The sequence below is a fragment of the Glutamicibacter sp. PAEs-4 genome, assembly GCF_051161755.1.
Classification (GTDB): Bacteria; Actinomycetota; Actinomycetes; order Actinomycetales; family Micrococcaceae; genus Glutamicibacter; species Glutamicibacter nicotianae.
The window spans coordinates 1,489,702-1,547,372 of the sequence record NZ_CP195017.1 but is presented as its reverse complement, the minus strand read 5'-3'; the positions used below and the strand labels follow the sequence as shown (position 1 = coordinate 1,547,372).

Here is a 57,671-nt window from a genome sequence, read left to right as displayed (position 1 = left end):
GACTCGAATAGGACTAGATTCTCGTCTAGCGGCTCTACTTCTCGCGCATGAATGGCCAGAGCCCCGCGCCGACGACCCACGCCCTTCATGGCGTTGCCCAGTCCGGCCACCGAGATCTCAGTGAAAAGCAACATGCCGGCATAGTATTCACACGCTGATTCGAACCTTCCTAGATGGGCGAAGGCCTGCCCAGCTTTCGCTTGCCACTGACGTTCGGTAGAGGACGAATGCCACAAAGCTGACGCATATGCAGAAGCGGCAGTTTCCCAATCCCCTCCAGCAGCTGCGATCGCACCTCGCTGGCGATGGTAATTGGCACGTGCGCCAGCGGATTTGGATCCTTTGAAGCTGCTGCCAAGATACCCCCAGGCTTCAGCCGCCTCGCTGAATCGGTTACTGGCTTCCTCAAATTGGCCAAGTTGCATCAGTCCGTGGGCATAACGGAACAACGCAACGGCTGGTTCAATTCTTTTCTGCTCTGGCAATAGGTCAACAAATTTAGAGAAACAGGCTACCGATTCTGCGTGTTCTCCCGCGCGAGCGAGTAGTCGACCGCGGGCATAACCAGCCAATACACGCTCTTCAACTGTGTCCGCGAAGTTCTCGGCTCGTTGGAAGTATTCGTTGGCTTGGCGGAATTCGAAGAGTCTCGCCGCCGTTTCGCCGGCACGGTAATTCAGCAGATATAAATTCGTATTGCTGGAAGTATTTTGCAGTTCGAGCTCGTAGGCGTCTAGTGCACGATTCCAGTCTTCTTCATTTTCATGAATTTTGCCTACGCCAACGTTCAGTACGGTCTGTTCGGTTGAACTCAACACAGCGTTAGAGTAAGCGTTCTGGGCTTCCGTGGATTGCCCCAATTCTTCTAAACAACGACCAAGCCCGTACCAGTACTTGGGTTGCTGGTCATCGAGGTCCAACGCCTTTTGGAAGTACTCTTCAGCCAACCCAAAACGGGACATGAAGGAGGCTGCCTGGCCGGTCAGGAACATCCAATTTGCGTCGTCGACATGCTGGCTTTCATATTGCAGCCGAACATCCAATTCACGCCAGCGTTGCCCGGTCTCCAGCAGGAACTTAGCGATAGCTGCCGAAGCTGCTGGATCGCTCGGGAAATCTGCCACCAAACCGTCCAGGATGGCAGAGGCGAGATCTGATTTTCGGGCCAAACGAGCGCAACGTGCCCAACGAATCCGCCAAGTGATTTTGCTTGGGTCGCCTTCGCAAGCAGCTGCAAAAAGTTCTAGCGAGCGCTCGTACTTTTTCATTCGCTGCATGTTCAATGCGAGCGTTTGGATCCACCCGTAACGATGCGGCTGACGAGCAATGGCAGATTCAAGCTCATTCATGGCAGCCTGGTACTGCTTGCACTTGTACAAGCTGAATCCGTAGCGGAATTGCACTTCAGCAGACTTAGTGAGGCCTGTGTTAAGTGCCTGACCGTAGTAGATAGCCGCGATACGGTATCTACCTAGTCGTTCGATTCGACGGCCTACGCCGAGAGCTACACGCGTACGAAAAATATCCACCGGGGTCCTTCAGAAGGGGGTCTAACCAATAGGCGCCAATAATACGGAGCCTATCTATCATCCGATTCTCTCTCACAGCATGTCAGAATTGCCTAATTAAGGACCGAGTGTTGTTAGTGTGAAAACACATCTGCAATAAAGACGACCCCAAATCCACAGGTATTGTGATTTGGGGTCGTACCAATGGCAACAGTGATTAACTGTGCCAACCACGGAAGTTTTGCAGTTTGCTCTGGCGTTCGTCGATGAGCCTCTCGATTACTTGCTGGAAGCGCTTGGTGGAATCGCCTCGGCTTAATTCACCAAAGTAGAACTTGCGCATTTCTAGGCGCTGTTCTTTATGCCGGTCGTGGACCAGCGCATCATTAAGAACTTCACGCACGTTGAGCACGGAGTCACGATCAATAACGTGACAAGCCTTAGCAATCGGGGCGTCCCTATGCAGAATTTCACGATTCGTACGACGATCTGAAATCACCAGTGGGTTGGCAGGATGCAGGTACAAATAGTCCAGCCCGACACTTGAAACGTCTGTTATCAGTGCATCGGTGGATTCGAACATCGCCAAAATATTGCCCTGTTCGGAAATGACGTGATCGGCCCCCGATTCATTGGCGATCGCGATGAGTTCCATGATACGCGAGTGCGCTTGGGCAACACCATGATTCTTGCTTGTCTGGATCCGCGGATGGGGCTTGTAGATAACCCGCCAATTGGGATTCGCCAGCAATGCTTCGACGATGGAAACACCGTACTTATCCAACGAGGTGTAGTTGTTATCCTCGTTTTCGCCTTCCCACGTTGGCGCGTACATGACATCCAGCTTGTCACTGGGATCCAGTTCAGGCTTAAAATCAATGTCCAGTTGCGGACGACCGGTGACCTCAAGCTTGCTGTGGTCAAAGTCGATCAGCATGGCCTCATGGCGTTTGATAGCTGCTGGACCCGCAACAAAGACTTTGTCGTAGGCCTTTGCCTTGTTTGAAACCATCGACAGCTTGTCGCTTTCGCCGTGATTCACGTGGACATGCACCAAACGAGGGTGGTCAAGGGACTGGAAGTTGGTACGCGAGTTATTCGTATAGATGACCAACTTCAACTCGTTGTCGTCATACAAATCCATGAGATCTGAAAAACGGCGGATGTAGATCTTCGGAAGATCCGTGAATTTCTCAGCAGCTTTGAAAGCGCTCAGGGTACGGAAGACCAGCAGAACTTCTTGCTTTGCATGAAGTTCTTCGAGCACTGGTAACCACTGAGTTACTTGGTAGATCTTATCCGCACCATCGCCGAAGTACACCGCAACGGTTCCAGGTACAGGAATATCGGAAACACCAACGTTGAGGCTGCCAGGGCGGGCGGTGAGACCCATGACCCTTGATAGTCGTCTTGCCTCTGGCCTGCGCCCCACTTTCCGAAGCGCGTTCTTGACGCTGGACTTAATGGTGGCTGAAATATGGTCGCTAGACATGGGAACTTTCAAAAATCTAGAAAAGCAGGAGTGCAAACGGGCTAACTAGCTCAGTTCTTTAACGATCTGGCTCAGGGTGTCTAGCGTGTCCTTCAAGGAATCCACGTGGCGTTCATCAAATTGGCTCAGGACACGTTTCATCTCGGTAGTTGAGATTCCCGAGGTACGAGGAAGGTAAACAACCTCGACTTCATCACCAAGGTCGTCGAACTTTCCCTTCCAGTCCTCACCAATGCCAAACACCTTGGCATCATACTTCTTGATATCCAGGCGCTTCTGTTCCCAATTTTCTTCTGGGATCGCAAGATCAACGTACTTGATGGCCTGCACGATTTCACGGCGCTGTTCGAACGGTACAACGGGCTTCTTACCCTTGATTGCATTGAACTCGTCCGTGGATACGCCAACTACCAATCGGTCGCCCTTTTCTTTCAGACGCTTCAAGATGTTGAGATGGCCAATATGGAAAAGGTCGAATGTTCCATAAGTCAGTACCGTCTTGGTCATTGGTTGCCTCCTGCTGTTATTACCGGTAGCACTAATTCTGTAGGACTACCGCACCCGTCGCTGCAACGCAGCACCTGGCACTTTTGTTACTTGAACGATAAATAATGCTTCACAAGTTTGTCACGCCCAACTTGATGAAACCTGAGTGCTTCCGGACTACTTCTCGAAAGAAGACTTGTACGGGAACAGCGTGTCGAGAACGCTCTTTGCCATCTGTCCACGTTTTTCGGTTCCGCTGACGCTCGACACTTCATTGAAGCAGAACATCTGTTTGCCACGCCCGCGCACCAGCCGAAAGAGATTCATTGGCAAATGTTCGCCGCCGAGATCAACGTAGGAATAATCGATATCCACAGGAACGCCGATGCCTTCAGCTGCTGCCACGTAATGTGCCAGTGAGGACGGTAATGAAATATCTTCTACGTGCCTAAATTTATGCTTTGCGGTGGCATCAACTTCTTCGGTAAACGAACGCCTGATTATTTCATGGACGCTCTTCCGCTGCGGGTGCGCAACGTGGCGGAACTTCAGGGCAGTGGTCTTCCCATACTTATCCTGAATCAGATCGGCATTAAGCTGGGCTGCTAGATTTACCGCAAGCCGGGGGTTCGATGCTTCGGCATAATGCGCCTTGGCCAACGAATACTTGACCGAACCGCTGCCGGTATAGAACACGTTGGGTGACATCGGACGCCCAAAAAAGATGTCGTCATTCACATAAATGAAATACTCCGACAGGCCCTCGATATTAGAAATTTGCGTTTCAATCGCATGCGAGTTGAAAGTCGGTAAGCATTCAAGCGGCGAATCAAAAATCTCGCTGTGACTCACCAGCTTGATCTTGGAATTCTCTGTATTGAGCCAATCAGGGGCTTGACCTGCCGTCACTAAATAGATATTGCGAATCCATGGCATATTCATTTCCAGGGAACGCAAGGAGTACTTCAATTCGTCGCGAGACGTGTATCGTGCCAAATCGCGGCTACTCGGATGAGATGCGCCGGCTGGGATTGACTGCTTGAATTCTCGATATGCTTCTTGCCAAACCGGATCTGCCGAATCAACCCACGTGTATACAACATCGACCGGCTCAGTGAAATCCTGGATATCTGGCATTAGTGACTTGCCATCTGAATAAACCGCCCATATCGCCCCTAGACCCGAATGGCGTCCTACTGGCGTGCGTCGCCCAGGCATCTGACCGTGAACTGCCCATACGCTTAATGCACCATAGCTAGCTGCGTCCAAACTCACTCTAGTCAGCTTGTAGCCAGCGCCCTGCAGTGCTGTGGAAAGCTTTTGCCAGCCCGACTTCGCAACCGTCGAAACGCCACGTAGCGTGTCATCCAGGTACGCGACCCCTAACGAGGTCGCCATTGCGCGGGAAGCATCCACATTGGCCGAACGGATTTGTTCGATATCAAGATCTGCTGAACTTTGATCTCTGGTAGACCATGCAAGTACTTTCTCCCAGAAGGCATCGGGTAGCTTACGACCAAGCTGGCCCCTCCATCCACGGAAACTCAAATCTCACACCATCCAGCACTTGTTGTTAGATCACGATTAGCCAATTCGATTCGCTAGATTCATGAACATTTTACAGGTTGTTCACTTCGGACTTGAACGACCAAATAACCATATTAGTCCAAATCAGTTAACTCGTTACAAGATGCAACGACATCCGCCAACATAACTAGCTAAGACAATTCAGAACAGTCTTCACGGGAGCAAGGTTCGAATATGCCTAGATAATAGGTGGACGACCAGAAAGCGTCATTCGCAACAAGGTACTCCACCGAAGCTTGGCACGCGGTTCGCGGTACCAGGGGCTGCCCTCCCAGCCGGCTTTCCAGCCTGCTAGATACTGTCTTACCGCAGATCGATTTTTCCGTAATCGCAGACACTCGATCAGCGCCCATGAAGTTGGATAGATCCACGCAAATGGGACTGGCAAATTACGACGAGCAAGCCAAACACGATTGCGTGCATTCAACCTATAGAACTCATCGTGACGCCGTGGATCAACCACGGGATGGCCGATTCGCATATCACCTGCGTACCAGACGTAGGTGCCGGTATCCCAGATCCGCCAGGCAAGTTCAATACCTTCATGGGCATACCAGAAGCCGCCAGCCCAGCCACCCGTGGCATCGAAAAGAGCTCGTTTAGTAACTAGGCACGTCTCCCCAACATGGAAAACCTTGCTTGGCTCGGCGGCAGTTCGTTTCTTCAGGCGAGGGATCCAACGAGTGGGATCCAGATCGCTATGTTCAGGATCTGTGATTCGCGGCTGCAATAAACCTAGCTGTGGGTAATGCCTAAAGCGCTCTATTGCGGAAATCAGGAAATCATCGTCAAGGAACCAAGAATCATCATCCAGGAAACAAAGATACTCACCCGAAACTTGGGAAACTCCAGCATTTCGCCCAGCTGGGATCCCAAGGTTTTCCGGCAAGTAGTGTGTTTTGATGCTCTCGGGAATCTCCGTCGGGTCCCACCCGTTGCCGACAACTACTGCATCGATTTCTACGCCGCGTTGGGATAGCAATGAGTCCAAAGCTCGGCGAAGCTCCACAGGACGGTTGCCCATCGTTAGAACGACCACGCCGATCTGCGGTGCGAGTTGCTGACTCATGCGCTACCCTTTCGATTCAAATTCAATGGCGTTATTCCTTAGGCCTTCAACCGCGCAGAAACCATGTTCGACAGAAAATGACCAACATTAACTAGAACGCACGCTGGAAGCAGAATCCAGATCAGCCACTTCTCCGCGAGTCCAGGGGAACCGCTGACGGCAGAAATGATTGAGCAAGCCAAAATGATCAAACTCAGTTCGACCGCATGCAACAACTTGTGGAACGGGAGGAACTTCGCGAGGGAACGCAACCGACCGATGATCGTCGTAGTGGGCACTGCGCGGGCAGCTGCAGTGTCCGGCAGCTTTGGCAGCCCAGCCATACCGCGGGCAGCATGCACCATCAGTGATTGCGAACGATTCAGCACTAGAACCACAGCCAAACAGGCACCCATGAATAGTGTCGGCCAAGCCTGCGCTGCAGTCGCACCATCAGTTGAGAGTTCCTTGAACACTCGATAGCCGAGAGCAATCGGAATCAAAGCCTCAGTCGTGTGGTGCCCGACCATATCAATGAAAATGCCACGAGGAGATTGGGACGCACGCCAACGTGCCACTTCCCCATCCGAGCAATCGAAATACAACTGCACCTGGGACAACACCACGGCCAAGACCGGCCCCCAAATGCCGGGGATAAGCAGTGCCAACGACATGCACCAACCGGCCAAGATCATCAATCCCGTAACCCCGTTCGCACTGATCCTTGTACGAACCAATACTGCGGTCAGATAAATCGAGATATGACGCAGGTAAAGTTCAGCAGTCCAGTGTTCAGCATTCTTTCGCGCTTTGACTTCTGGAGGCTGGCATACCTCGCGCAGTTGATCCAGCGTAGGATTTTTCGGTCGTTCTACGCTCATTTAACGCGTCCTTTATCCACTGTGCCAGCGGCACCGAACAATCGCCCCTTAATGTAACCGGCTGCCCAGGGCAGGTGAATCGCTTGGAACGCGCCGGCGGTTAGCACCTTTTCTTTAACACCCTGCGCGTTGGATTTGAGGCCTGCAGCAAGAGTGGCGGCTGAATACACTACGGGTGCTAGACGAGCTGTGTCGACCACGAACTGCACTGATCGTGATACGTGTCCCCTGATCAGAGGGGATACCGCCATTGCGATTAATCCCGCTCCTACCCCGACAAGCAGAACGGGAGGCATGTCGTGGCGGATCGATTTTCCTTCTGGGAATCGCCGTGCAATCTCGCCCCGCCACGTTCCCGAAGCGTAGGACTGGCGCGCCAATGACTTGAAATTATCACGCGGGTAATAGCCCACCTTTAATTCTGGATCGAACCATACCTTGTGGCCTGCCTGACGAATTCGCAGGCAAAGCTCCCAATCTTGCGCGCGCCACATGTCTTCATCGTAAAAACCGACTTCGTCGAAGACCTCGCGTCGGAAAATCCCAAGATAAGCGGACTCAGCTTCGCCTTCTGGAGCGCCCGAATGATAAGCCGGGCCGCCGAAACCGAATTTTGAGTGGTATGCAGCAGCGATAGCACGTTGTTTCGGCGTACGTCCTCGTGCATCCATGAGCCCGCCCACGTCATGGGCGCCAACTCGGAATAGCGTTTCCACGCCACGGCGAGTGTAGTTTGCTGGTAGCTCACTATGAGCATCTACCCGCATGACAATGGGGTGGGATGACTTTTTGACAGCTAGATTCAGAGCAATTGGAGTACGACCTTTAGGATTGTCCACGAGGACAATACGCGGATCTGACTCAGCCAAGCGGGCAGCAACTGAATTCGTACCATCGTCACTCGGCCCCAAGGCTATAACTAACTCTTTTTCGCCATCATAGTCTTGAGACAAAATCGAACGAACGGCCTCTTCGAGATAATCAGCTTCATTCAACACAGGCATGACGTAAGATACGCCAGGGTTTTCAGTCATTCGTCACTTACTTTTTATGCTGTTGATAGGCCTTAATGACCGTGTCAGGATCGCCGTCCATTTTCTGGACGCCCTTTTCTATCCAAATACAACGGCTACAGGTTTCCTTGATTGAATTCATAGAATGAGAAACAAGAAAAACAGTGCCGGCGTTCTCACGGATTTCGCGAATCTTCGCTTCACTTCGCTTACGGAACTTCGCATCACCAACGGCCAAGGCTTCATCGACAATCAAAATGTCATGCTGCTTTGACGCAGCGATGGCGAATTTCAGACGTGCTGCCATGCCAGAAGAATAAGTTCTCATCGGGAGATCAATGAATTCTTCCAATTCAGCAAACTTTGTGATTTCCTCTCTCATCTTTTCAACCTGATCACGGTTGTAGCCTAGAGCCAATCCGCCCAAGGTAATGTTCTTATCCCCAGATAGGTCCGGGATCAAAGCAGCGCCGACGCCCAAAAGACTGGGGCGGGAGCGCGCGTAGACGGAACCCGAGGCCGGCGGAGTAAGCCCAGTGATGGCACGTAACAGTGTCGACTTTCCGGAACCGTTTGAACCAATGATTCCGATGGATTCGTTTTCGTAGGCGACAAACGAGATGCCTTGAAGCGCATGAACGGTTCTCACTCCACGCATCTTAGGTTGTAAGAGCCTGCGAGCACCAGCGTTGCCGACAGCTTTACCGCTAGAAAACACTTGGTACTTCACGTGCAAATTATCAACCATAACAACAGGCTGACGACTATCGTCGATCTCTAAAGAGGATTGTTTGACTTGATCTGGCTGAACAACATCTATAAATGATGTGTCATCGGAAAAAATAGGGGCTGGCTCATACTCAGGATGCAGTCCTGGGTTGATCAGGTCATCAAAACTAATTGGCACGACCGTAACGCTCCTCAGCCTTCCAGAAGAAAATAAGTCCAAAGACAAGCGCGGCGATCGCCCACGCTCCGATTACCAACCATCCAAACGGATTATATTCAGCGTTATCCATAATCATGGCGCGAGCCAACTGAAGGGTTTGATAAAGCGGATGGTAGTCAAAGACTGTTACGAGCCAAGGCCAACTAGCGAGGATGCGGTCAACGCTAAACAATACGCCAGAAGTATAGAAAAGCATTCGAGTCACCAACGGCAAAATTTGGGTGAAGTCCCGTACATGGACCGTTATTCTTGCACAAATGAGTGCTACGCCCATATTGAATACAGTGAAGATGGCGATGATCGGAATAATGCCAAACCAAGTCCATTTAGGGACAGTGCCGAGTATGACTGAGTAGAGGAACATGACGATAAGCATCGGCATCAGAGTTAACAAATTCTGAGTTATCTGTGCGACAGGAAGGCTTAATCGTGGGAATGATAAAGATTGCACTAGCGCCTGGTTACCGGTAATCGATTTCGCGCCGCCATTCATTGAACTAGTGAAAAACTCGAATAAAAAGACACCAATCACCACGAAGACAGGGAAATCAGCGGTTTTCCTATCGCCCTGCAGGATACCGAAAATCACGCCGTACATGACGGCGTTGAGCGTCGGCTTAAGAATTACCCAAATCATTCCCAGCCGATTCTGCTGGTTCTGTTTTTGCACCCGAGCCTTAGCTAGCTCATATATGAATTCACGGCGTTCCCAGGTCTGCCTCAGATAGTTAGCCAACGATGGCCGCGCACCAACACGGTGCAAGCCATACTTGTCGGCCTCCTCTGCAACTGTCATGCCCAAAAGTCCTCATTTTCTTATGCAAACTACTGCTCGGTTCGTGAGCAAAGATGTTCAAAGTCTAGTAGATAGCTCGCGTGAACCCCGCACTTTAGGATACGCAACACACGAATTGTCATGTCAGTCACGTTGATCAGTTCGATTCTGGTGGGTTTTCAGCCAAGTACTCCCGCATGGAATCGGTACGAAGTGCTTCGCCAATTTGTTCGATGGCGGTAACACTGGCTAACTCAATCGACTGGCCATCGACGCTAGTTGCCGAGCCCGCAGTCGGCATCGTAAACATGGCCATGTTCTTTGTATCGACATTTTTCAACTGCAGACCAAGCCCAACAAGGGTGGCAGCATCAAAATTCTCGTCCAAAGTCAGGTATGGAGAAACCTTATCGACGATTTCGTATAACTTTGCAGGATTCGTGAGTGTTCCAGAAGACAACAATTGGTTAGCGGCTGCAGCAATGAATATTCGTTGATTCGCCACTCGTTGATAATCGCCGTTCGAGAAGGACTTTCGTTCTCTCACGAATCGAAGTGCGCGGTCGCCTTCCAACGTGATTTCACCAGTTGGGTAAAAATAGTCAGTGTCGTTCGCAGTAAATTCTATTTCGTTGTTGACCGTCACTCCCCCAAGAGCTGTTGACAGCTCCTTGAAACCTTCAAAGTCGATCATGGCAACATGATCAATCTTGGTTTCGAAGAGCCCCTCAACGGTTCTCAAAAGCAGTGGAACCCCGCCAAACGAAATGGCCGCGTTCAGTTTGTTTTGGCCGTACCCGGGGATGTCAACGTACATATCTCGAACCATTGACATCACGTAAATCTGGGAACGATCTTCGGGGATATGCACCAACATCATTGAATCGCTTCGCTGCGAAACCGGGCCCTGTAAGGCTGCCGAATTCTCCGTGTCATCATCAGCATGATCGACACCCAGCATCAAAACGTTCATGGACTTATCATCTGGATCTTTGACGGGTCGCGCTAGCTGTTCGGCTTTAGAGAATTCCAAAGCCACCGTATTAGTTTTCGTATTGAACTGGCGTTGCAGGTCAAACAAGATGTATCCAAGACCCAGCATGGCGACGAGCACGATGGGCATCACTAGGACTATGATGCCCTGTGTTCGTTTTTTCTTCTGTCGGATTGCTCGGTTCTTCGCACTACGTGTTAGGAGTAGCGAGTTCCCATCTTCTTGTGTTTTCAATCAATCTCCACCGGACCGTGATCCCCCAATGTCAACGCAGTATGGGGCGACTTTGCGCAATCAAAAAGACTACCCAAGATAATTGTGATTATCCTGAGTAGTCTTAGTCAGGTTCAAACGTCGAGATCCTGCACGAAGGATTTCAGCCACGTCTTCAATCCCGGTCCAAGATCCTCATTTTCAACAGCTAGGCTGATATTCGCTTGGAGATAGCTCAGTTTGTCCCCAGTGTCGTAGCGACGGCCTCTAAAGACAACAGCATGCACTCCTGAACCTTCGCCTTCGGAAGTTGCAAGCTCTTCTAGGGCATCGGTTAATTGGATCTCGTTTCCGCGTCCAGGAGCAGTGTGCTCCAGAATCTGGAATACCCGAGGATGCAACAAATACCGTCCAATTACTGCGAGGTTACTGGGGGCTTCTTCAACACTTGGTTTTTCTACAAGTCCTCGTACGCAAACGAAATCTTCGTCTTCGACAGGAGCTACATCAGCACAGCCATAGGAACTTATTTGATCCGGTTCGACTTCCATCAGAGCGATGACTGACCCGCCGGTCTTTTCTTGTACCGCGATCATCGTGCTCAGTAGGTCATCGTTCTCATGGATTAAGTCATCGCCGAGCAGCACGGCGAAGGGCTCATCGCCTACGTGCTGCTTCGCGCACAATACTGCGTGCCCCAATCCTCGCGGATCGCGCTGGCGGATGTAATGAATATCGCCTAGGGCGGTGGCTTCCTCCACCAACGAGAGCTTTTTCTGGTCATCTTTAGCCGCCAGAGAAGCTTCTAGAGAAGGAACACGATCAAAGTGGTCTTCTAGAGCACGTTTATTTCGCCCTGTGATCATCAGTACGTCGCTGAGACCAGCACGAGCCGCTTCAGCAACAACGTATTGGATCGCCGGCTTGTCAACGACAGGGAGCATTTCTTTGGGCATTGCTTTCGTCGCCGGCAAAAAACGAGTACCGAGCCCTGCGGCGGGAACTACGGCTTTGGTTATCGGACGCGATATAGACATGATTTTAGTTTTCCTACCTATTGTTCGGCTGATGCCCAACGTTGCTTCGAATGTGCTCAGTGCGTTGCTAGTCGTTTGATAACAGCCCGCGGGAAGTACTCATCAACGTCTCCACCAAGTGCCTGTACTTCCTTGAGCAACGAAGATGACAAATGAGTGTAGCGCGTATCGGCCTGAAGGAAAACAGTTTCAACACCAGTCAGATGCCGATTCATTGTGGCCATGGGAATCTCGTATGCGTAGTCAACCGTGCTGCGTAGTCCCTTGACAATTGCCTCGGCGCCCTGCTCCTTGCAGAAATCGGCCAGCAGGCCTTGGCCCATGGGCACAGCGGAAACCCCACGCAGTCCCCCGACAGTCTCCTCAACCATCGCTACGCGCTCATCTTCGCTGAAGCGGTACTTCTTGGAGTAATTAGTGGACACAGCGACGATCACCTCATCAAACAGGCTCGCTGCGCGCGCAATGATCTCGACGTGTCCGTTGTGAATTGGGTCAAAAGAACCCGGGCATACCGCTCTTCGCATGATCTGAATCTATCAAGAACTCTCGCCAATTCAGCGAACTCGTATGAATGTCTCGTAAAGATTCAATGACTTAATGCGTATGCTCCCCTATACACGGGACGATAATGGAAACATGAGCATTGAATTCACTCCATGGCAGCGGACCGCCCACGGTGCCAACCTACTAGATTCCACTGGCCGCCCGGGAGTGACCATCTTCGAAGAAATCACGGGACTGGCGAACCTTCATCAGGCAATTAACCTTGGGCAAGGATTCCCGGATTCCGAAGGCCCGGAAGAAATCAGGAAAATTGCTATCGATGCGATCCAGAATGGCGCTAACCAGTATGCGCCCGGGTCAGGGACTCCTTTGCTCCGCGAAGCCATCGTTGCCCACCAGGAGCGCTTCTATTCATTGAAGCTCGACCCCGAATCCGAGGTAGTTGTTTCGACCGGGGCTACCGAAGCTATCGCTGCTTCCTTGCTTGCTTTCCTGGAACCTGGCGATGAAGTTGTGACCTTTGAACCGTATTACGATTCCTATGCGGCCATGATCGGGTTGGCCAATGCAGTGCATAAGGTCGTTCAGCTCAAGGCTCCGAAATTCGAACCGGATATGGATGACCTCCGACGTGCGGTCACCGATAAGACCCGAGTAATCGTAGTGAACAATCCCCACAATCCAACGGGCACAGTACTAGATATTTCAGTACTCCAGGAAATCATTGCTCTGGCACATCAGCACAACTGCATCATCATCGCTGACGAGGTCTATGAACACCTCACTTTTGGCATACAGCATGTTCCGATCGCGAGCTTGCCAGGTGGATTCGAACGAACCATCACCATTTCTTCGGCAGGCAAGTCCTTCTCATTTACCGGCTGGAAAGTTGGATGGGCAACCGGACCCCGCGAGCTGATCACTGCCGTCCGTACGGTGAAACAGTTCCTTACCTATTCCTCGGGCCCTGCGTTCCAACCTGCTGTCGCACAAGCGTTGAATCTTCCTGATGCCTTTTTCGAACGCTTCGCTGCTGATTTAGGACAGCAGGGAGAAATTCTCGCATCAGGTCTGGAACAAGCTAGGATCCCGGTTATACGTCCAAAGGGAACCTACTTCTTGGTTGCTGACGTACGCAGCTTTGATCTGAACGACGCTGCTGAAGTAGCGCGCATGATGCCCGAGCGCGTAGGCGTCGCGGCGATTCCAATGTCTGCATTTGTCCATCCCGACAATCAGCAAGACTACCAAGGACTGTTGCGTTTCGCTTTCTGCAAAAAGCGTGAAGTCATTTCCGATGCCGTCGAGCGCTTGCAGCTGCTGCCAAAGGTGCTCTCCCGATGACGCGCAAGCCTGCTAAACGGTGGCTCGGTTTCATCCAGGAACACGCCACTATTTACGACGATTATTTAATCCCCGGGTCGAAAATACTAGCGATCGGTGATGCGCCTCAATCCCATGTGAATCTTGCCCATCCGGAAGAAGTGTTCTACGAGTATCTCGCACGCATAGCTAATCATTTGGAGGTCTTGCGCCCAGAAAAGCACCCATTGAGGATGCTTCATCTAGGTGCAGGTGCATTGACCTTGGCCCGTTGGGCGAGTGTGGTTTACCCATCGAGTACCCACATGGCTGTAGACATCGAGCGCGAACTTCTTGATTTCGTTCTCACGCATCTTCCGTTGCCGGACGGCTGCCACTTGTCACCGATCGTCGCCGATGCGCGGAGTGTACTTGCCGAACAACTAGCCGGTGAGAAGTTTGACATCATCGTCTTGGATATTTTCTCTGGCCCGGAAGCACCAGAACACCTGACTACAGCGGACTATTACGCGGAACTCAAGAACTCTTTGGCCAATGACGGATTGCTCTTCGTGAATATCGGCGATGATCCGCCCTTGAATTTCACTTGCACCCAAGTCGAGGCGGCAAACTCCAGCTTTGAGTTTGTGATGTTGAGTTCAAGTCCGGAAATGTTTACCAAGCGCTTCCCCGGGAACTTGATTCTCACAGCGTCGCGCCAACACTTCACCGAAGACCAAATACTCCAGTGCCAGGAAGCGGGACCGTACCCGTCAGAAGTTCGCCACTCAATGGATCTAGATGGGTTCTGCAAACCATAGCTGCGTTTCGCCGTATTTCTTGTCGGCAAACTTCTCCATGGTGCTTGGCCATGTAGGTTCCGGTGAGCGTCCGGAACGCTCCACAATGACTGTGGCATCCTCAGCCAGGATTCTGGATATTTTCTCGAGGGTGACAGCCAGTTCTTCTTCAGTCAGCGGGTAGGGGGGATCCAGCAAGACTATGTCAAAGGTCTTGCTGGGCACGCCCGAAATTGCGTTGTAATAGCCGTCTAGGACGCTATCAACGGTTCCCCGCTGTACCGTCACCGTATTGGCCTTCAACACCTTGTTCACCAGTGACGCGTTTTGCTGGCAAACAGAAACCGCTTTAGGGGCTTTTTCTACCAGAACAACCTGCCGCGCACCGCGACTGGCCGTCTCGATTCCCAGCGAACCCGAACCTGCGAAGAGATCCAGCACTCGGGCACCGGCAAGAATATCCCAGCTATCCAAGCGGGAGAAGAGAGCCTCCTTGACACGATCCGTTGTCGGGCGCGTTGCATCACCTGGTACAGACTTCAGTGGATGCCCGCCTGCAGCTCCAGCGATAATACGGCTCATTGCCTAGCAATACCTTCAATCAGTTCTTATTCAAAAATTCTTTAGTGGACTCATCAAGCCAATTCCCGGCTGCGCTCAGAAGCCCCGGGTAGTTGCTTCCCCAGTTGGCATCGGCAAGAAGCCTGCCCACATCGGTTCTCGCGTGCTCAATGAGCGAGCGATCCTTGATGATGCTCAGTTCTCGCAACGTCGACCGGCTGCCTGATTGCTGAACACCCAAGATATTTCCTTCTTTGCGTTCAGCCAAGTCTGCCTCGGCTAGGTCAAAACCGTCGATAGTTGACTCGATGGTCTTCAAGCGTCCAACCGACGGATGGTCCGCGTCCAGCCATGTCGTCATGAGGCACGTACCAGGCAGTCCGCCACGGCCTACTCGACCGCGCAGCTGATGGAGCTGCGAGATGCCGAAGCGCTCAGCATCCATGATCACCATCAATGTCGCATTATGGACGTCAACGCCAACCTCAATGACTGTCGTGGAAATCAGCACGTCAATTTCACCACGGGCAAAGGAATCCATGGTTGCCTGCTTGTCTGCCACATCTAATTGCGAGTGCAACGTCTCGGTGCGTATCCCAGCGAATTCAGGCATCCCACCAAGCATTTCTTGCATGGATTCTACGCTCATGGGCTGACCGGACGATTCTTCATAGGACGCCAGCAGAACGCCTTGTTCCGCCGCTGTGTCCGAAATTCTTGGGCACACCACATATGCTTGGTGGCCCTTCTCCACTTCTTCAACAATTCTGGTGAATAGCCTGTCGCGGAAACCGGTCAGCTGCATTGGCACGATATGCGTGTGGATCGGGGCGCGGCCGGCGGGCAAGCGTTTAATTGTGGAGGTGTCCAAATCACCAAAGACGGTCATGGCGACGGTTCTCGGTATCGGAGTAGCAGTCATGACCAGGGTATGAGGAACCGAGTCGACTGCTTTAGACCTCAAGGCGTCGCGCTGCTCGACACCAAATCGATGTTGTTCGTCCACGACGACGAGGCCGAGATCTGCGAACTGCACATGGTCGCTCAAGAGGGCATGCGTACCAATAATCAGTCCAGTCTCACCGCTGGCAATACCCAGCAATGCTTCACGGCGATGGGCACTTTTTGCCGCCCCGGTTAGAAGCGCGACGCCTGTTCCTTCGCCTTCGCCGAAAAGCCCAGGTTCGGCGAGCTTGCCAAGCATCTTCTTGATCGAAGCGTAGTGCTGTGCGGCCAGGACTTCTGTTGGCGCTAGGAGTGCAGCTTGTCCTCCGGCATCAATCACCTGCAAGATGGCTCGTAGCGCGACAACGGTCTTGCCGGAGCCGACTTCGCCCTGCAGCAAGCGATGCATTGGATGCGACTGGTCCAGGTCCTTGGAAATTTGTTCTCCGACGACAAGCTGGTCTTCGGTCAAGCTGAACGGCAGCTGGGCATCGAATTTGTCAGCTAGGCGGCCCGGCACCGGTGGGCGTGCAATTGCTTTCTGCGCGCCCAGCTGGCGCCCGCGTTCGCCTAACGCCAACTGCAGCATAAATGCTTCTTCAAAGGCAAAGCGCTGTCGAGCGACGTAGGCGTGCTTGATTTCCTTGGGGAAATGGCGATCCAAGAACGCTTGATGGCGTTGTGGATAATGATGCGTGCGAAGAAGTTCCCCTGGAAGAAACTCAGGAAGCTTCTGATCTGTGAAGTGCTCCAGCAACAGCCCCATCAGATCACGGATGCGCTTGTTGGGCATCTTTGCCGAAGCAGGATAGATCGGAATTGGACGCGGATCTGCCTGGGATGCCTCATCCAGGATTGCGTATTCAGGCTGGCTCAACTGCAGGTGGTCCTGGTACCAACCGACCTTGCCGCTGAACATCGCGATAGTTCCAATGTGCAGATCTGTCCGTGCTTGATAGCCATTGAAGAAGGTCATCTTCAGCTCTTGGCCGCCTGCGCTAAGCTCATCGCTGACGGTCACTTCGAAAATGAAACCGCGCCGCGAGTGCATCTGCCGCTGGCTGACGTTGACAACCTGGGCGACAACTGTAACGTGCTCATCGAAGGGAAGCTCTGAAATTGGGGTGAGCTCGCCTACTTCAACATATCGACGCGGAAAATGCCATAAGAACTCCCCCACCGTCGTATAGCCGAATGCCTTTTCCAGCGCGGTGGAGTTCTTTTTTCCCAGAAATGCTGAGAGCTCTGCACTCTCAAACGAAGTAAGCGTTGTTTCAGCCATCGTGGGTGCACAGGTCAGTGACGCTGATATTCACCGGGTCACCGTGTTTTCTTATGAGTTCCAGTGCCGGTTCGGCATCAGGAACGTGGACGTGAACGCGCCACCTGTAGGTGTCTTCCTGCAGCTGATTCACGGGCGACATGATTACTGAATTGCCCATTGAGTCCAGTTGCCCGCGCAGAGTAGCGGCACCCAACGCGTCCAAGGAAACAGTGCACATTACCTCAACACCTGACTCTGTTTCTTCAGTCAGGTGAATGTGCGGGTCTTGTGAACGGTAACCGTGGAAGTCGTCGTAGGAATCGAATTCGGTGGATTCGCTCCGAATCGCGGCGCATAGCTCGTCAATTATGATGAGCATCCCTACAGCTCCTGCGTCGACAACGCCAGCTTTAACGAGACTCGGAAGTTCAGCTTCGGTGCCCCTGACTGCGAGTTGAGCTGCTTGACTCATTTGCGTGAGAACTGCATCAAGTGCTGCACGACTATCCGGATCCGTCTTCAAGTGCGCAAGTGTTGAGCCTGCGGCCAAAGATATTGCATTGATCACGGACAGCATGGTGCCTTCGACAGGTTCGCTCAGCGCTGACCAAGACCGCACTTTAGCTCGTTCAAGCCCGAGCGCAAGCAAGGGCGCAGTTAGACGTTCGTGTCCGCTCCAAGGCTCGCTCAGGCCGCTCAAGAAGACTGCTAGCAATGTGCCTGAGTTGCCGCGCGCAGATTCCATGGAAGCCCGCGCGGCAACTTCAAGAAACCCACCAATATCGTCGCTTTCCAGTTTGCTGATAGCGTCATGCCCCGCTCTCGCGGTCAGATACAGGTTGCTACCGGTATCGCCGTCTGCCACTGGGAACACATTGATTGCATTCAACCTGTCAGAGTGGTTCCCGAGACTCTTGACGCTTCGAGCGAGCCATTCTCGGATGGCACGCACGGAGGTATCGAGTTTGTGGGGCGTCATGGAAAGTCGTTCCTTAGGTGGTCTTACTGCGACAAGTCAGTTGATGCTACGAATTCATCAACCGTGTCATTCTGCAATGCTTCGCCAAACTTGGCAATCGTATCCATGTCAGGAACGACAATTGATTGCCCGTCGGCTGAACGCCCAGGACCATTGTTTGGCAGGGTGAAGAACTCCATATCACTGGAACGGATGCTAATCATCGAAGACGCCAACGATGCGATTTTTCCTGCGTCCAGGGATTCGTCGACTGCTACGTATGGTGCGATTTCCTCAACGACAGACTGGATCTTCGTGGGGCTGGTCAGAGTTTCCTTGGATAGGATTTGGCCAATCAAAGCCTTGACGAAGAGCTGCTGGTTCTTGACACGGCGGTAATCGCTACCGCCTGGACCCGTAAACGCCTTGCGCTCACGAACAAAAGCAAGTGCTTCGTCTCCATCGAGCGTCTGCACACCCTCTGGGAAGAAGTAGCCCTTGACATGTACCGGGCTGAAAGCGATCGGGTTGTCGACGGTTACGCCGCCGACGGCATTAGTCAGGCCCTTGAAGCCTTCGAAGTCAATCGATGCCACATGGTTGATCCGGATGCCGAAGAGTCCTTCGAGAGTTTCGACAGCTTTGGGAACACCGCCGCTGGCGAATGCGCGGTTAATCTTCGCGGTGCCGACGCCGGGAATGTCCAGCCAAGTATCACGCATGATCGACGTGACGAAGACGTTCTTCCTGTCCGAAGGAATGTGCACCAGCATCATGGTGTCGGATCGTCCGCCACCCGGTAGCGTGGCGAACTCATCATCCTGTGCATCGTCACTACGCACGGCACGGGTATCAGTACCCAGCAGGAGTACGTTAACTGCGTCCTTAGACTCCTCTTTCACCTCCGGTCGCGTCTCTTCCGCAGGGAAAGCGTTGGTGATTTTGGTGCTGTTGTCATTGAACGTTCTGCCGAGGTTCCATGCGTAACCACCAGCGACAAGTCCAGCGATAACCACCAGGGCAAGGACACTCAGGATAATAGCTCGACCCGTGCGTTTCTTTTTCTGGCGTGGTCTCACCGAATGCTCTTCAAAGGACATATGCTACCTTTCACAGTTTCAACTGACTACATCTTATCTTTCAGATTGCCGATGTAGGCTTATAACGTGTTTAAAATCAGTGTCTCCGCACGACTGTCACCAAAACTTAACCGAATATTGGGTCGTGGTTCAGTAGTCGCCGGAATCGGGCTCATTTCCATAACTGGCCTCGCCGGTTGCGCATCAGTAGCTTCCGTGGATGCTGCCCCAGACGCAGCCAACCCGCTGTGCGCAGAAATGATGGTTGTCCTGCCCGAAGCCATCGATGATGCGGAACGCCGTACCACGACGTCCCAATCAACAGCAGCCTGGGGCGACCCGTCCAAAGTTGTCCTGCGCTGCGGTGTAGAAGTCCCCGGGCCGACCACAGATCCTTGCGTATCGGTGAATGATGTTGATTGGGTGGCTCATGAGGACGAAGCAACGAGCATATGGACCTTGACCACATATGGCCGGACCCCGGCAACCGAAGTTATCCTCGACCCTAACGTCATCCCGTCGAGCACAGTCTTGGCGACACTTTCAGATGCTGCACAGAAAATCCCAGCTTCCAAGAAGTGCGTCAGCGTTGACAAGTCAGTGAACTTGTAACCAACCCTTCGACAAAAGCTTTGGGGTGTGTTGAATTTTCAACACACCCCTAAGTTTCACCAACGTTCCTTGCCCTAGCGCAAACCGATGTTCCGCTCGGTCGCCAGGGCAATCAGCTCATCAATAAGTTCACGGTATTCAATTCCCGTCGTGGCCCACATTTGCGGATACATGCTGGACGGCGTAAAGCCGGGCATGGTGTTGATTTCATTGATGATCCAGTCGCCTTCGGGAGTGTAGAAGAAATCAACTCGGGATAGGCCTTCTGCGTCGATGGCGTCAAAGGCCTTGACTGCCAGCTCGCGAATTTCGAGCGTGGCTTCGTCGCTCAAGTTTGCTGGGCAGCTGAGCTCAGCTGCGGCTCCATCAACGTACTTGGCTTCGAAATCATAGAAGGTGTGCTGGTTGTCCGCCACCGCAATTTCTCCTGGCAATGAAGCGCGCGATGGTCCGCTGCCGCGGCCTTCAAGAACGCCGCATTCGATTTCCCGCCCGACGATCCCCTGCTCGATGATCACCTTTGGATCTTCGGCCCGGGCGATTTCAATAGCAGCACGCAGCTCGGACGGATCATCAACCTTCGTGATGCCTACCGAAGACCCTGCGCGGGCCGGCTTGACGAACAACGGGTACTGCAAGTTTTCGCAACGCTTCATGGCAGCTTCGCTATCACGCAGCCACTGCTTGTTGGTGATGACTTCGTAAGGGCCTACATTGAAGCCGGCCCCTTCAAAAACGACCTTCATATAGTGCTTATCCATGCCCATCGCACTGGCTGCGATACCCGAGCCTACATAGGACACGCCGGCCATTTCAAGCATGCCCTGGATTGACCCGTCTTCACCGAATGGACCATGAAGCAACGGGAAGACTACGTCAATCTCGCCCAGGTCCGCCACAGCGGAATCCGAGTAGGACAGCAATGATGTCTTCTGCGCATCGGTAGACAGGTGCACCGGATGATCCACCGAGGAAATCTCCGGCAGCTTGCCGGTGTTCAGAGCCCAGCCTTCCGGATCTTCATCCAGCAGGGTCCAGCCTCCGTCGCGGGTGATACCCACCGGAACGATTTCAAAGCGTTCACGGTCGATGGCGTGCATGACGCCGGCAGCGGTCACGCAGGAAACGGAGTGCTCTGAGGAACGGCCGCCGAAGAGCAAGAGGACGCGTAGCTTGCGTTCAGTCATTAGTGGCGTTCTCCTTCGGATTTCAATTCACGCGACAACAGGCGTGCGGCCATGTTCTCAACGCTTAAGGTGCCTTCCAGGACCATCACCACTGCTTCGGTAATCGGCATTTCCACGTTATGGGCTCGGGAAAGGTCGAATACGGCACGTGCTGATTTGATGCCTTCCGCGGTCTGCGACATGCGGTCATTGACCTCTTCCAGGAAGAGCCCCTGGCCGAGCAGTCGTCCGGCGGTGTTGTTGCGCGAGAGCGAGGAAGAACAGGTAGCGACAAGGTCGCCCAGACCAGAAAGGCCCGCCAAGGTATCCAAGCGGCCGCCAAGGGCGAGGACCAAGCGAGTGGTCTCGGCCAGACCGCGAGTGATCACTGTGGACTTGGTGTTATCGCCCATCCCCATGCCGTCGCACATGCCCACGGCAAGCGCGATGATGTTCTTGACGATACCGCCAAGCTCCACGCCCAGTACATCATCATTCGTGTAGGGACGGAAGTACGGAGCGGAGCACAGTTCAGCGATCCACTGCGCGATATCGGAATCTGTGCAGGCAACAACAGAGGCGGTGGGCTGCTCGCGCGCAATCTCCATGGCCAGGTTCGGCCCGGACAGCACGGCAATCTGCTTGGCTGGCAGCCCGGTCACTTCCGCGATCACTTGGCTCATGCGCAGGTCGGTTCCGCGTTCAAGGCCCTTCATCAGGGAAAGCAGCACGGCGCCTGGTTCAAAGAATTCCTTGAATTTCCCCAATTCCTGGCGCAAGGACTGCGACGGAATTGCCAAGACCACAAAGTCGGCGCCGGTTAGCACGGTCTGCGGATCCGATGATGCCGTGACGTTGGCGGGAAGCTTGGTTTCGCGCAGGTAGCGTGAATTGGTATGGCGTTCGTTGATTTCATTGGCTGCGTCTTCGCGACGTGCCCAAATCTGAACCGCGATTCCCTTGTCTGCAACTGAATCGGCAAGCACCTTGGCGAAGGTGGTCCCCCAGCTGCCAGCGCCCATGACGGCGATTTTGCGTGGTAGCGGCTTAGTCAAAGTCAGTCCTCTGGAAGGTGATGATGAAAGTAATTAGTTTTCCGGGGTATCGAAATTGCGTCCAGTCTTCGACTGTCCATGCTTGCTGGGATCCCAACGCACAGCCGGTGCTTCTTCTTGGCGCAGCTCCGCGGTCAGTGCAGTGATCCCGTCCATGATGCGATCTGTGGCTTCCTGCAGCACTGCACGAGTGCGCGGGCCTCCACGCAGATCGTCGAGATCCACCGGCTGCCCGACGGACACGGTGACGTGCTTCCGCGGGAACAGGTACATCTTCTTGGAATAGCGAGGCAGCATTTCCTGGTCGCCCCAGTGAGCCATCGGCACCACTGGTGCACCGGTTTGCAAGGCCAACCGTGCGGCGCCAGTCCGTCCAACCATTGGCCACAAATTGGGGTCGCGGGTCAGTGTGCCCTCCGGGTAAATGACAATGACACCGCCGGCATCGAGCACTTTCTTGGCCGCGGCCAACGATTCGCCGGCGTTGGATGCGCTGCGTGAGACCGGTACCTGGCCGGTCTCGCGCAGCAACCAGCCAAGCACTGGAATCTTGAACAAGGACTCCTTGGCCAGCCAGCGTGGCAGCCGGCCATTGCTGTAGATAGCGTGGCCGACAACCAGCGGATCAATTTCGGTGAGGTGATTGGGGCAGAGGATGTACCCGCCCTGCGGAAGCGTCTCGAAACCCTTCCACGTCTTGCCAATCAAAGCGTTCATGGAAGTACGGACAACGCCCGCCAATACTGAGAAAACCCGCTTGGTCCTCGCAGATTCACCAGGGGCCAGAATCTTTACCACGAATCTGATCCCCTTTAGTTGCTCAGCTCGACGTTTGCGCCCAGGGCCTGCAGCTTCTCCATGAAGTGCTCGTAGCCGCGGTTGATGATCTCGATTCCGGTGACCTTGCTGGTGCCTTCGGCAGCCAGTGCGGCAATCAGGTGGGAGAAACCACCACGAAGATCCGGAACATCGATGTCGGCACCGGTGAGCTTGGCGGGGCCCACCACAACAGCTGAATGCTTGAAGTTGCGCTGCCCGAAACGGCAAGGGGTGGATCCGAGGCAGTCGGTGTGCACCTGGACAGTGGAGCCCATTCGGACCAGTGCATCGGTGAATCCGAAGCGATTCTCATACACGGTTTCGTGAATGACCGAGACGCCCTTGGCCTGGGTCAAGGCAACCACCAGCGGCTGCTGCCAGTCGGTCATGAAGCCCGGGTGCACATCGGTTTCGAGGATCAGCGGATTAAGATCTCCACCTGGGTGGTAGAAGCGGATGCCATCGCTCTTGACTTCGAATTCGCCGCCAATCTGGCGGTAGACATGCAGGAAAGCAGTCAAGTCACGCTGGGTGGCGTCCTGGACGAAGATATCGCCCTTGGTGACCAGAGCGGCAGAGGCCCAAGATGCGGCTTCATTGCGGTCTGGCAGAGCCGAGTGGTCGAAGCCCGAAAGCTTCTCAACACCCTGGATACGGATCACGCGGTCGCGGTGCACCGAGATGATGGCGCCCATCTTCTGCAGCAGCGAGATGAGGTCCAGGATTTCCGGCTCAATGGCCGCATTGCTGACTTCGGTGACACCCTTGGCGCGGACGGCCGAGAGCAGCACCTGCTCGGTGGTGCCAACGCTTGGGTACTGCAGTTCGAGTTTGGCTCCGGTCAGCCCGTTTGGGGCAGAAATGCGGATGCCATCGGCTGCCTTGTCCACGATGGCGCCAAAGTCGCGCAATACTTCCAGGTGGAAATCGATCGGGCGGTCGCCGATGCGGCAGCCACCCAGGTCCGGGATGAAGGCTTCGCCCAGCGAATGGATCAGTGGTCCACAGAAAAGAATAGGGATACGCGAGTCGCCGGCGTGGGCATCGATGGCCTGGTTCGAGGCGGTCTTGACCTGGGTAGGGTCCATGGTGAGATCGCCGGTCTCGGGATCCTGGTCCACCTTGACGCCGTGGATTTCAAGCAGGCTGCGGACAACAGCTACGTCCTTGATCTCCGGTACGTTGCGCAATACCGAAGGGCTGTCGCCCAGCAGAGCCGCGACCATGGCTTTTGGCACTAGGTTCTTCGCTCCGCCGACTCGTACGGTGCCCTTTAGCGGAACACCACCATGGATCGTCAGGATCTTACCCATGTATGAATTACCTCATCGCGTAGTCGTTATCGCCCGCCGAAGCATCAAGGCTTTCGAACTGGCAGGACTAAGTAAGCATACCGCCTCTATACCTGCCAGTATGCCCAGATCATCTCGTGGCGCACACATTGTGAGCATGCTTTCAGACAGAGCCATGATGCCCTGCAGAAAAATATTGCGTTGGGAACGCAATGATCCGCTCACCCCTAACAACGCCAGGGATGAGCGGACCATTCCATTTACCTTGAACTCGGTGCTAGCCCGCAGTACGTGCGGGCAAAGTTCTCGGCTTGTGCGCAGGGCGCTTGGCCTCGTATGCGGTGATATCTTCTTCGTGCTGCAGGGTCAGGCCGATGTCATCCAGGCCTTCCATCAAGCGCCAGCGGGTGTAGTCGTCAATCTGGAACGGGGCCGAGATGGAACCGCAGTGAACCGTACGCGATTCAAGGTCCACGGTCACCGTGGTGCCTGGATTGTTTTCCAGTTCCTTCCAGATCAGTTCGATGTCACTCTGGGCTACTTCGGCGGCGACCAGTCCCTGCTTGCCCGAGTTGCCACGGAAGATATCGGCAAAACGGGAGGAGATCACGGCCTTGAATCCATAATCCTTCAACGCCCAGACAGCGTGCTCACGCGAAGAGCCGGTGCCGAAGTCGGGGCCCGCCACCAGTACGGAGCCGGTGTTGAATGGTTCCTGATTGAGGATGAAGTTCTCATCCCGTCGCCACCCCGCAAACAACGCGTCCTCAAAACCGGTGCGGGTGATGCGCTTGAGGTATACGGCAGGAATGATCTGGTCCGTATCCACATTGCTCTGCCGCAGTGGAACACCAATGCCGGTGTGGCTGACAATCTTTTCCATGACGGTGATCCTTCCTAGACCGAAACCGGTGCGTTGACGAGGTCGCTAGGCGACGAGAGGGTTCCACGGATTGCGGTAGCCGCGGCAACCAGTGGCGAGACCAGGTGGGTGCGTCCGCCCTTGCCCTGGCGTCCTTCGAAGTTGCGGTTCGAGGTGGACGCGCAGCGCTCCCCCTCGGCCAGCTGGTCCGGGTTCATGCCCAGGCACATGGAACAGCCCGCGAAGCGCCATTCAGCACCGAAATCCTTGAAAATCTGGTCCAGTCCTTCTGCTTCGGCTTCCAAGCGAACTCGCGCCGAGCCCGGGACCACGATCATGCGGACATTGGGGTCTTTTTCCTTGCCTTTGATGACCTGGGCAGCCGCACGCAGGTCTTCCATGCGGGAGTTGGTGCAGGATCCCAGGAACACGGTATCCACCCGGATATCCTTCATTGGGGTACCGCCCTCAAGTCCCATGTAAGTCAATGCTCGCTCGCAGGCCTTGCGATCATTCTCGTCTTCGAAGTCTTCTGGCGATGGCACATTCTCGGACAGCGAGACGCCCTGGCCAGGGTTGGTGCCCCAGGTGACGAATGGTTCGAGTTCATCAGCGTTCAGGAAGACTTCAGCATCGAAAAGTGCACCCTCATCGGTGTGCAGCTGCTTCCAATCAGCAACCGCTGCATCCCAGGCTTCGCCTTCCGGAGCGTGCGGGCGGCCCTTGACGTATTCGAACGTCGTTTCGTCCGGAGCAATCATGCCAGCGCGAGCACCGGCCTCGATGGACATGTTGCAGATGGTCATACGCGCATCCATGGACAGCGAACGAATCGCTGAGCCGCGGTATTCCAACACGTACCCCTGGCCGCCACCGGTACCGATCTTGGCAATCACTGCCAGGATGATGTCCTTGGAGGTTACGCCTGGCTTCAAGGTGCCCTCGACGTTGATGGCCATCGTCTTGAACGGCTTCAGGCTCAACGATTGGGTGGCCATGACATGTTCGACTTCCGAGGTGCCGATGCCAAAAGCCAGGGCGCCGAAGGCGCCATGGGTCGAAGTGTGCGAGTCGCCGCAGACAACGGTCATGCCTGGCTGAGTCAATCCCAGCTGCGGACCCACGACGTGGACAATGCCCTGTTCCTTGTCGCCCAGGGAGTGCAAGCGGACGCCGAATTCCTTGCAGTTGTCGCGCAGGGTGTGGATCTGGGTGCGGCTGGTCAAGTCGGCAATGGGCTTATCGATGTCCAGCGTCGGAGTGTTGTGGTCCTCTGTCGCAATGGTCAGATCCGGACGACGCAGCGGACGGCCAGCGAGACGCAGGCCTTCGAAGGCCTGCGGAGAGGTCACCTCATGCAGCAGGTGGAGATCAATGTAAATCAAGTCCGGCTGGCGGGCTTCACCGTCGCCTTCTCCTCGACGCACAACATGTGCATTCCAGACTTTTTCTGCCAACGTCTGGGGCGACTGCATGGCGGACATGCGACACACTCCTCAAGCTACGAACAATTGATACTCCAACTTTGACACTTCATAGAGAGACTTTTCCAGTATGCGGACTTGAATCTCAAATACTGAGACGTGATACTTGGACTATGACAACAGGCAGCGGCGTAGGCGTACTGGATAAGGCAGCAGCCATTCTCAATGCATTGGAGAATGGCCCCACTTCCCTTTCCCAGTTGGTGGAACTCACCGAAATTTCCCGCCCCACGGTGCACCGCATTGCCCAGTCTTTGGTCCATCATGGATTAGTTGGGCGCGACATGCATGGCCGCTTTGAGCTGGGAAACCGTCTGGTGGAACTCGCCAGCGCGGCCGGTGAAGACCGGCTGGTCAGCGCAGCCGGGCCGGTGCTTATCAAGCTTCGCGACCTCACCGGTGAAAGCACGCAGATTTTCCGCAAGCAAGGCGATTACCGCGTGTGCATCGCCAGCGCCGAGCGCCCAATCGGCCTGCGCGACACCATTCCGGTGGGAACCCAGCTGTCAATGAAGGCCGGTTCGGCAGCCCAGGTCCTGCTCGCGTGGGAAGACAATGAGCGCATGGTGGAAGGATTGCATCACGCGCGCTTCACTCCGACAATCCTGGCCGGCGTCCGCCGGCGCGGTTGGGCCCAGTCGCTGGGAGAACGCGAGCCGGGTGTTGCTTCCGTTTCCGCACCAGTACGCGGGCAGTCCGGACGAGTCATCGCGGCCCTGTCCCTATCCGGCCCAATTGAACGGCTTACCCGCCAACCGGGCAAGATCCACCACGAGGCCGTGACAAGCGCAGCCCATGAGCTTTCTGAACTTCTGCGCGTTCAGAATGACCGTGCGTAGGATTCTCACGAATCAGGTGCCAAGCAGCTAGGCGAAGTGGTCAAAGCCCGTCTCGGGCTTTGCGACCTTGCCGTCGACTTTCACCACTGCGCGTCGCCCATTGGCAGGCTTGGCAACACCGATGACGGTGAATTCTCCGGGGATTTCAGCGCTTTCGGGGAAGGCAGCCAGGAGCCCGAAATCCTCACCGCCATAGAGTACCCACGACATCGGATCGATGCCTGTCAGTTCTGAGGCAACCTCCAGTCGAACCGCGAAATGCTGGAGGGCGGAAGATTCCAGCTCGAGATTCACGTGGCTGGCTTTGGCTATGCGCCCGGCGTCACGGATCAGTCCATCGGATAGGTCCATCATGGCTGTTGCGCCCGCTTCCGCAGCGCGGGGACCGGATTCCAACGGCGGCACGGGACGGCACTGCGCCTGGACCAGGCGGCGCACCGCCCTGCTCCAGCGTTCATTGCCATGTTCGTGTTCAAGCACGGCAAGCCCCGCGCCGGCGGCGCCAACACGTCCGGCCACCGCTATGCGATCTCCGGCTCGGACTCCGCTCCGCAGCACCTTCCCATGTTCGCATTCGCCGAGAACGGTAGTGGTAACCGAAATTTCTTGCGACTTCCCGAGGTCTCCCCCGAGAATCGTCAGTTCCTTGGCGCCAAGTTCCCCGATGGCCTCGGCAACGCCACGGCTGAAGTCCCTCACCCATTCCAGGGCAGTTGACTTCGGCAGGGACAAGGAAATCACAGCGCCAGTGGCGTGACCACCCATCGCATTAATGTCTGACACATTTTGCGCGATGGACTTCCATCCGATGTCATAAGCGCTATGTTCCAACCCGCTGGGCCAGAGCAGCCGAAAATCCTGGTTTTCCACTAGGGTGTCCACCGAGACGAGAACCTCGTTCCCGTTCACCCGCAGTGCACCTGCGTCGTCTCCGGGCCCGAGACTTGCCCGTTCTGAATCAAGCAGCGGCAACATCGCGTCCAGGATGCCTTGCTCGCCCAGGTCACCCACTGTTGCATCGACGTTTGGTTGATTTTTAGTCACAGAGTTCTAATCGGCTTTCTTGGCTGCTGAGGTGATCAATGCTGAGTAGCTGTTGTAGGTGTCCAGGTGCTGGTCAACGGGCTCGATGACTGCCTGTCTCACCAGCTGGGATACCGAGCGTTCAATGTTTTTCAACGCTTTCCTTCGCTTAACTTTAGCGACTATTCGGTTGACAAACGAGCAAGCCAAACCCAGGACAATGCCCAGCAGTATTCCGATGAATACCAGCAACGTTGGGACAGCGATTCCTTCAACCCGCGGAGCCTCCGGCAGTTCGAATTGGAAGTATCCGGCAACCGGATATCCAGCGAGCCACAAAGCTCCACCCAATGCCGCAACAAGAGCAACCCATTGGATGACCTTGACTACGGGCCACCACCACGATGACCGCTCAACACCCAACGGAGTGCCGGCAATCGCCGCATCAATGCCGTCATCCAGCACCGCCGTATTTGTGTGCACTTTCTCCCGCAACGGCTCTTTCCAGCTTTCCGGAAGATCTGCAGAAGCTTCAGAGACATACTGGTTGATGCCATGTTCTATAGCCGCGGTTTCTGCGATGGAAAGCTCTGGGCGGGAAGTCAAAGACAATTCCGGGTCTTCATGCTGCCGGCCAAGATTCATCCTTTTGAGCGGATCGTTGCGCAACTTGACCAGCCATGTGGTTAACAGCCATCCGGTGCGCGAAGCGCCGCGAAGCAAGTAGGAGGTCTCCACTGCGTCTGCAATGTAATGGGCACCGTGCGCTTTGGCGATCACACGCTCAAGTTCAGCTTGGTGCAGCTGGCTGGGCAAACGCACCTTCTCCACTTGGAGTTCCTCGCTCAAGCGTTGGATGACTTGATCAACATCTGCGCGCAGTCGACGCGTGGATAGTGCTTTGTTCTTGGCTGCGGCCGCAATCTTGGCCTGCACGTCTGAGACTCCTTCGCCTGTAACGGCCGAGGCGCAGACGATGGGCAAATTCTCCAATCCAGACGTGGCCAAGATGTTGCGCAAGGAAGCGACGACTTGCTTTCTTTCTCGCTCGGCGATCTTGTCTATCTGGTTCAAGACGATCAGCAGGTTGCCCTGCTGGCTGCGCAGCGAATTCAGATATCCGTGGTGAATTGAAGCATCGGCGTATTTCTGGGGGTCAAGCACCCACACTAGATAGTCCACCTGGCCTACCAACCGGGCGGCAATCTTGTGGTGATCAATCGCTGTGGAATCCATGTCAGGAAGATCCAGCAGCAACAGTCCGGCGTCGAACTTCCTCTTCTTGGCGGGTTCTGCCCGGCCGTTCTGGTCTTCCATGACGTGGCGAGTAGTCACTTCCAACCAGTCCAGCAGTTCGCCAGCGCCTTCTGGTTCCCAAATGGCAGCTACAGTGTCCGTCGTCGTCGGGCGGATGACTCCCGTGGCGGCAAGTTCGTGGCCCACCAGTGCGTTGAACATCGTCGACTTTCCACTACCAGTGGCACCGAAAAGACCCACGACAACATGCTCCGCAGAAAGTTGGCGGCGAGATTCAGCCCGGGCAATAACGTCTGCGGCCAAATCGATGGTCTCTGGTTCCAGATATGGTTCTGCAAGCTGCATCGCTTCCACGATGCTGTTGATTTGCGAGTTGAGACCGCTGACGGCCCGCAAGATCTTGCGTTCAGACATCAGCGGGCCCCCTTGCCGCTCAAGTCTGCGGTCATCTTGCCCAGTTGTTCGGCAAGCTCCGGCTGCGAATTGGCAGCGAGCTCATCCAGATAGATTGAGGAGCTCTTCGCCAGGAGATCACGTGCCCGGGAATCTAGCATCTTGCGCGCCTTCGTAGCCATGCGGCGTACCGCGTCCTCTCCGAATATTGCTTCCAGCAGTTTCTGCCCCACTAGGGCAGAGCCCCCGGCAATACCGATTTCCAATCCAGTGAGACCCGCCGTTGATGCGAAGACCACAACCATTAAGATCACCGCAACTCCGTTGACGCCGAATGCGGCCATCCGGGCGGTCTTGCGCTTTCCGGCGCCTTCCTGGCGGATCATGTCCAGGACATCTTTTTGCCAGAGCCGGATGCTTTCTGATGCTTGCTCATTGAGATCCTGTGACGGACGCGGCGTTGGCAGATTAGCTTGCAGCGCCAGGCCGAATGGGGTGTTCTTCCACGACCTGTCAATGTCATGGCAGGCCTTGGTGATCTCGGCAATGAAGACTGTATGCAAGCCTGATTCAATGGCTTGTTCAACCCGGTGGGTGGCTGGCGGCTTGCCCGTGAGGAATGCGCCAACACGATCCCTCAGCCGTCCGATGGCGCCTTCGATTCCGCGCAGGAGCTCGCCCGCTCCGACGAAGTCCTGCCACCGTGCCAGGATTTCGCCACGCAGCAACGAGCCATCGTGGAGCGAATCGTTGATCCTGGCCAAGGATTGCGCGAAGCGTTCATCGGTCAGCGTGCGCAGTTCACCGAGCTGGTTTTCCTGCTCTTGCAGTTCAGCGATTAGTTCACTGACGTCGGCTGCGGTGCGACGCAACGCGCCTTCGAGGGTTTGGGCCGCAATTCGCTGCCGCTGGGCGGAATCCGCTGCCAATGAGTTCAGCCACGCCAGCAAAGGTTCCACGTGCTCACTGGGAATCAGTTTTTCTTCGCCGAGTTGCGTCTCGTTGAGCACATGCAGCAGGGTGGGATCCAGGTCCTTTTCACTTAATAGGCGCTTCAGATCCGGAACGATGTCGCTTTCGGCTCCAGGAGGCACCCTGTTCAATACGACGCAGACGGTAATTTTACGTGCACCAGCCTCGGTGAGCAGATCCCAGGGAAGAGCGTCAGCGTACCTATTGGCCGTCGTGACGAAAATCCAGAGGTCCGCTGCATTTAGAAGCTGGCCAGCTAATTCCCGGTTCTCATCGGAAACCGAGTCGATATCCGGGGCATCAAGTATTGCCAACCCTTGAGGTACTTGTTGGCGCGGTGTCATCAGTAGTGCTTGGTTACTGGATGCTCCGCCCTGCGCATTGAATCCACCACCAGCTACACGTTTAAGTTCGGGAAGAATCCGGTCAGATTCAAAGAAGAGTTGGTCAACCGGGTTGAACGCCAAAACCGGAGTTCGCGTCGTCGGGCGTACCGCACCGGAAAGGCTTACCTGTTCCCCCAGCAGGGAATTTACAAGAGTCGATTTTCCTGAGCCCGTGGATCCTCCGACAACCACCAATAGCGGTGCGCCTAGGTTCGAAATTCGAGGTATCAGGTAGTCCGAAATTTGGTGCAACACCTTGTTGCGCAGCACTTCGAATCCGGATGCATCTCGTGGCTGAGGGTTAACAAAGGAAAGCTCACTGAGCAGATCCTGAAGCTCGTTCAAATGCTTCACGGCTTCGCTGCCGGTTCCGGCTGGCGAAGCGGTTTCCTGCCCTGAGCTCTTATCCAGATCTGAATTCGACTCCATGAGAACTATCTTGCCTCATGCCAACAGGTAATTTCGCTAGCCCAGTACTGATTTTGTCCGGGAAAACACGAAAACCGCGGATTTCTCCGCGGTTTCCATTGGTGACCCCAACGGGATTCGAACCCGTGTTGCTGCCGTGAGAGGGCAGAGTACTAGGCCGCTATACGATGGGGCCGTATATTGAAGAGTTACCTTCAACTCATCAAATTTCTTTGATGAAGCGCTGGGATACCAGGACTCGAACCTAGAATGACGGAACCAGAAACCGTTGTGTTGCCAATTACACCATATCCCATTGTGACTTGGCGTTTTAGGAATTCAGCTAATTATCATTCCGGCCACTGCCGTAGCACGAGATAAAACTATACCGGCCAAATGACCAGCGCACAAATCGAGCACCGCTGCCAGTTTTCCACCAGCGATCCGCGGAAAATCAGGACAGAACAGTCGTGAGCGACGCCAAATCCTTCACCCGCCATCCAGGAAAATTCTTGTGAAATGAAGCACGGTCCAGGAGCACTGATTGGAGTCCAGCGTCAATGGCCCCTTGATAGTCATTAATTGGGTTATCCCCTATGTACAGCGTGTGGGCCGGCAGGCTCTTCAATGCAGAACACCCGGCCAGGAACGGGGCCGAGTGTGGTTTTGGTGCCCCAGCGGAATCGGAACCAATGACGCATTGGAATCCGGCGAGCCCTGCGGCCTGCAGTTTGTCCCGTTGGTATGACTCGGCATTGTTGCTAACCGCGCCATATGGGATCCCCAGAGACTCCAGATGGTCCAAGAATGCCGGCACGTCACCAAAGGGCTTCCACGACTCGCGAACTTTCGTCTCATATTCATGAGCCCAACGTGCATATGCTTGGCCGCTGGGGGCGGTGGCCCCAGCCAACCTGTATGCGCGCTGCAGCCGCACTTCTCGCTGGCCAAGGAAAGTCAGCTCGCCTGCCATGTACCTGTCGTAGGCCTGCGCGCCGTCGTCTGCGAAATCAGCTGCGATCGCAGCTACTTGTTCGGGATTCAGATGTGCCAGCGCCGGAGCAGACAAGGATGAGAAGCCTTGGATAGCTGCGGAGCGCAAATCCACGAGGGTCTCATCGATATCAAAGAGAACGCCTCGGGCTGGAACAACTGCAGGGCTGATTCCATCCGAGGCGTTCAAAGTGCTTCTCGTAGAGCTGTCGGCGATTCGCTAGCGGGATTCACCGAATGCGCGCAAACGCTTGAGGCTCGACTCGCGTCCAAGAATTTCCATGGACTCAAAGAGCGGCGGCGAAACGCGCTTTCCGGAGATTGCAACGCGGGCTGGTCCGAATGCCTGGCGAGGCTTCAAACCCAGTTCGTCCACAAGCTTCGTGCGCAGGGCGGCCTGGATGGATTCGGCATTCCATTCGGAAAGGCCTTGAAGACCGTGGACAGTAGCGTCGACAACCTCAACAAGGTTAGCTGGCATTCCCTTCAGTGCTTTCTCATCGATGGCAATTTCGTCATCAGACTTGAAGAGGAATTCAAGCATGTCGGTCGCTTCGCCCAACAGCGCAATGCGTTCCTGAACCAATGGCGCAGCCTGATCCAAGATTTCGTTTTCGCGTTCGGTCAGCGCTTCCCCGACAAGGCCAGCCGCCTTCAGGTAAGGAACCAAACGATCCCGGAAATCCTGTGGCTCCAGCATGCGCACGTGAGTGCCGTTGATTGCTTCTGCCTTCTTCACATCGAAGCGGGCAGGGTTGGACAGCACGTCCTTTACGTCGAAGGCTTCAACCAGCTGTTCACGCGAGAAGATATCTTCATCAGCGCTCAGCGACCAACCCAGCAGGGCCAGATAGTTCAGCAGGCCTTCCGGGATGAAACCGTTGTCGCGGTGGAGGAACAGGCTAGATTCCGGATCACGCTTGGAAAGCTTCTTGTTGCCCTGGCCCATGACGTACGGGAGGTGGCCGAAGCGTGGCATGTACTGGGCAACTCCGATGTCATGCAGCAGTGCGTACAAGACGACCTGGCGCGGAGTTGAGGACAACAGGTCCTCGCCACGAAGGACGTGGGTAATCCCCATCAGCGCATCATCAATTGGGTTGACCAGGGTGTACAGCGGCTTGCCGTTGGCGCGCACGACAACGTAGTCGGGCACGGATCCCGCCTTGAAGGTGATCTCGCCACGCACCAAGTCATTGAAGGTGATGTCGTGATCTGGCATGCGAACACGCAGGACAGGTTCGCGGCCTTCGGCCTTGAACGCGGCTTTCTGCTCATCGGTCAGCTCGCGGTCGAAGTTGTCGTAGCCAAGCTTTGGATCGCGTCCAGCTGCCTTATGGCGTGCCTCGACTTCTTCTGGCGTCGAGTAGGACTCGTAGAGATGGCCAGCAGCACGAAGCTTTGAAATGACGTCCTGGTAGATTTCACCACGCTGCGACTGGCGGTAAGGCTCATGAGGACCGCCCGCGTTGACACCCTCGTCCCAATCGATGCCCAGCCATGCCAGGGCGTCCAGAAGCTGGTTGTAGCTTTCCTCGGAGTCGCGCTTGGCATCGGTGTCTTCAATGCGGAAGATCATCTTGCCGCCGGTGTGACGCGCGTAGGCCCAGTTGAACAGGGCAGTACGGATCAAGCCTACGTGGGGGGTTCCGGTTGGGGATGGGCAAAAGCGAACGCGTACCGGGGTATCTTCGGTAACAAGGGGAATCAACGATAGATCAGTCATGATGCTTTCATTCTATGCCCTCAACACGGAAACAGGCACTTTAAAGCGCAAGGCTCCCGATCACATTAGTGATCGAGAGCCAGTGCGGTTTCACCAAGTTGATGATGGCAAGTTGGTGACAACATCAACTTTACCTATGAACCGAGTTCGCGAACTATATCTAGCGACGGAAAACTGTCCGCAGCGTTCCAATACCTTCTACTTCCACTTCGACGACGTCGCCGGCATCGACCAGGCCGACACCCGCTGGGGTGCCGGTCATGATGACGTCGCCTGGCAGCAAGGTAAAAGCTTCGGAAGCACGAGCAACTAGCTCGTTGACCGGCCAGATCATGTCGTTGGTAGTTCCGTCTTGGCGAACTTCGCCATTGACGCGGCTGACGATCGTTAGGTCGTCAGCGTCTTCGATTTCGGTTTCAATCCACGGACCAAGGGGGCAAGAACCGTCGAAACCTTTGGCACGAGCCCATTGCGGATCAGTGCGCTGGGCATCGCGTGCGGTCAGGTCGTTTGCTACCGTGTAGCCGAAGATCACGTCCTGCGCCTTATCGGCTGGAACGTCCTTGCAAATGCGCCCAATAACTACGGCCAGTTCGCCTTCGAAGGATACTTCGTTAGAGAAAGAAGGCAAGGTGACCGGATCTCCATGGCCCACTACCGAAGTATTTGGCTTCAAGAACATCAACGGCTCGGCTGGAACTTCATTGCCCAGCTCTTTGGCATGCTCTCGGTAAGTGCGGCCGAAGCCAACGACCTTCGAACGAGGGATGATCGGGGCTACCAGCCGGACGTCATCCAAGGAGTGCGTAGCACCAGTGGTTTTGATCCCCTGGAAAAATGGGTCTCCGGCCAAAACATGAATACCGTTACCGTCGACAACGCCGTACAGCGGGTCGCTATCTACTACAAATCGTGCAATACGCATACTTACCCGTATACTTTCCCTCGAAATGGTTCCATTTGCTGCTATAACCGATTAACGGTTTAAGAATATTTCTAGCTCTTCGTCGGTCATTTCAAAAGCATCAATCGGGCCAAACCCAGTTGGGTGACCTTTTTGCCACCGCCACATATCTTCTACCATCTGTTCCAGCCCGTGTTCGGCTTTCCATCCTAGCTCCAGACGCGCCTTCTCGGCATTGGCATAGTTTTCTGCAACGTCGCCAGAACGTCGCTCCACGATTTCGTATGGAACTTCTTTACCTGAAACACGTGCAAAGGCCTCTATAACCTCTAAGACACTTGAACCAGTCCCTGTTCCGAGGTTCCATGTATGGGCTCCGGCTGATTCACGCAAATATTTCAATGCTGCCAAATGTCCTGCGGCCAAGTCTAAGACGTGAATGTAGTCCCGGACCCCTGTACCGTCTGCCGTGGGGTAGTCGCCGCCGAATACGTGAACTTTCTCGCGTCGGCCGATTGCAACCTGTGCAACATACGGCATGAGATTATTCGGAGTTCCTTGCGGATCTTCTCCGATGAGACCAGAAGTGTGAGCCCCAACCGGGTTGAAGTAACGAAGGTTAGCAATCGACCAACGCGGGTCTGACGCGGCTAGTTCCTCCAACATTTCTTCAATGTGGAGCTTGGTTCGGCCATAAGGATTCGTTGCACTTCTGGGGGTTGATTCAATCAGCGGAAGCGCCGTCGACTCGCCGTAAACAGTTGCCGAAGAACTAAAAACAAGTGTACGGCAGTCAACCGATTCCATCGCATCCAGAAGATTGAGTGTACCCGTAACGTTATTACGATAATACTTTAGCGGCTCGGAAACAGATTCTCCTACAGCTTTAAGTCCGGCGAAATGTATTACTGCTTCTGGTTGAGTGTCAGCGAACATTTTCGTCAGTTCTTGCTGGTTTAGCAGATCAACACGCCGCAAGTGTGCTGAACGCCCCGCCAATGAATTGACTCGTCGGATTGATTCAGGTGATGAATTGCTGAAATTGTCGACTATGGATACTTCATGGCCTTCTTCAAGCAGCTGAAGAACGGTGTGGGAACCGATATACCCAGCACCACCTGTAACTAGAACATGCATATTTTGAATCTACCAACTTAAAAACGAATGATCCGCGATTTGCTTCGCGGACCATTCTATCAACTTTCAAGAATAACTAAGCTAGTCGCTCCAGCCAACCATGACGGTCTTCCACGGTGCCCAGCTGGATTCCCAGCAGTTCTTCGCGGATGGACATGGTAACTTCACCGGCGGCAGCGTTCTCATCTCCGATGAGCTCTTCACCGTTCTTCAGCACACCAATTGGGGTGATCACGGCTGCTGTACCGCACGCGAAAACCTCAGCGATATCGCCCGAGGCAATCCCTTCGCGCCATTCGTCCAGGGTGATTTTGCGTTCTTCAACTTCCATGCCTCGGTCCTTCGCGAGCTGGATGACCGATGAACGAGTCACGCCTTCCAGGATGGTTCCGGTCAACGCCGGGGTCACCAGTTTGTTGCCCTTGGTGACGAAGAAGACATTCATGCCGCCGAGTTCTTCGACAGCATTGTCGTTGAAGGCGTCGAGGAACAGGACCTGCTTGCAGCCGTTTTCCTCGGCTTCCAACTGGGCAACGAGCGAAGCAGCATAGTTGCCGCCGCACTTGGCCGAACCGGTACCACCTCGGCCTGCTCGCGCATAGTTCTTCGAAACCCAGATGGCGACCGGCCTGAGCTCGCCGCCAAAGTAGTTGCCTGCAGGCGATGCGATGACACGGTAGGAAACCTCACGCGCTGCGCGTACCCCCAGGAAGGCTTCGGTAGCAATCATGAACGGACGCAGGTACAGGGCTTCACCGTCACCGGTCGGTACCCAATCGATATCGGTCGCCACCAGCTTGCGCAGCGACTCGACGAAAACTTCTTCATCCAGCTGCGGGAGCGCAAGGCGCTGAGCGGACTTGTTCAAGCGGGCAGCGTTGGCGTGCGGACGGAAAGTCCAGACTGAACCGTCTGCATGGCGGTATGCCTTGAGTCCTTCGAAAATTTCCTGGCCATAATGCAGTACCGAAGCCGCTGGATCCATGGCGATAGGGCCATATGGCTCTATTCGAGCGTCATGCCATCCACCGTTAGGTCCGCTATCGTCTGCCGACCAGTCAATGACCGCGGTGTGATCAGTGAAGAAGTCTCCGAACCCAGGATTAGCCAAGACATCGGCTCGCTCCTGCTCGCTCTTGCGATTCGTTGAGAGATTTTCGGTGAATTCCATCTACCCTGGACTTCCTAGTTCAATAAACAAAGAACGGATGCTCCACGCCTGTGCGGAACATCCGTTCGTGGATTTGCTACTGGTTAGTGGCTAACCAGAAACGTCACTTTCAGCTTATGCCAGTAACGCGACAATTGCATCGCCAATTTCACTGGTGGTGCGATTATCGGTCAATTCTTGACGTGAAGTGATCTCTTTTTCAACAGCTTGCTCAACTGTCCGCGCCTCTTCGACCAAACCGAGGTGGTCAAGCATCAGTGCCACCGACAGGATCGCCGCAGTTGGGTCCGCCTTCTGCTGACCGGCAATATCTGGAGCGGAACCATGAACCGGTTCGAACATCGAAGGGTAGGTGCGGTCCATGTTGATATTGCCGCTTGCGGCCAAGCCGATACCACCGGTAATGGCGCCGGCCTGGTCGGTGAGGATGTCGCCGAAGAGGTTATCCGTGACAATCACATCAAAACGCGATGGATCCGTCGTCAGGAAGATGGTGGCCGCATCCACGTGCAGGTAGTCGTGGGTAACCTCAGGGAATTCCTGCGCGACCATTTCAACGGTGCGCTTCCACAGGTGTCCAGCGTGCACCAGCACGTTGTGCTTATGAACCAGGGTGACATGCTTGCGTTCACGCTCTGCAGCGCGGCGGAATGCGTCGCGGACAACACGTTCTACGCCATATGCCGTATTCACAGATACTTCGGTAGCGATTTCATGCGTGGTGCCCGTGCGAACCGACCCGCCATTGCCAACATAAGGGCCTTCGGTACCTTCCCTAACTACCACGAAGTCGACTTCACCCGGGTTGGCCAGAGGGCTCTCAATTCCTGGATACAGCTTCGCTGGGCGCAGGTTCACGAAATGGTCCAGCGAGAAGCGGAGCTTCAATAGCATCTCGCGTTCGATGATGCCGGACGGAATTCTGGTATCCCCAGGAGCTGCACCAACAGCACCGAAGAGAATTGCATCATGCTTCTTGATAGCTTCCAAGGTCTCTTCCGGAAGGGTTTCCCCGGTCTCCAACCAATGCTCCGCGCCAAGCTTGTAATCAGTCAGCTTGAGCTCTGCCTTGCCGCCATTAGTGACAAATTTCAGAACCTTGACAGCTTCGGCAACTACTTCTGGGCCAATACCGTCACCCGGAATGACCGCAATATCAATTACATTTCCCATGGCAGAGATTCTATCGATAAGAGTCCGCTATTTGAGAGTTCGTCTCAAATAATGAGATCAGTTTAGCTTCGTGGGGCATAGTTCCTCCCTAGGCATGAGGCCTCGCGGTCCTTGCCTCCGATAACCTTGGATGGATAGGTCCTTGGCTTCGCCACAAGGATCGACAGTTGCTCACACGTTGAATTGCAGGAACACTTGATCTTTGCCAACCCCCACCGTCGTATCGACGGTTGGATCCGCGCGAATCCCGGACGAGTCGATTTCATCACTGGCCTGCTATACACGCTTCTTTGCATGCCAGCAGCCCTCGGCTTGGCTTCTTCAACGTCGTCGCCTGTGTCCTTTGCAGCCGTACTGATGCTCTCGGTCATCCAATCTGCACCACTGATGTTGCGGCGTCGATATCCATGGGCCGTCACCCTTGTCGTGGCCGCTGGGCATCTACTGCAACTCGCTTTTGATGGGCTCATACTGTTCTCACAAGTCTCTGTCCCGATCCTGGTCTACACCATGGCCGTATACGGGAAACGCTGGCAGTCCTTCAGCACCCTGGGGCTGGGTCTGTTAGGCGCGTTACTAGCAACGTTCAGCATGTTCGGCGCGTCAAGGTATTCACCTGATCCAACGCCAGCTTTTACTTTCGACATGATGATTTCTTTCGTGGGCCTTGCGTTGGTTGTCACCCTGTCTTGGACCTTCGGTGACCTGGCCCGCACTAGACGGCTGGGAATGAAGTCGCTAAGAGAGCATGCCGATCGGCTGGAGAAAGAACGCCTCATCGAGCGCGCTCTAGCGGCTGCAGACGAGAGGAACCATATTGCCCGCGAGATGCATGACATCGTCGCGCATTCGCTCTCCGTCATCATCACCCAGGCAAACGGGGCGCGATATGCGGCAGCGAAAGACCCGGAGATCGCCATCGAGACCCTTAAGACAGTTTCAGATACTGGCCGCGCGTCGCTGAAAGAGATGCGCAGGCTCCTGGGCGTCCTGCGAAAAGACGAGGAATTGGAGAACCGCCCTCTTCCGTCGCTGGCAAACGTGCCTGACCTTGTAGAAAGCGTTGCCGTGTCCGGGCTGGATGTCCATCTGGAAACTTCGGGAAGCCCAAGGAAGGAGTTGCCTGCAGGTGCGGAACTCACTATTTATCGATGCATTCAGGAATCACTGACGAACGTCATCAAGCATGCTGGCCCGGACACTCAAACCCAAGTCCATATCGAATGGACTTCCTGGGGCTTGAATCTGACCGTCAGCGACGACGGTCGAGGTGCCGGCTCCATCGTCCTTGAAGGCACGGGCCACGGCCTCCAGGGCATGAAAGAACGCGTAGCCTTATATGAAGGTACCTGTACTGCGCTCCCCCGGGCTGGGGGCGGTTTCGCCGTTAATGTTTCCATCCCATACACCGAGGACTAATTTTCAAATGCCTAAACCAGAAACCATCAAGGTTGCCTTGGTCGATGATCAACTGCTGGTTCGCAGTGGTTTCAGAATGCTGATCAATTCCCAAGATGATATGGAAGTCATTGTCGAAGCCGGCAATGGGCGCGAAGCACTCGCTGCACCATTGATGTCCCAGGCGGACGTCATCTTGATGGACGTTAGGATGCCGGAAATGGACGGCATCGAAGCCACCGAACGACTGCTGGATCCGGACCTGAAAGCAGCAGATGGTCCAAAGATCATCGTGCTGACGACTTTCGACATGGATGAGTATGCGCTGAGGGCGATTCAGGCCGGCGCCAGTGGATTCCTTCTCAAGGACGCTCCCCCAGAAGAACTCCTGGAGTCCGTTCGCACTGTGAATCGGGGCGATGCCGTAATAGCCCCGTCGACCACTCGACGCTTGTTGGACCACATGGCACCGATGCTGAAGAAGAATTCGTCACAGCATAATGCTCACCTTGTTGCCGCTGTCGAATCGCTGACACCCCGGGAGCGGGAAGTTTTCGGATTGATTGCAGAAGGCTTTTCCAACCCTGAGATTGCCGATAAGTTATTCCTATCAGAAGCGACAGTCAAAACCCACGTAGGCCACATCTTGGCAAAATTGGAAGCTCGAGACCGGGTTCAGGCCGTTGTCATCGCCTACCAGACGGGGGTCGTCACTCCCTGATTGACTGCAAAAAATTGAGGTGTTCTGCCCAAATTTCAATTTGGGCAGAACACCTCAATGTTCATTCTGGTACTTCTTACTTTTCTTCTTCGTAGCGTGGAAACACTGGTGAAGGGGCTGGCAGTTCAGTTCCAGGAACCAAAGCACCCTCGAAGGACTCGAAGGTTCGCGCCGAGCCTTCTCCAACTGCCAACGCGTTGAGCATCGAAGTCATGGCCTGCGGCAAGACTGGCTGAAGAAGCAACGCTACCTTGCGGACAATTTCAATTGTCACGTACAAGACAGTAGACATGCGCTCAGGATCGGTCTTCTTCAGCTTCCAAGGCTCCTGCTCGGCAAAGTAAGCGTTGGTATCGCCCAGAACGTGCCAGACGGCTTCAAGTGCCTTGCTGAACTCCTGACGGGAGTATGCGTCGCGGTTGATTTCCAACAGCTTGCCGGCTGCATCCATTATTTGCTGATCAGCTTCCAGCAATTCGCCCGGCGTCGGGACGACTCCCCCGCAGTTCTTCGCAACCATAGACAGTGATCGCTGTGCAAGGTTGCCGAAGTTATTTGCCAAGTCACCATTTATACGGGCAACGATGGTCTCATGGTTGTAACTTCCGTCGGCGCCGAAAGGAACCTCGCGCAGGAAGAAGTAGCGTACCTGATCCAGACCGTAACGGTTCACAAAATCGTCAGGGGAAACGGTGTTGCCCAGCGACTTGGACATCTTCACACCGTTGTTGTGCAGGAAGCCGTGGATCATGACACGCTTAGGCAACGGCAATTTAGCGGACATGAGGAATGCTGGCCAGTAGATCGCGTGGAATCGCGAGATGTCCTTGCCGATGACGTGGACATCTGCCGGCCAGTATTTGCGGAAGGAAGCGGAATCGACGTCTGGGAATCCAACTCCAGTCAGGTAGTTGGTGAGTGCGTCGACCCACACGTACATGACATGCTTCTCATTGCCCGGTACTGGGATGCCCCAGTCAAAGGTTGTACGGGAAATGGAAAGGTCGGTCAGACCGCCTTCGACGAAACGTACTACTTCATTGAAGCGGGAACGCGGCGCGCCGAATTCAGGGTTGTTTTGGTAGTAGTCCAGCAACTTGTCCTGGTACTTGGACAGTCGGAAGAAGTATGACTCTTCTTCTGTCCAGGTAACCTCGGTGTCAGTTTCGATGGCATAGCGGATGCCATCTTCACGAACTTCCGTCTGTTCCTCAGTGTAGAAAGCTTCATCGCGTACCGAGTACCAACCAGCGTACTTATCCAAGTAAATGTCGTCATTGGCTTCCATGCGGCGCCACAGTTCCTGTGCAGCCGCATGATGGTCCGCATCAGTAGTACGGATGAAGCGATCGTAGCTCGTTCCCAGCTCATCATTCATGGCTTGGAATGCATCCGAGTTTCGCTGCGCCAGCTGAGCCGGCGTGATACCAAGATTCTCTGCGGTTTGCATCATCTTCTGGCCATGTTCGTCGGTCCCGGTCATGAAGAAAACGTCAAAACCGTCGAGTCGCTTGAAACGAGCCATAACGTCGGTAGCGACTACCTCATAGGCGTGCCCAATGTGAGGGGTGCCGTTCGGGTAGGAAATAGCCGTGGTGATGTAGAAAGGTTTTTGCTGAGAAGTCACGATTATAAATTTACCTTAGCTTGCGTCTGAAAGCGGATTTCCGGACAGTGCTGACTCGTCACATGATCTTGTCCAGATACTCCCAGAAGGCGCCTCGCAGCGTGCGCCGGATGGTCTGCTGATCGGTTTTCCATTCTCCTAGCACCTGGGCGCAATCCTTGAGCAAAGTCCTGTCAATTTCGGGTGGCAACTGAGGCTTGTCGGCAATCAGTTCTACTACGTCGTGCTGTGTAGTAAAGGCCAGCCACGATTCAGCGACTTTTGCGCCAATCTCTTCTGCAACCTTCAATTCTTTTTGCTCGTAAGCCGCAGAGCCCTGATAACCAGAGCTTTCGCCGCCGCTGGAGTAGACCACCTCTGGTTCAGCTTGCCGTTCCGTTGCTGGCCTGATGGCAATCTTCTGGGCCATGACTGCAGGTGTGGGTATCGCCGGCCTTGCTGCTGGCTTTGGTTCTGCTTCCGTAGCTGCACGAGCAATCAGAGAGGTTTTTTCCGAGTGATTCTTGTCCCACTCAAGAACCTTGGTGAAAGCGCTATCCAATAATTGATTTGGAACGGTTTCAATATAGTCAGCGGTTAACGCCAGGTGTTCGGCGACGGAAGCTACGCCAAGCCTGCTATCGGATTTCGCTACGCCCAGTAGCACGACTTTCATCCCTAAGTCCTGCGCTTCCTCAACAGCTTCGGCAAGGTCGTCATCACCGGAAACCAAGTACGCAATAGAAGCCGAGCCGTTGCGAGCCACTCCAACCAAGTCCAGCGCCAGTCTCAGGTCCACGCCTTTTTGCTCACCGTTATAGGAGATGCGTCCTAGGCGGACTTTAACGCCTGGTATCAGGCCAATACGCTTATGCTGTTCAGTAAATAGGCCGTCTCTCGAAGCGTCGTACCAATAGACGCGTAGATTATTTAGTCCTGTGCTCTTCTTGACCGTTTGCACGATTCCACGTATTAACGCTTCGTAATGCGTTGTGAAGGCCGAGCGTAAAGTAGTCCCGGCGGCGCGATGACCGCCAAGGGAGAGCAAAAATCCGGCATCGATAAATATTGCTGTTTGGTTCATCATGTTTCGATCCTACCCACCGGCCCTTGAATGACAGCCAACGTCAATAATCACTTCGTCAGACATTTGATTAATTCGGCTCAATTATTTAACAGACGTTTTCGGTAGAGCCTCTGGATCGAATACCTCTGTTGCAGAGAGCCTGCGGCTCTGATGCGCATCTGCACTACGCTTAATGTGTGAGCGCCAACATAGTCTCGATGAATCTCACCGTGGTAGGTGGCAGCTATCCTCTCAGCAAGCACCAGACCTTCCGATACACATTAAAGAAGTCATGAGATTTCACATCCGGCCCAAGGGCGATTGTTACCAATTTTCTACATAGACGCTCCCAGATACTCGCGCATTCAATACAGAGTTGGTCATGAGTAAACACTCAGGTGTGCATAGCAGACGTATTTGGAAGCACCTGTGCGCGTTTCGGATAGCGTCAAAGTAGCGACCGGATAGCATGTTGCGGCATTCTGCCGACACCAGGATGATTCCGACAGCCACGACACCGATGTCATGGCCATCAAAATGAATCATCCGGCACGGATAATTAGCGCTATCAAGAGCCTGTCTGATCCTTAAAGGATCCGTGCCAGTCGCTGCATGACGCGGTGACTGCTGGGGCGAGCATGAACCAGACGGATACCAATAACCAGATGCTCGGCCTTGCCGGGCCGAACATGCGCCGGTATGATTACCGCTCAACGCGTGAAACCAGCGCAGTCAAATAATAGTTACCGTTGACGCGTAGGTCGAAAGCAGTCCGTGGTGTGATCCGATCGACGAGCTACTGCTACCGTTTCGATACACAGGCGCTTCCAAATACCTAAACTCAACCCAGGTACTCAGGCCCGAAGACAGAAAGTCAACATAGTCCTAAAATCCTGTCGATTCTAAATGCCTCACGGAACACAAACAACGTTCTGGGCTCTGGCACCAGAACCCAGAACTATGATTGCCCGTTGGTTACGGCCGCAACTCCCCTGAATGAGAGTAAAAATAGCTCTCACCTGACAGCTGGCTTCCGGAACAAATCCAATACCAGCCTCGCTCCAGCCTGCGATCTGAACCAAGAGCGCAGCGTAGAATTACGACTACTTGCGCACAGCTAACAACCGAGAAGTAACAGGATTTTCCTTACCGTATTTTGAATAATTATCAGATTTCTGAGAATCAACGATCTTAAACCCAATTTGTTGCAACTTGTCTTCAATTTCAGAACTATCAATGAAGTTCCTAAATGAACGGTTGTATCGCTTTTTCAACTTTCTGTCTTCCAATGTGCGGAATTCGAGCGCCAGAGAGTCACCAGCAATTACAACTTGGGACAACAATGCGAAAAGTTTCGATAATTCGCTCTGAGTCAGCGAATGCAACAGGAAACGAGCATAGAACAGGATTGGTCCAGGATTATTCAAACGATGCCTGGCAACAATCTTAGAAAGCACACCAGAATCTAGAATGTCAGCACGCGTAAAGCTAACATTCCTTGGCACGCCTCTATGACTATTATTACTGCTTCGAATTGAATAAATGCTTCGGTCAATCCCCAGAACGGCGTCCATGGACTTACCGAAGAGTATGGAGTCTTCGCCGTCACCAGATCCAAGATCAATCACTGATTTAGAAGCCTTAAACACGTCGTGCTGTAATACGTAAGCCGCAAATCTGGAAGGATTAGCACGACGAGAATGCGAATAAAAGTCGTCTGCGGCCAGCTGAGAGCGAGCTGAATACGACAATAAAGCTTCCGGGTCACGCCTCCGGCGCTCATTCACCCATGAAAAGTTAGGGTTTGGCACCCTCCAAGACTTACCATACACCTGTTCCAAGAGCAGCTCAGGACTCTTTGGAACTCGAACTTGATGCCCCATAAACTCAGATTGCACAGTTGGCTCAATTACACCCGGATCTACACGATCCTGACCAACTGTACCGAAAGGAAAACCTATCGCACCATCTTCTTTACGGAAGAGATGAGCAATGTCGACCATTACGATTGATCCGGAAATCCTGCGCACAGAAATACAGGAAGCTTTGGCGTTTACTGAATATCCAGCCTTCAATAGCGCCCTGCCTAGTAAAGCAAATTCTGCTGCAGCTTCCGCAGCATTTCCCCGCTTAGACAGATAAGCACAATCCATGTCCTTATCAAAAGAAATGAATCCATTTTCTCTTACATACCCTAGAAGAGTGCCACTGTAGATGAATGCATGCGACCCTGTAACTTGATAAATGACCTCCGAGACCTCTTTGAAAAGTTCAAGAACACCCTCTTGCCAGGCCATATCCTCGGCTTTGGCTAGTACCCGGATTCTTCCTTTGTCATCGAATTTCTGACCGCGGGCAAAACGATCCAGTAGATCTTGTTTTGACTCCTTGCCTATTTTGATTGGTGAGTAGGAATCCAAACCATCGGGGAAGGCTAGTCGCTTCCCATCTTGCATGACACACAATTGGTTGTCAGGAGAAGCAAATCTCCATTGGTCATATAAAACAATCTCGAAAGAGTTGGTGCCATCTTCAAGTCGCTTAGGACGTACACTTTGAATCAAAAAATCATCAATATACAATTCCAATAAAGACTCAGAACTTGTTACACCATAAATTCGATTCTCTGATATTTCAAGCACTTGGTTCACAAGAAGTCACCTTTTCAAATTTGGATTTAACAGCAAAATATTTCTTCAAGAAATTTGCGACTTCTTCTTCAGCAATTGGAGTAGCACCTTGAACTGGTGCCTCATTAATACACATTGCTTGTCTGTGTCGACGCTTTAAAGTTTCGTGCATAACAGCAGCATACCGGTCATCGAGAATATTAATGTAGTTGTACGTTAAGGAACCCGGGACAGCTTTACCGATAATTTGAGCGTAATAATGATGCAGCTGATCGGCAACGATATCTTCATGATGCCGGAAGCGGCTAGACCACGTGCTTTCAAACGTATTCTGGAACTTCATTTCCATTTCAAACATGACGCTCTTAATGAGGGGGTGGGGCGTATGTTTTATCGCACGAGACACAGTAACCCCAAACTCACGTTCCAGTAATGTACGAATATTTCGCGTGAGATTGATGTGTGGTTCGTCTGCAATAGAAGGGCTACCGAATGGACGACGATTATTAGACGTAGAAACCCGAGCTATTCCCGAAGGAGTAAAAAAGTCATTAGGAGATAGAGGTTGTCCGAGCATGACATCGTCATTCATGTAAATGAAATGTTCACTCAGACCTGGGATGTGGTGCAGTCGGGAAATAATGGCGTTGCTGTTAAAGGTCGGCAGATCCTTCGGGTCGAAGATTTCCTTGTGATCAACGACCGTCATTTTTTCGGTGTCCGATAGCCAGTCGGGCCTTTGCCCATCAGTAACCAGGAAAACATGGTTTACCCAAGGGGCATATGCTTCCAAGGATCGTAAGGAATATAGTAGTTCGTCTCTTGACGTGAATCTAGCAGAATGAATCGCTTCAGCATGATACTCAACTCCATCAATTTCAGCCTGAAGTCTAGTTCTTTTTTCCTGCCAGGAAGGATCCTCTCCATCGACCCACGTGTATACAACATCGATGGGGAATTGAACATCATCAATCATAATTCGATTGAAAACTTCAGGGCGCAATACCTCGCGACCGTCGAAAAAAGTTTTGGTTAGTTCAAATTCTGCGTCGGAAAGCACTGCAGCCGCACGATTTTCACGAGGAGCAGTGACTTTCGTCCTTTGACCAGTCTCCTCGAAGTTCCAAAATTCAATATCGCATCCATACGCAAATCCGAACCGCATCCCACTAGCTTGGTCGGAAAGCGGCGAGCAAAGTCGTAATATGCGTGAATCTAGCAAACTGGATTCGGCAGGTATACGTGAAACAGAAAGTTGAAGCCGGCTACGTTCAACGTCCAGGACATAGCTCGACTCGTCAAGATCCCAATGAATGAGTGTTAACGCACGTAAAACATCTGTTCTATCCGTATCTCGAACACCGATAACACGCCTTCCCCTGTGCAACCCATCAATCAGCCACCATTCAACGTCAGCCTTATTCAGAGCATCCGCCACGATATGGAAATTTCTTGAGTAAGCTTCTTGGGGCATGATTGCATCGCCAGAATTCCAAACAATACCTGCGGCCTTGCTTTGTTTTCGACTCTTGGCAGATACAGTGCGATTCTTAGAAACCGTCTCGATCTTTCCGGACGCAGAGTCAAAAAACTTAGCTACCATCATCAGTGTTGGTCGAAGCTTCAGATAGTTCTTCTCACCAATAATATTCTTAAAAAGATCTTTAGTTTTATTCAAATATTTACGCATCATGATTATCTCAATTTATTTCTTAATCGCACTTACAATGATTTCCGTTGGTGAAATCCTCGAATTTAAAAATTGTTTCTCAATTCGCTTCTTATATAACTCCGGCACTTCGAAATCAGAAGAAAGGGTCTTCTCGATAGTCGCTATAAGAGCATCGAGTGTTTGAACTACGGGGCCAAAACCATCTCGTTCAAAATCAAAGTATCCTTTCGGCGAATGATACGTATTGAAATCATTCTCGTCGAATGTGAAATAAATGCTGGGTTTACGCATATAAGCAGCATCGAATAATATTGAAGAATAATCAGTTATGAATAAAGAGCAACGGCTAATTGAAGAGGCGTAATCGATTTCATCGTCAGAGGAAAACAGAATCCGATCATTGATACCCGTGATCGATTCGAAACCTCCCCGCACTTCTGGGTGCGGCAAAAAGTCCAAAACGCAGTTGTGCCTCACAAGTACCTCCTCAAGTTTCTTGGATGAAAGTACCTCAGTTATGGTCTGATAATAGCTCGATTCCTTAAAAGACTCTCCGATTCTCGGATTTCCGAATGTTTTATATGACGGAGTAACGAGATAGCTCCTCCAGGTAGGGGCAAAAAGGATACGTTTTGGAGACAAATCGCTATTGGCATCTAACTTCTCGAACCGAGGCAGACCCGACTCTACAACTCGTCGACTTCCATAGTCTAAATGTTTGGTGACGTATTTGGATTCATCGTTCGTTGAGGTTACAAAATAGTCATATCCCTGTACCAATCGATGCAGTCCTGCAGCAGTATCCCGATAAATAACACCATGCTGCAAGAACATTCTGCGCGTACGAGTACGGGGTCGCAAATACTCTAGATATTCCATCTTGTCCCATTGCTTTGGCAACGTGTACGTATCCACGTCATAGGCATTGGCAATAAGATCAGCGTGCAACATTAAGAACTTATGCTTCCATGATGAGTGCTTGACTTTCCTGGCGAAAACCGATTCCACCGAGGACAGCGAACCCTCTGGATCGGTCAAATAATACGCTTTTACCCCAGGAACAGTATTCAGAATACGCTCAAAGAATGCAATTCCATTGTCATTTTGCTGTCCCCAACGTTCACCAATAATGACAATTTGTTTCCGAATTAGTGGCTTAGTAATACTTCTGATTAAAAGTTCCGCGGAAAAAGGTAGTCGTTTTTTGTAGTTTTGGTAATCGCCATATAACCTTGCGGCTATAGACTTCGTATTCCGTTCAACATTTCTAATCAAAACCCTGTTTTTTGCATCGGAAAAGATTGAAATTATCGTATTTTTGTACGACAAAGGTAAAGAGTTCCTGAACAACGCCATTGTTTTATGGCTGGTGGCCCCGTATTGACCGTGTTCACTAATTAAAAAGATATGGAACAAAAATTCACCAGAGGGCAAGTCCTCCAATGGAATTTCGAAACGAAAACCCGAATATAATCCTGCCGAATGCGCCCGGTCCGGTCGTTTGCGCCATGTCCCCTCGAAACGTTTGCCTGCTAGCCTGAGTTGCAGGCGCGCTAGAGGTAAGGTATCCATGCGGGCGTGCTTCGCCGTGATTCTGCCTTCGAAAACGAGTTTCCCCTGTTTCCTAATCAGTGATTCAGCACCAATAACGAGATTTCCTACCTGACGAAGAAAGCGAAGGTTCTGGTTTCTCTCTGCTTCGTACCCAACGAATGCCTTTGTTCCGACGATGCTGAGTGGCTCTTTGCGGACATCTGCAGCGCTAAATGTCGTAGCGTCCGTTCCGAGTAGTCGCGCGTATGCGAGACGTATACCAGGGTGAGCGGTCGATTTTTTGATTGCGCTTACACTTACGGTTTCAAAAATATTCTGAATTCGTAACTGGTACCTATATAGTTCATCATCGTCAAAGACATCAAAGGAGCGAAAAACAAAACCTTGAAGCCCCCTGATGATGAACTCATCCAACAGTGCATTCTTACTTGCGTCAAGACGCGAGTATAAGCCTAGAAGATTATCGCACAGCTCAAGGTAATCCCAATAGTTTTCTTTACGATTGAATAACGAATCCATGACGGATGTATTGTTGTCACGTTTTCGATATAAGTAAGAAACTGCATTCTGAATCCCGATCCCGTTGCAGCTCAATAAATAAGGGACAACGAAGTGGGCATCCTCGAAGTGAACGCCAATTCCGAATTTGAAATCATTTTCACGAATTTTTGACATTCTATAAATCTTATTGCAAGGACCCGCTCCGTGAATAAGTTCTGGAACGCTCGTGATTGTCGGTTCAATCCTTGTTCCGTGATCAAAAACCTTGTCCCATACAAATTTCTGCGCTATGGGGAACCGTTCCATACGGCCGATGCTAATATCTGTGTCGGGGTGACTGAACTGACGCAGCATCCATACGTAGGCGTTTTCTGGGAGCAGGTCGTCAGAATCTACGAATGTGACGTATTCGGCACTTACTTTCGTCAGTGCAAAATTCCTAGCTACGCCCGCGCCGGCGTTTTTCTGCTGGTAAAACCACACGTTTGGATATTTTTCCGCGAACTGCTGAGCGATTAGAGGGCTCTTATCTGAGCTTCCATCATCGACTAATATAACCTCGTAATGTTCGAAATCCTTTTGAGTGACAATAGAGGTCAACGTATCAAAAAGGTAATCTTCTACATTGTAAATTGGTACGATTATGGCGAGCCTAGGATTCGTCAATTTCTTAAGATACTTGGCATCTAACTTCCGAGTGACAGTTCCATGCTTGACGCTCATGTATCGTATACTTCCCATTGACCAGTTTGATTTTAATGAAATAGTGGCACGGGCCAGGTTGACACCGCCTGAATCGGACGTTCGGCCTAATCCAAATTCTTATGTCGCGCGCCTCGATCGGGACACCGCGCGCCTCGATCGGCACACCTCATTGTACAGTAATTTCACTTACTGTTCATCTTGTGCTTAGGTTTAGGTAAATTCGATGCACTATCCGAGTGTTCCAAAGCATTCTCGCATTGCACCATTACTCCAGGACGTCTGCAAAGTCGTATCACCAGATAAATTTCGTAAAGTTCAACGCAATCGTCGAACCTCTTAAGTTATCGGAACTCTGATAAACATGCGAATGACCACACCCATGTGATAGCCCTAGTTGGGTGTGTCTTGGCCGCATTTGCCTGGTTTCAACGACGAATATGTATGGGCCTCGTAAGTACTTCATGGTTTCAGGACAAATCGATAAAGGTCCGATTGAAGCTTGGAAACGACGGTAATTTGCATTTGCCGGAAACTCATTATAGTTGGTTTGTGATCTGGTTCCGGACGCCATGTCACGGATGAACTCAAGTAACGAAACAACGTGAATGGCCGACGGCAGTTCTTGGAGCTTCCCGCGCTAAATCTCCCGCAGGATCCTCCAATTCTTCAAATGCGCGTTGTCCTGTTCCACCGCTGCATCACTCTTTGCCAGATCTTTGTCGAACGGTTCGAATTGCTCGATCAGCTCTCCACGTCCCGGCCGATGTTCCTCTCTTGGAGCGGAACATCCGGTTGTTCCTTGATACGAAGATCTGCCAGATATAATGAGCCATTCAGTAGCTGTACCACCCCGATGTCGGCGAATGCCAGTCCGGCGTGCATTCGCCTGGGGACCGGCTGGCGACGTAAACGGGAAGGTGAACGACTCTGTGTACGTCGTTGCCAAGGACAAATGATCTCAAGACCAAGGACGAAAGTGTATGTGGTGAAACGTAACGCCGAGGACCTGAGTAACTAGGAGGTTAAGCGACGATTAACCCAGAATTTTCGTCAGAGCTCCGGAGGCCACCGGAATCCCGTACCAAGTATTCCCGGTGGCAGTTCCTGATTCTGTCCACGCCAAAGAGCGCCGAAGCCACCGGCGCTGGCTGCCAGACTCCACTTGCCTGGATTGTAAGGACCTTTCGAAACCAAAGAAACAACAGGACAACCACCAGATCAGGCAGCCCGCTCGCCGTGGCGCCATCGCTGGAACAACGAGTCGATGCCCTCATTCAATTGGCATAACAGCCGCGCTGCAGGCGCTTTGCCTGGAATCAGCAGCCGGCGTTGCCGGCCGCCAGAGACAGTTTTCCCTGCCATCGAGAACAGCCGGTATCGCCACCGCTTCATATCCCAGCAGCCTGCCGCATGGCCACCAGGCAGCGCAGCAAGTTGCAGCCACGACACCAAATTCAGCGCGAACATCGCCAGATCAGCCCACGCCTGGTTCGCGGCAAAAGACCAATACGGCAGCTTGCCCAACCCCGTGCTCTTCAGCGTCTTGATCCGGTTTTCGCACCGGCCACGGGCTCGGTGCCGGGCATCGATGAACGCCACGTTGAACCGCGGGCTGTTGGTCAAGAATGCAGTCACCCTATTCCCGTCGGTATCGAACAAGGTCGCTTTCGCTCCGGGGTCTTGGAGGGTAGTCCTTCAGCTCGATCACCTTGGATGCGTCGATCACCCACGCATCATCCCGCTGATCCCCGTCAGCGCTCAGCGCTGGTTCCCAGTATTTCTTCTCATCGATCCACCGGATGAACCGCTCCTTGATGACCGGTAGCGAATACGGGGTGGAGAATTGGATCCCCAGCGAATCCAGGTAGTGCAAGAACTCGCGGGAAGAGCCTGCGCTATCGGTGCGGACCAGGATCTTCTCTCCATACAGGTTTCCGTGCTCGTCGTAGAAATCATCAGGCAGCTGGACCAGCGCTTGGTTGAGCACCTCGATATGGGATTTGGCTGAGTTCGCGCCCCGGTTTCCCGGGCGCAGGTGCACGGCGAGGACTTCTCCGGTTCCATTCGTCTTGCCGTTGTCAGCCATCGCGATCATGGGCGCGAAACCGTATCCGCCTTTATACGTACCAGCACTGTTCTCTTTGTCGGAGTGGACGTGCACCAAGGAGGCAGGGTCTGCTGAAGGTTTGGTTGACACTTTGACCGCATAACCCAGCTATGGTTATGCTCAAACGAAGGAATATAAACCATGCCAAGAATCTTCACCGAAGAATTCAAGAAGGACGCAGTCGCTCTCGCCGAATCGGGAATGTCCCAGAAGCAAGTCTCCGCGGATCTGGGAGTCTCAAAGACAGCCCTGCAAACTTGGGTCCGCGATGCCCGCTACCAATCCCACGGAATGACCCCAGCCTCTGATGCTGACGAACGCAAGGAAATGTCCCAAGCGCTCAAACGCATCCGCGAATTAGAAATGGAGAACGAGGTGCTGCGCAAGGCCGCAGCCTACCTTTCCCAGTCGCATATTCGTTCCCCAAAATAATGGGCCCGCTCGTCCAAGAATTAGCCGCTCGAACAGGCAGGAAACATATTCCTGTGGCGGTGACGTGCCGGGTTTGGGGTTCAGCACCCAGGCGTACTACAAGTGGCTGAAGAACCCTGTCTCTGCCCGGGAAATCGAAGAGCAGGAGCTGATCGGCAAGCTGCATGAGCTTCACGAGGAAGATCCAGAAGGCGGGTACCGTGTGCTGGCCGATGATCTGGAAGACGCCGGATACCAAGTTTCCGAGCGCAGGGTCTGGCGGTTATGTCGCAAGGCAGGGATCCGTTCAGTGATCAGCAAACGCCAGCGTAAGTACTCACCAGCTGGTCCACCGGTGCATGATGACCTGGTGCAGCGGAACTTCACCGCCGAGCAGCCTAACCAGCTGTGGCTGACCGATAACACCCTCGCACCACACGAGCGAAGGAAAGCTGTACCTGTGTGCGATCAAAGACGTGTTCAGTAACCGGATCATTGGCTATTCAATGGATTCGCGGATGAAGGCCCATCTGGCCGTCAATGTCGTGGAAATGGCAGTTGCGCACCGTGGCTACCCACGTGGAGTCAAGGTCCACAGTGACCGCGGCAGCCAGGGCGAATTCTATCGGTCGTCGCAACACCCTAACCATGGAGGTGTTCAGCAATGGCGACAGGGGACTGGAGTAGGAAGACCAGTGACGTTCCGGCGGGTATGCGGCGGCAGTGGCGCGCAGATCGTGCGCTTCGACCGGCAATGCGTTCTCCGGGGAGGCCGGATCCCTCTCGGGTGGTGCAGCGCCAGTTCTGGCGGACGATCGCGACGGGTCTTACGACAGCGGAAGCGTCGTTAGCGGTCGGCGTGTCGGTTCCTGTGGGGACGCGCTGGTTTCGTCATGCTGGCGGCATGGCACCGATCAATATGGCAGAACCGTCTGGACGCTACCTGTCTTTCGAGGAGCGAGAGCAGATCGCGATCCTGCGCGCCAAAGAAACCGGAGTCCGGCAGATCGCCCGCACTCTGGGGCGGGATCCGGGGACGATTTCACGAGAGTTGCGTCGGAACGCTGCCTCTCGTGCCGGCACACTCGAGTACCGTGCCACGGTCGCTCAGTGGAAGGCGCAGCAGTCGGCCAAGCGACCGAAAGTCGCCAAGCTCGTCGCCAACGATCGACTTCGTGAGTACGTCCAAGAACGCCTCGATGGATCAGTGACCCGCGCAGACGGAACCGTCGTCGCTGGGCCGGCGACGACGCACTGGAAGGGCCGCAACAAGCCGCACCGGCAGGATCGTCGATGGACTACGGCGTGGAGTCCGGAGCAGATCTCTCACCGGCTGCGGATCGACTTCCCCGATGATCAGTCCATGCGCATCAGTCACGAAGCGATCTACCAGTCATTGTTCATTGAGGGCCGTGGCGCGCTCAAGCGCGAGCTGGTCGCTTGTCTGCGCACCGGACGCGCATTGCGCAAGCCGCGGGCGCGGTCGCAGAACAAGCCGCAGGGGCATGTCACCGCCGATGTCGTCCTCAGCCAGCGTCCGGCAGAAGCCGCCGACCGCACGGTTCCCGGTCACTGGGAGGGTGACCTGATCATCGGCACAGGCCGATCAGCGATCGGCACGGTCATCGAACGCCACAGTCGATCCACCCTGCTGGTGCACCTGCCGCGGCTCGAAGGGTGGGGCATGAGCCCACCAGTGAAGCACGGCCCATCGCTGGGAGGATACGGTGCCGATGCGATGAACCTCGCCCTGACCACATCGATGACGCGCCTACCCGAACAGCTCCGCAAAACACTGACCTGGGATCGAGGCAAGGAGCTCTCCGGACATGCCCAGTTCACGATCGACACTGGAACGAAAGTCTTCTTCGCTGACCCGCACTCACCCTGGCAGAGGCCCACGAACGAGAACACCAACGGGTTGCTGCGCCAATACTTCCCGAAAGGCACAGACCTCGCTCGCTGGACAGCTGCGGACCTCGAAGCCGTCGCCCTCGCACTCAACAACAGGCCCCGAAAAGTACTTGGCTGGCGTACTCCTGCCGAGGTGTTCGAAGAGCAGCTACACTCAATTCAACAGCTCGGTGTTGCAACGACTGGTTGAACTCGCCCAGTTCCGGTCTAAGAAATTCACCCAGGCTCTCGAACGTCACGGGCTGGTCGGTTCGATGGGCCGGGTCGGGGCAGCCGGTGACAATGCAGCTATGGAGTCGTTTTTCAGTCTGTTGCAGAAGAATGTGCTGGACCGGCGCTGGTGGACGACCTGTCAGGAGCTGAGATTGGCGATCATGACCTGGTTGGAGGGGAAGTATCACCGCAAGCGTGAGCAACGACGTTTGGGGAAACTGACCCCGGTTCAGTTCGAGGCTAGAATGATCGAGTCTGTCGCTCTGGCAGCATAAACCTTGGTGTCAACCAAACCTTCAGCAGACCCATCCGTGCCAACACGGCGACCGACGGGGCTTGCATGCCGAGTTTGACCATCTTGTCGTGCACGCTGATCGGGCCGTGATCCCAGCCGGACTTTTCCAGGGATTCGCGCATAGCCACGGCTTGATCCTTCAGGGCTTCGGTGGTGGCGTTGGGTGAGGTTTTCGGGCGTCGGGACCGCGGTTCCAACGCCGCGGCTTGCCCTTCGGTGCGGGCTCGTTTCAGGATCTGGCAGAACGTTTTGCGGCTGATTTCGTGTTCGGTGCAGAACGCGGAGACAGCTCCTCTGGGTGCGTCGTCTGGCCATCGAGCGATGGCAAGGCGTATCGTCGGGTCAACTGGATCATTTTTCACGAATACCAGTTCACCAGCCCGCCCCATGGCTTGATGCCATGGGGCGGGCTGTGTGGTTTCTTCGGTTAAGGATTTGGGTGAAGTGTTACCACTTTAATCGTGGAAGTGTCACCGATGTGTTGATGCAGAACTGTCACCGAAGTCCCGATACAAAACATTTGAGATTTAACAACGCCGTATCACAGTGTTCGGTGATGAAGCGATTGCGTATCTAAAGATGCCACGGTCAATCAGGCACATAAAGTGCTGCGTGTGCTTGTGGAGCTGCTCCCTGGATGTAGTTCTGCTTACTCAGTCCAACTTCTGGGGAGCGGTGCAACGGCCCGCAAGGGAAGCCTTTTATTAATCAAAAGATACACTATTTAATGAACCATAAAATAGTGCCACTTCATTCGAAAAACGTAATTCAACCGATGGGTAGGCCGGAGACGAAATGGATCTCTATGCCGTACTCAAGGGATTGATTAGTCGAAGTTTAGCTTAGTTGTGACAACTTGTTGAGTCGTTTTGCTTTACTTTGACAAGTCGCAACAGAAATAATCCAATTACAAGTCTTTCAGCGAGAAAGATTTATAATCAAATTTACGAATCTGACGACTTTTTATCTTATTAAATAGTCCAGAAAAGTCTTTCGAGACGGAGGAGAAGACATCTTGGGGATGGTAATCCCACCATTCGCTAGCCAATAAATTATCGATTGTTTTCTCATCGAAACGGTATTTTATGATCTTAGCTGGATTACCTCCAACTATTGCATAAGCTGGAACATCTCTAGTCACAGTGGCATTAGCGGCTAAAACTGCACCTGTCCCAACGGAAATTTTGGGAGACATTGTAACGTTGGAACCGATCCAAACGTCATGGCCGATTTTTGGGTAACTTAGAGTTGCCGCCGAGTAACTCTTTGCATATTCATGTAAGGCGTCGGTGAAGAACTCGTTATAGAGATTATTTCTACGCCGAAACAACATAGCTGATGAAGAAAGAGCATCCAATGGGTGACTGGAATCGATGAAGCGGAGCCCGTTTGAAATGGAGCAGTACCGGCCAATTTGTATTCCTTCGGGGAGGGCAGAATAACTGTAGGTGAACGCTCCAACAGTGGCAAAGCCCGTACCTTTATAACCACCGATCATTGGCTTATATGGTCCGCCGAAGAGGCCGACGTTTTGCTCTATTGTTACAGGTACACGAAGTTTAAGCTCACTTCCTTCTTTGAGCCAGCCGTACAAACCATTTGCTGGCGCAGGGCTGTTATATTTTAATAGAATGGTATTTCTATATAGAGCATCGAGGAATGATGACGTGATTTTTACGCTCTCCATAAGAGCCAGTCTAGCGTGAGGAAATCTTGCTAGTAAACACCTCCTTAAGCCGACTAATGCTTGGGACCAGGTGTTTCAGAGTGGTCAGCGTCACAAACGGCTTATAGGTAACGCCTGGTG

The 57,671-nt window shown here is 53.5% G+C and carries 45 protein-coding genes, 2 tRNA genes and 4 pseudogenes (1 of these 51 running past the window's edge); 9 read left to right on the top strand and 42 right to left on the bottom strand.

Annotated features, from left to right (window positions below):
* From ACR9WD_RS07290 to coaD, 12 genes are all read right to left on the bottom strand, one after another.
* Positions 1 to 1,349 carry the start of a CDP-glycerol glycerophosphotransferase family protein gene (locus tag ACR9WD_RS07290; RefSeq protein ID WP_434923077.1) on the bottom strand. The gene continues 2,287 nt to the left of window position 1, outside the view, so the window shows 1,349 of its 3,636 coding nt (coding positions 1–1,349); its start codon is at positions 1,347 to 1,349; its stop codon lies off the left edge, out of view.
* Positions 1,350 to 1,725: 376 nt separating this feature from the next.
* Complete coding sequence (locus tag ACR9WD_RS07285) at positions 1,726 to 3,000, bottom strand: CDP-glycerol glycerophosphotransferase family protein (protein WP_434923076.1); 1,275 nt, start codon at positions 2,998 to 3,000, stop codon at positions 1,726 to 1,728.
* Between the two features lie 45 nt (positions 3,001 to 3,045).
* Positions 3,046 to 3,507, bottom strand: a complete 462-nt coding sequence (locus tag ACR9WD_RS07280; RefSeq protein WP_038991443.1) for an adenylyltransferase/cytidyltransferase family protein — start codon at positions 3,505 to 3,507, stop codon at positions 3,046 to 3,048.
* A gap of 156 nt (positions 3,508 to 3,663) precedes the next feature.
* Positions 3,664 to 5,034: a stealth conserved region 3 domain-containing protein gene (locus ACR9WD_RS07275; protein WP_434923075.1), complete on the bottom strand. Its 1,371-nt coding sequence runs from the start codon at positions 5,032 to 5,034 to the stop codon at positions 3,664 to 3,666.
* A 217-nt stretch (positions 5,035 to 5,251) separates the two neighbouring features.
* Entirely contained in the window at positions 5,252 to 6,142 is an 891-nt protein-coding gene (locus ACR9WD_RS07270) for a glycosyltransferase family 2 protein (RefSeq protein ID WP_084083764.1), read from the bottom strand.
* A 38-nt stretch (positions 6,143 to 6,180) separates the two neighbouring features.
* A complete protein-coding gene (locus ACR9WD_RS07265; protein WP_434923074.1) occupies positions 6,181 to 7,002 on the bottom strand; it encodes a CDP-alcohol phosphatidyltransferase family protein in 822 nt (273 codons plus the stop codon).
* The gene (locus ACR9WD_RS07260) at positions 6,999 to 8,036 is read right to left on the bottom strand and encodes a glycosyltransferase family 2 protein (RefSeq protein WP_084083762.1); all 1,038 of its coding nucleotides are present in this window, start codon (positions 8,034 to 8,036) and stop codon (positions 6,999 to 7,001) included. Before ACR9WD_RS07260 ends, ACR9WD_RS07265 begins: the two co-directional genes overlap by 4 nt.
* A gap of 7 nt (positions 8,037 to 8,043) precedes the next feature.
* The gene (locus tag ACR9WD_RS07255) at positions 8,044 to 8,901 is read right to left on the bottom strand and encodes an ABC transporter ATP-binding protein (protein ID WP_434923198.1); all 858 of its coding nucleotides are present in this window, start codon (positions 8,899 to 8,901) and stop codon (positions 8,044 to 8,046) included.
* A 10-nt stretch (positions 8,902 to 8,911) separates the two neighbouring features.
* Entirely contained in the window at positions 8,912 to 9,760 is an 849-nt protein-coding gene (locus ACR9WD_RS07250; protein WP_434923073.1) for an ABC transporter permease, read from the bottom strand.
* Between the two features lie 136 nt (positions 9,761 to 9,896).
* Positions 9,897 to 10,967: an LCP family protein gene (locus ACR9WD_RS07245; protein WP_434923072.1), complete on the bottom strand. Its 1,071-nt coding sequence runs from the start codon at positions 10,965 to 10,967 to the stop codon at positions 9,897 to 9,899.
* 113 nt (positions 10,968 to 11,080) lie between these two features.
* Positions 11,081 to 11,983 (bottom strand): UTP--glucose-1-phosphate uridylyltransferase GalU, encoded by a 903-nt coding sequence (gene galU / locus ACR9WD_RS07240; protein ID WP_038991437.1) that lies wholly within the window; start codon positions 11,981 to 11,983, stop codon positions 11,081 to 11,083.
* A 56-nt stretch (positions 11,984 to 12,039) separates the two neighbouring features.
* Positions 12,040 to 12,510 (bottom strand): pantetheine-phosphate adenylyltransferase, encoded by a 471-nt coding sequence (coaD, locus tag ACR9WD_RS07235; RefSeq protein WP_038991436.1) that lies wholly within the window; start codon positions 12,508 to 12,510, stop codon positions 12,040 to 12,042.
* 112 nt (positions 12,511 to 12,622) lie between these two features.
* Here coaD and ACR9WD_RS07230 point away from each other — a divergent pair, with 112 nt between their 5' ends.
* Both ACR9WD_RS07230 and ACR9WD_RS07225 read left to right on the top strand, forming a co-directional pair.
* On the top strand, positions 12,623 to 13,834 hold the full coding sequence (locus ACR9WD_RS07230) for an aminotransferase class I/II-fold pyridoxal phosphate-dependent enzyme (protein WP_434923071.1): 1,212 nt from the start codon (positions 12,623 to 12,625) through the stop codon (positions 13,832 to 13,834).
* Positions 13,831 to 14,613 (top strand): spermidine synthase, encoded by a 783-nt coding sequence (locus ACR9WD_RS07225; RefSeq protein WP_434923070.1) that lies wholly within the window; start codon positions 13,831 to 13,833, stop codon positions 14,611 to 14,613. Before ACR9WD_RS07230 ends, ACR9WD_RS07225 begins: the two co-directional genes overlap by 4 nt.
* On the opposite strand, the gene rsmD is transcribed toward ACR9WD_RS07225, so the two are convergent.
* The 4 genes from rsmD to ACR9WD_RS07205 are packed head-to-tail and all read right to left on the bottom strand — an operon-like array spanning position 14,590 to position 19,420.
* A complete protein-coding gene (gene rsmD, locus ACR9WD_RS07220; RefSeq protein WP_434923069.1) occupies positions 14,590 to 15,174 on the bottom strand; it encodes a 16S rRNA (guanine(966)-N(2))-methyltransferase RsmD in 585 nt (194 codons plus the stop codon). The two genes, ACR9WD_RS07225 and rsmD, sit on opposite strands and share 24 nt — an antisense overlap.
* A gap of 19 nt (positions 15,175 to 15,193) precedes the next feature.
* On the bottom strand, positions 15,194 to 17,380 hold the full coding sequence (locus tag ACR9WD_RS07215) for an ATP-dependent DNA helicase RecG (RefSeq protein ID WP_434923068.1): 2,187 nt from the start codon (positions 17,378 to 17,380) through the stop codon (positions 15,194 to 15,196).
* Entirely contained in the window at positions 17,373 to 18,341 is a 969-nt protein-coding gene (locus tag ACR9WD_RS07210; protein ID WP_434923067.1) for a DAK2 domain-containing protein, read from the bottom strand. The genes ACR9WD_RS07215 and ACR9WD_RS07210 overlap by 8 nt, the downstream gene beginning before the upstream one ends.
* Positions 18,342 to 18,364: 23 nt before the next feature.
* Entirely contained in the window at positions 18,365 to 19,420 is a 1,056-nt protein-coding gene (locus tag ACR9WD_RS07205) for an LCP family protein (RefSeq protein ID WP_066137896.1), read from the bottom strand.
* Positions 19,421 to 19,534: 114 nt separating this feature from the next.
* On the opposite strand from ACR9WD_RS07205, the gene ACR9WD_RS07200 reads away from it, so the two are divergent.
* The gene (locus tag ACR9WD_RS07200) at positions 19,535 to 20,011 is read left to right on the top strand and encodes a DUF3515 domain-containing protein (protein WP_434923197.1); all 477 of its coding nucleotides are present in this window, start codon (positions 19,535 to 19,537) and stop codon (positions 20,009 to 20,011) included.
* A gap of 74 nt (positions 20,012 to 20,085) precedes the next feature.
* Here the strand turns inward: ACR9WD_RS07200 and ACR9WD_RS07195 are convergent, their stop codons facing one another.
* The 6 genes from ACR9WD_RS07195 to leuC all read right to left on the bottom strand — a co-directional run bounded on the left by ACR9WD_RS07195 (position 20,086) and on the right by leuC (position 26,680).
* On the bottom strand, positions 20,086 to 21,198 hold the full coding sequence (locus ACR9WD_RS07195) for a D-alanine--D-alanine ligase family protein (RefSeq protein WP_434923066.1): 1,113 nt from the start codon (positions 21,196 to 21,198) through the stop codon (positions 20,086 to 20,088).
* A complete protein-coding gene (locus ACR9WD_RS07190) occupies positions 21,198 to 22,199 on the bottom strand; it encodes an NAD(P)H-dependent glycerol-3-phosphate dehydrogenase (protein WP_434923196.1) in 1,002 nt (333 codons plus the stop codon). The genes ACR9WD_RS07195 and ACR9WD_RS07190 overlap by 1 nt, the downstream gene beginning before the upstream one ends.
* Positions 22,200 to 22,265: 66 nt before the next feature.
* Positions 22,266 to 22,949 (bottom strand): lysophospholipid acyltransferase family protein, encoded by a 684-nt coding sequence (locus tag ACR9WD_RS07185; protein ID WP_434923065.1) that lies wholly within the window; start codon positions 22,947 to 22,949, stop codon positions 22,266 to 22,268.
* Between the two features lie 95 nt (positions 22,950 to 23,044).
* Entirely contained in the window at positions 23,045 to 24,364 is a 1,320-nt protein-coding gene (gene murA / locus ACR9WD_RS07180; RefSeq protein WP_128470445.1) for a UDP-N-acetylglucosamine 1-carboxyvinyltransferase, read from the bottom strand.
* Positions 24,365 to 24,620: 256 nt separating this feature from the next.
* Positions 24,621 to 25,226, bottom strand: a complete 606-nt coding sequence (gene leuD, locus ACR9WD_RS07175; protein WP_066137887.1) for a 3-isopropylmalate dehydratase small subunit — start codon at positions 25,224 to 25,226, stop codon at positions 24,621 to 24,623.
* A 14-nt stretch (positions 25,227 to 25,240) separates the two neighbouring features.
* Entirely contained in the window at positions 25,241 to 26,680 is a 1,440-nt protein-coding gene (leuC, locus tag ACR9WD_RS07170; protein ID WP_434923195.1) for a 3-isopropylmalate dehydratase large subunit, read from the bottom strand.
* A gap of 122 nt (positions 26,681 to 26,802) precedes the next feature.
* On the opposite strand from leuC, the gene ACR9WD_RS07165 reads away from it, so the two are divergent.
* On the top strand, positions 26,803 to 27,528 hold the full coding sequence (locus ACR9WD_RS07165; RefSeq protein WP_434923064.1) for an IclR family transcriptional regulator: 726 nt from the start codon (positions 26,803 to 26,805) through the stop codon (positions 27,526 to 27,528).
* A gap of 27 nt (positions 27,529 to 27,555) precedes the next feature.
* Here the strand turns inward: ACR9WD_RS07165 and thiL are convergent, their stop codons facing one another.
* The 11 genes from thiL to ACR9WD_RS07110 all read right to left on the bottom strand — a co-directional run bounded on the left by thiL (position 27,556) and on the right by ACR9WD_RS07110 (position 39,071).
* Positions 27,556 to 28,572, bottom strand: coding sequence for a thiamine-phosphate kinase (thiL, locus tag ACR9WD_RS07160; protein WP_434923063.1), 1,017 nt, complete (start codon positions 28,570 to 28,572; stop codon positions 27,556 to 27,558).
* 6 nt (positions 28,573 to 28,578) lie between these two features.
* Positions 28,579 to 30,222 (bottom strand): GTPase, encoded by a 1,644-nt coding sequence (locus tag ACR9WD_RS07155; RefSeq protein ID WP_434923062.1) that lies wholly within the window; start codon positions 30,220 to 30,222, stop codon positions 28,579 to 28,581.
* Positions 30,222 to 31,913, bottom strand: a complete 1,692-nt coding sequence (locus ACR9WD_RS07150; protein ID WP_434923061.1) for an ABC transporter — start codon at positions 31,911 to 31,913, stop codon at positions 30,222 to 30,224. Before ACR9WD_RS07150 ends, ACR9WD_RS07155 begins: the two co-directional genes overlap by 1 nt.
* A 174-nt stretch (positions 31,914 to 32,087) precedes the next feature.
* Positions 32,088 to 32,163, bottom strand: a tRNA-Glu gene (locus tag ACR9WD_RS07145).
* Positions 32,164 to 32,211: 48 nt separating this feature from the next.
* A tRNA-Gln gene (locus ACR9WD_RS07140) sits at positions 32,212 to 32,283 on the bottom strand.
* A gap of 138 nt (positions 32,284 to 32,421) precedes the next feature.
* Positions 32,422 to 33,150, bottom strand: coding sequence for an HAD family hydrolase (locus ACR9WD_RS07135; RefSeq protein WP_434923060.1), 729 nt, complete (start codon positions 33,148 to 33,150; stop codon positions 32,422 to 32,424).
* A 30-nt stretch (positions 33,151 to 33,180) separates the two neighbouring features.
* On the bottom strand, positions 33,181 to 34,686 hold the full coding sequence (gltX, locus tag ACR9WD_RS07130; protein ID WP_434923059.1) for a glutamate--tRNA ligase: 1,506 nt from the start codon (positions 34,684 to 34,686) through the stop codon (positions 33,181 to 33,183).
* A gap of 160 nt (positions 34,687 to 34,846) precedes the next feature.
* Complete coding sequence (locus ACR9WD_RS07125; RefSeq protein ID WP_434923058.1) at positions 34,847 to 35,611, bottom strand: fumarylacetoacetate hydrolase family protein; 765 nt, start codon at positions 35,609 to 35,611, stop codon at positions 34,847 to 34,849.
* 51 nt (positions 35,612 to 35,662) lie between these two features.
* Positions 35,663 to 36,727: a UDP-glucose 4-epimerase GalE gene (galE, locus tag ACR9WD_RS07120; protein WP_434923057.1), complete on the bottom strand. Its 1,065-nt coding sequence runs from the start codon at positions 36,725 to 36,727 to the stop codon at positions 35,663 to 35,665.
* Positions 36,728 to 36,803: 76 nt separating this feature from the next.
* Positions 36,804 to 37,898 (bottom strand): branched-chain amino acid aminotransferase, encoded by a 1,095-nt coding sequence (locus ACR9WD_RS07115; protein ID WP_434923056.1) that lies wholly within the window; start codon positions 37,896 to 37,898, stop codon positions 36,804 to 36,806.
* Between the two features lie 114 nt (positions 37,899 to 38,012).
* Complete coding sequence (locus ACR9WD_RS07110; RefSeq protein WP_066137870.1) at positions 38,013 to 39,071, bottom strand: 3-isopropylmalate dehydrogenase; 1,059 nt, start codon at positions 39,069 to 39,071, stop codon at positions 38,013 to 38,015.
* Positions 39,072 to 39,266: 195 nt separating this feature from the next.
* On the opposite strand from ACR9WD_RS07110, the gene ACR9WD_RS07105 reads away from it, so the two are divergent.
* A complete protein-coding gene (locus ACR9WD_RS07105) occupies positions 39,267 to 40,490 on the top strand; it encodes a sensor histidine kinase (RefSeq protein WP_434923055.1) in 1,224 nt (407 codons plus the stop codon).
* Between the two features lie 7 nt (positions 40,491 to 40,497).
* Positions 40,498 to 41,190 carry a response regulator gene (locus tag ACR9WD_RS07100; RefSeq protein WP_434923054.1) on the top strand — a complete coding sequence of 231 codons (693 nt, stop codon included), beginning with the start codon at positions 40,498 to 40,500 and terminating at the stop codon, positions 41,188 to 41,190.
* A 76-nt stretch (positions 41,191 to 41,266) separates the two neighbouring features.
* Here the strand turns inward: ACR9WD_RS07100 and metG are convergent, their stop codons facing one another.
* The 6 genes and pseudogenes from metG to ACR9WD_RS07070 all read right to left on the bottom strand — a co-directional run.
* Positions 41,267 to 42,817 (bottom strand): methionine--tRNA ligase, encoded by a 1,551-nt coding sequence (gene metG / locus ACR9WD_RS07095; protein ID WP_285675941.1) that lies wholly within the window; start codon positions 42,815 to 42,817, stop codon positions 41,267 to 41,269.
* Positions 42,818 to 42,875: 58 nt separating this feature from the next.
* Complete coding sequence (locus tag ACR9WD_RS07090) at positions 42,876 to 43,883, bottom strand: NYN domain-containing protein (RefSeq protein ID WP_434923053.1); 1,008 nt, start codon at positions 43,881 to 43,883, stop codon at positions 42,876 to 42,878.
* Between the two features lie 1,082 nt (positions 43,884 to 44,965).
* A complete protein-coding gene (locus ACR9WD_RS07085; RefSeq protein WP_434923052.1) occupies positions 44,966 to 46,513 on the bottom strand; it encodes a hypothetical protein in 1,548 nt (515 codons plus the stop codon).
* Entirely contained in the window at positions 46,497 to 48,185 is a 1,689-nt protein-coding gene (locus ACR9WD_RS07080; protein ID WP_434923051.1) for a stealth conserved region 3 domain-containing protein, read from the bottom strand. The genes ACR9WD_RS07085 and ACR9WD_RS07080 overlap by 17 nt, the downstream gene beginning before the upstream one ends.
* A gap of 12 nt (positions 48,186 to 48,197) precedes the next feature.
* A complete protein-coding gene (locus ACR9WD_RS07075) occupies positions 48,198 to 50,942 on the bottom strand; it encodes a bifunctional glycosyltransferase/CDP-glycerol:glycerophosphate glycerophosphotransferase (protein WP_434923050.1) in 2,745 nt (914 codons plus the stop codon).
* Positions 50,943 to 52,142: 1,200 nt separating this feature from the next.
* Positions 52,143 to 53,094: pseudogene (locus ACR9WD_RS07070) on the bottom strand (IS1380 family transposase); the annotation flags it as partial.
* Positions 53,095 to 53,172: 78 nt separating this feature from the next.
* Between ACR9WD_RS07070 and ACR9WD_RS07065 the strand changes: the two are divergent.
* Positions 53,173 to 54,056: pseudogene (locus tag ACR9WD_RS07065) on the top strand (IS3 family transposase); the annotation flags it as partial.
* Here ACR9WD_RS07065 and ACR9WD_RS07060 read toward each other — a convergent pair.
* Positions 53,946 to 54,197 carry a hypothetical protein gene (locus ACR9WD_RS07060; RefSeq protein WP_434923225.1) on the bottom strand — a complete coding sequence of 84 codons (252 nt, stop codon included), beginning with the start codon at positions 54,195 to 54,197 and terminating at the stop codon, positions 53,946 to 53,948. The pseudogene ACR9WD_RS07065 and the gene ACR9WD_RS07060 sit on opposite strands and share 111 nt — an antisense overlap.
* Here ACR9WD_RS07060 and ACR9WD_RS07055 point away from each other — a divergent pair.
* Both ACR9WD_RS07055 and ACR9WD_RS07050 read left to right on the top strand, forming a co-directional pair.
* Positions 54,155 to 55,546, top strand: a complete 1,392-nt coding sequence (locus tag ACR9WD_RS07055) for an IS30 family transposase (protein WP_321171420.1) — start codon at positions 54,155 to 54,157, stop codon at positions 55,544 to 55,546. The two genes, ACR9WD_RS07060 and ACR9WD_RS07055, sit on opposite strands and share 43 nt — an antisense overlap.
* Before the next feature lie 4 nt (positions 55,547 to 55,550).
* Positions 55,551 to 55,844 (top strand): annotated as a pseudogene (locus ACR9WD_RS07050) (integrase core domain-containing protein); the annotation flags it as partial.
* Here the strand turns inward: ACR9WD_RS07050 and ACR9WD_RS07045 are convergent.
* Both ACR9WD_RS07045 and ACR9WD_RS07040 read right to left on the bottom strand, forming a co-directional pair.
* Positions 55,816 to 56,226: pseudogene (locus ACR9WD_RS07045) on the bottom strand (helix-turn-helix domain-containing protein); the annotation flags it as partial. The pseudogenes ACR9WD_RS07050 and ACR9WD_RS07045 overlap by 29 nt on opposite strands.
* Positions 56,227 to 56,771: 545 nt before the next feature.
* On the bottom strand, positions 56,772 to 57,551 hold the full coding sequence (locus tag ACR9WD_RS07040) for a CatB-related O-acetyltransferase (protein WP_434923049.1): 780 nt from the start codon (positions 57,549 to 57,551) through the stop codon (positions 56,772 to 56,774).
* Positions 57,552 to 57,671 lie beyond the last annotated feature (120 nt).

What these genes read in the sequence shown, in the direction of transcription:
- ACR9WD_RS07165 (WP_434923064.1), top strand. Translation starts at nt 26,803, where the DNA reads ATGACAACAGGCAGCGGCGTAGGCGTACTGGATAAGGCAGCAGCCATT.
- ACR9WD_RS07225 (WP_434923070.1), top strand. Translation starts at nt 13,831, where the DNA reads ATGACGCGCAAGCCTGCTAAACGGTGGCTCGGTTTCATCCAGGAACAC.
- gltX (WP_434923059.1), bottom strand. Translation starts at nt 34,686, where the DNA reads ATGACTGATCTATCGTTGATTCCCCTTGTTACCGAAGATACCCCGGTA.
- ACR9WD_RS07205 (WP_066137896.1), bottom strand. Translation starts at nt 19,420, where the DNA reads ATGTCCTTTGAAGAGCATTCGGTGAGACCACGCCAGAAAAAGAAACGC.
- coaD (WP_038991436.1), bottom strand. Translation starts at nt 12,510, where the DNA reads ATGCGAAGAGCGGTATGCCCGGGTTCTTTTGACCCAATTCACAACGGA.
- ACR9WD_RS07090 (WP_434923053.1), bottom strand. Translation starts at nt 43,883, where the DNA reads ATGATGAACCAAACAGCAATATTTATCGATGCCGGATTTTTGCTCTCC.
- ACR9WD_RS07100 (WP_434923054.1), top strand. Translation starts at nt 40,498, where the DNA reads ATGCCTAAACCAGAAACCATCAAGGTTGCCTTGGTCGATGATCAACTG.
- ACR9WD_RS07250 (WP_434923073.1), bottom strand. Translation starts at nt 9,760, where the DNA reads ATGACAGTTGCAGAGGAGGCCGACAAGTATGGCTTGCACCGTGTTGGT.
- ACR9WD_RS07125 (WP_434923058.1), bottom strand. Translation starts at nt 35,611, where the DNA reads ATGCGTATTGCACGATTTGTAGTAGATAGCGACCCGCTGTACGGCGTT.
- ACR9WD_RS07040 (WP_434923049.1), bottom strand. Translation starts at nt 57,551, where the DNA reads ATGGAGAGCGTAAAAATCACGTCATCATTCCTCGATGCTCTATATAGA.
- ACR9WD_RS07210 (WP_434923067.1), bottom strand. Translation starts at nt 18,341, where the DNA reads ATGACGCCCCACAAACTCGATACCTCCGTGCGTGCCATCCGAGAATGG.
- ACR9WD_RS07115 (WP_434923056.1), bottom strand. Translation starts at nt 37,898, where the DNA reads ATGGAATTCACCGAAAATCTCTCAACGAATCGCAAGAGCGAGCAGGAG.
- ACR9WD_RS07080 (WP_434923051.1), bottom strand. Translation starts at nt 48,185, where the DNA reads ATGATGCGTAAATATTTGAATAAAACTAAAGATCTTTTTAAGAATATT.
- ACR9WD_RS07055 (WP_321171420.1), top strand. Translation starts at nt 54,155, where the DNA reads ATGCGGCGGCAGTGGCGCGCAGATCGTGCGCTTCGACCGGCAATGCGT.
- ACR9WD_RS07075 (WP_434923050.1), bottom strand. Translation starts at nt 50,942, where the DNA reads ATGAGCGTCAAGCATGGAACTGTCACTCGGAAGTTAGATGCCAAGTAT.
- galE (WP_434923057.1), bottom strand. Translation starts at nt 36,727, where the DNA reads ATGCATGTTCTAGTTACAGGTGGTGCTGGGTATATCGGTTCCCACACC.
- ACR9WD_RS07190 (WP_434923196.1), bottom strand. Translation starts at nt 22,199, where the DNA reads ATGGGCGCTGGCAGCTGGGGGACCACCTTCGCCAAGGTGCTTGCCGAT.
- ACR9WD_RS07195 (WP_434923066.1), bottom strand. Translation starts at nt 21,198, where the DNA reads ATGACTGAACGCAAGCTACGCGTCCTCTTGCTCTTCGGCGGCCGTTCC.
- leuD (WP_066137887.1), bottom strand. Translation starts at nt 25,226, where the DNA reads ATGGAAAAGATTGTCAGCCACACCGGCATTGGTGTTCCACTGCGGCAG.
- rsmD (WP_434923069.1), bottom strand. Translation starts at nt 15,174, where the DNA reads ATGAGCCGTATTATCGCTGGAGCTGCAGGCGGGCATCCACTGAAGTCT.
- ACR9WD_RS07215 (WP_434923068.1), bottom strand. Translation starts at nt 17,380, where the DNA reads ATGGCTGAAACAACGCTTACTTCGTTTGAGAGTGCAGAGCTCTCAGCA.
- ACR9WD_RS07110 (WP_066137870.1), bottom strand. Translation starts at nt 39,071, where the DNA reads ATGGGAAATGTAATTGATATTGCGGTCATTCCGGGTGACGGTATTGGC.
- ACR9WD_RS07280 (WP_038991443.1), bottom strand. Translation starts at nt 3,507, where the DNA reads ATGACCAAGACGGTACTGACTTATGGAACATTCGACCTTTTCCATATT.
- leuC (WP_434923195.1), bottom strand. Translation starts at nt 26,680, where the DNA reads ATGCAGTCGCCCCAGACGTTGGCAGAAAAAGTCTGGAATGCACATGTT.
- ACR9WD_RS07155 (WP_434923062.1), bottom strand. Translation starts at nt 30,222, where the DNA reads ATGTCTGAACGCAAGATCTTGCGGGCCGTCAGCGGTCTCAACTCGCAA.
- ACR9WD_RS07230 (WP_434923071.1), top strand. Translation starts at nt 12,623, where the DNA reads ATGAGCATTGAATTCACTCCATGGCAGCGGACCGCCCACGGTGCCAAC.
- ACR9WD_RS07270 (WP_084083764.1), bottom strand. Translation starts at nt 6,142, where the DNA reads ATGAGTCAGCAACTCGCACCGCAGATCGGCGTGGTCGTTCTAACGATG.
- ACR9WD_RS07265 (WP_434923074.1), bottom strand. Translation starts at nt 7,002, where the DNA reads ATGAGCGTAGAACGACCGAAAAATCCTACGCTGGATCAACTGCGCGAG.
- murA (WP_128470445.1), bottom strand. Translation starts at nt 24,364, where the DNA reads ATGGGTAAGATCCTGACGATCCATGGTGGTGTTCCGCTAAAGGGCACC.
- ACR9WD_RS07285 (WP_434923076.1), bottom strand. Translation starts at nt 3,000, where the DNA reads ATGTCTAGCGACCATATTTCAGCCACCATTAAGTCCAGCGTCAAGAAC.
- galU (WP_038991437.1), bottom strand. Translation starts at nt 11,983, where the DNA reads ATGTCTATATCGCGTCCGATAACCAAAGCCGTAGTTCCCGCCGCAGGG.
- ACR9WD_RS07185 (WP_434923065.1), bottom strand. Translation starts at nt 22,949, where the DNA reads ATGAACGCTTTGATTGGCAAGACGTGGAAGGGTTTCGAGACGCTTCCG.
- ACR9WD_RS07260 (WP_084083762.1), bottom strand. Translation starts at nt 8,036, where the DNA reads ATGACTGAAAACCCTGGCGTATCTTACGTCATGCCTGTGTTGAATGAA.